Source organism: Cellulosimicrobium sp. XJ-DQ-B-000, from assembly GCF_031119065.1.
In the GTDB taxonomy this organism is placed as follows: domain Bacteria; phylum Actinomycetota; class Actinomycetes; order Actinomycetales; family Cellulomonadaceae; genus Cellulosimicrobium; species Cellulosimicrobium funkei.
Genome location: NZ_JAVHYN010000007.1, coordinates 1 through 57,671, shown reverse-complemented (window position 1 = coordinate 57,671; position 57,671 = coordinate 1). Strand labels below are relative to the sequence as shown.

The following is a 57,671-nucleotide window of genomic DNA, read 5'->3' as shown; positions in this document are numbered from 1 at the left end:
GCTCTACTCCGGCGACCGCTACCTCAAGGGCCAGGTGCGCGACTTCCGCCTCTACGACCGTGCGCTGAGCCCGGCCGAGGCGGCCGAGCTCGCGGCCCGGACCTCCGCGGCCGCCGCCGACGCCGACCTCGCCGCGCTCGACCTCGGCGACACGAGCGCCGTCACCGCGGACCTCGTGCTGCCCACCACGGGCGCGCAGGGCTCGCTCGTCACGTGGACGTCGTCGGACGCGGGCGTCGTCGGCGCCACGGGGAAGGTCACCCGGCCCGCCGCGGGCGAGGACGACGCGACCGTGACGCTCACCGCGCTCGTCACGCGCGGCGCGGTCGCGCGCACCGCCCAGTTCGACGTCACCGTCCTCGCCCACCTGGCTCCTGCCGCGGCCGTGGCGTGGGACGCGAGCCACGTCGTCGTGCCGCACCTCGGCGACGTGCGCGGCAACCTCACGCTGCCGGCCGAGGGGGCAAACGGCTCCGCCCTCACGTGGGAGAGCTCCGACCCCGCGACCGTCTCGGCCACGGGCGAGGTGACCCGGCCCGCCCACGGCGAGCCGGCCGCCGTCGTGCGGCTCACCGTCACGGCGACGAAGGACGGTGCGACCGCGACGCACACCTACGACGCGACGGTCCGCCCGCTGCCCGCCGCGGCCGACTACGAGGGCTACTTCTTCCCGTACTTCGAGGGCGAGAGCACCGCGGACGGCGAGTCGGTCTACTTCAGCGCGAGCAACGGGAACGACCCGCTCGACTGGGTCGAGCTCAACGACGGCGAGCCCGTGCTCACGTCGACGCTCGGCGAGAAGGGCCTGCGCGACCCGTTCATCATCCGCTCGCCCGAGGGCGACCGGTTCTTCCTCCTCGCGACCGACCTGCGCATCTACGGCGGCAACGACTTCGGCAACGCGCAGGAGCGCGGGTCGCGCGCGCTGATGATCTGGGAGTCGACCGACCTCGTGCACTGGTCCGACCAGCGCATGGTCACGGTGTCGAGCGCGTACGCGGGCAACACGTGGGCGCCCGAGGCGTTCTGGGACGCGCAGCGCGGCGAGTACATCGTCTACTGGGCCTCGGCGCTCTACCCGACGACGTCGACCGACGGCCGCCGCATCGCCGACTCCTACCAGCGCATGATGTACGCCACGACGCGCGACTTCGTGACGTTCTCCGAGCCGCAGGTGTGGATCGACGAGAAGCGCGGCAACGGGCTGGGGATGATCGACTCGTCGATCGTCGAGCACGACGGCACGTACTACCGGTTCACCAAGGACGAGGCCTACATGATCCCGCGCCTCGAGAAGTCGACGGACCTGCGCTCGACCGAGTGGGACCTCGTCGCCGAGAAGATCGGCTACGGCCAGCCCAACCCGTGGGGCGGCATGCTCACCGCGGGCGAGGGGCCGACCGTCTTCAGGTCGAACACCGAGGAGAAGTGGTACCTCTTCGTCGACCAGCCGAGCTACCACGGCGGCCAGGGCTACCTGCCGCTCGAGTCCACCGACCTCGACTCGGGCGTGTGGACGTCGGTCGACGCGCACCTGCCGAGCAGCCCGCGCCACGGCACCGTGCTGCCGATCACGGCCGCCGAGCACGCCGCGCTCCTCGCGGCGTACGGCGAGCAGCCGCCGGCGCCCGAGCTCGACCTCGCGGTCGAGGTGACGCCGCGCTGCCTCGCTGGAAAGGCGTACGTCGCGGTCCGCGCGACGAACGGGGAGGACGTCCCCGTCACGCTGACGCTCACGACGCCGTACGGGGAGAAGACGGTCGCCGACGTCGCGCCGGGGAAGAACGCGTACCAGTCGTTCGCCGCCCGCACGACGGCGGTCCCGGCGGGCACGGTCACGGTGAACGGCGTGGCGACCCTCGACGGCCGGGAGGTGACGGCCACGCGCGAGGCGGCGGTCGACGCGCTCGACTGCGCCTGACCGTCCCCCGGTCCGGCCTCGGCCGGGCCGGGGGTGCCGGACCCCCGGGTGGTGTGCCGGCACGGCCCGGGTCCGGGCTCGGCCCCCGTCGCTCCGCGGAGCGGCGGGGGCCGAGCCGTGCCCGCCTGTCGACGGCGGTGCTACGCGTGGGTGAACAAACTGGACGGGTGTTCAGTTCGGGCGTCCAGGATGGCAGGATGTCCGTGAACTGGACGCCCGTCCAGTCGGGTTCGGGGGCGACCCAGCGGTGCCCGCCCCGGGCCGGACGAAGAGGTTCCTCGCGTGACGACGACCACCCGCAGGCTGCTCGCCGCCCTCGTGCTCGCCGGCTCGCTCGTCGTGCCCGCGGGCACGGCCGGCGCGACACCGCCGACCACCATCCCTGCAGCGGCCGCCGCCCCGGCCGCGATCTCGGTCACGGACCCCGCCGACGGCGTGCGCGTCAGCGTCGAGATCACCGAGCGCGCGGTGCCGACGGCGCCGCGCGTGGCCGTCGTCGGGTCCGGGCCGTTCGTCGTCGGCGGCAGGCTCGAGCTGCGCGGGACCGGCCTCGCGCCGCACGCCGTCCACGAGGTCTGGCTCGAGAGCGATCCCGTGCTCCTGGGCACCGTCACGACGGACGCCGACGGGGCGTTCCTCTTCGTCGCGACGATCCCCGCGGGTACGACGCCGGGCGAGCACCACGTGCGGCTCGTCCCGACCGCGGGTGGCGCCGACGTGGTGTCCGAGCCTTTCCTCGTGCTCGCCGGCCCCGGCGAGCCGCACGAGCCCGGGACGACGCCGTCCGCGGGGCCCGGGGGAGCGGGCGGGTCGGGTGGTGCGGCGGCGGGCGGCGGGCCGGGCTCCTCGCGCCCGGGCCTGGCGACGACGGGCGCGGGCCTGGGCCTCGCCGCGGCGCTGGCCGGGGCGGCGGTCCTGGCCGGGGCGGCGCTGCGCAGTCGGGCAGGCAGGGGCGGCGCGGCCTGAGCCTGCGCACCTCTCCGGGCGCACCTCGTCGGCGCGCCCCTCCGGCGCGCCCGCAGGGTCAGCTCTCCGGTTGCGGCTCCGCCTCGGCGCCAGGCCGCGCGGCCTCGGCCAGGCGTGCGTCGGCGTCGCGTGCGTCCGCGGCAGCCTCCGCGGCGTCCATCGCCCGGTCGTCGACGACGAGCATCCCCAGGAGCGTCGCGCCGGACACCACCGCCATGACCACGAACACCGTGCGCAGGCCGAAGAGCTCGCCGAGCAGGCCGCCCACGGCGGCGCCGAGGGGCAGCGTCCCCCAGGCGAGGAGCCGGTAGCACGCGTTGAGCCGGCCCAGCAGGGCGTCGGGCGTGATGCGCTGGCGCAGCGACAGCGTCACGACGTTCCACACGGCGATCCCGGCACCGCCGACCGCGAAGACGGCGCCGATCACCCATGCGCTCGTCGTCACCGCGGGGACGCCGACGAGGGCGACCGTGCCGAGGATCGTCAGCGCGAGGGAGCGCGCACGCCCGATCGTCCCGACGACGCGCTCGGCGACGAACGACCCCGCGAACGCCCCGACCGCCGTCGCGGTGAGGAGCACGCCGTACGCCGGCTCGGACAGGCCGAGGGGCGAGTCGGGGCCGACGGCGTAGAGCACGAAGACCGCGAACGCGGCGTTGCTCGCGAAGTTGATGCCGCCGACCATCATCGCGAGCGTGCGCAGGATGCGGTCGTGCCACAGGAACCGCAGGCCGTCGGCGACGTCCGCGCGCAGCGTCGTGCGGGTCGTGCGCACCGTCCGGTACGTGCCCGGGAGCCCGAGCAGCAGCACCACGGCGAGCGCCCAGAGCGCTCCGGGGACGCCGAACGCGACGGCGGCGCCCGCGGCCACGAGCAGCCCGCCCAGGGGCGGCCCCACGAACTGGTTCGCGGTGAGCTCCGCCGCGTAGAGGCGCCCGTTGGCGCGGGGGAGCGCGGTGCGCGGCACGACCTGCGGGAGGATCGACTGCGCCGAGGTGTCGTACAGCGTCTCCGTGACGCCGACGGCGAAGGCGACGACGTAGAGCACGGCGATGCTCCCGGCGTCGGGCACGAGAGCGACGGCCGCGAGCGCGACCACGAGGACCGCGCGCGCCACGTTGGCGCCGACCATCGCGAGCCGCCGGTCCAGGCGGTCGGCGAGCGCGCCCGCGGGCAGCGCGAAGAGCAGCCACGGGAGCGTGAGGGCGAACGTCAGCCCCGCGACCAGCGCCGGCGACTCGGTGTACCGGACCGCGACGAGCGGGAGCGCGACCTTGAGCACCCCGTCGGCGAGGTTCGACACGGTGGACGCGGCCCACAGGCGCCGGAACGGCGCACCGAGCGGTGCGGCGGCGGGGCGATGGCGCCCGGGTCGAGAGGCCATGTCGCCCAGCATGGCACAGTGATCGAGAAACCCCAATCGATCGAGCACTATCGATCGGAGGTCCGTACGATGAGCCCATGACCCCCGAGCCCACCCCGGAGCCGACTCCGCAGTCGATCCCGGACCCCGGCGCCGGGCCCGCCCCCGGGCCGCGCGCCCCCGACGTCCCGGGCCGTCGTCCGCCCACCGCCCTCGAGGCGAAGGCGCTCGCGCACCCGCTGCGCCAGCGCATCGTGCGGCAGTGCGGCACGCGCGAGATGACGAACAAGGAGCTCGCCGACCACCTCGGCGTCCCGCCGGGCACGGCGCTGCACCACGTCCGGCTCCTCGTGCGCGCCGGGCTGCTCGAGCCCGCGGAGGTCCGCACGGGGGCGGGCGGGGCGCTCGAGCGGCCCTACCGCGCCACGGGCGCCACGTGGTGGCTCGACGACCCGCTGCGCGACGCCGCGCCTGGCGCGCGGTTCGGCCCCGTCGCCGCGGCGCTCGACGACGCCCTCGCCGCCGGTCCGGACGCCGTCACCACGTCCGCGGCGTTCTACCTGCACCTCTCCGACGACGACGTCGCCGAGCTCGACCGCCGCATCCTCGCCGTCCTCGACGAGTACGTCGCGACCGACGCCGACCGCCACGACCGCCCCCTGCACCGAGGCCTCTTCGTCCTGCACCGCCCACCCTCCTGACGACCGGCCGGACGAGCCGGGCAGGCCGACCGGCGAGGATCCCGGCGATGCGTGCCCCCACGCGGCGCGACAGCCTTGTGCCCCCCGTGGCACGACAGCGCCAGACCGACCCCGAGGGACCACCGGACCGAGGCCCGAACCGCGGGACGAAGGGCGACGGCCAGGACGAGCGGTGGGGTCGGACCGTGCGCGAAGGACGTCGAGGCGCACTCCTTCGACCTCCGCCCGGAAGACCAGGGCGACGGCCAGGACGAGCGGTGGGGTCGGACCGTGCGCGAAGGACGTCGAGGCGCACTCCTTCGACCTCCGCCCGGAAGGCCAGGGCGACGGCCAGGACGAGCGGTGGGGTCGGACCGTGCGCGAAGGACGTCAAGGCGCACTCCTCAGACCTTCGCCCGGAAGACCAGGGCGACGGTGCGCCAGTCCGAGCGCACGGTCCGACCCCACCGCGGACCTGACCCGCGGGCTGTGAACCCGACGCGACCCGATACGACCCGACCCTCAGGGCCGAGCGGCGAACCGCTCCAGGAGGTCGGCGTGACCCGACACGATGAGCAGGTCGTTCGCGCTGATCCGGGTCTCGGGGGTCGCGTAGAGAAACTCCTCGCCGGGCGACTTCACGCCGATCACGGTGACGCCGTACCGCTCGCGCACCTTCGACTGCGCGAGCGTGAACCCCTGCACCTCGCGGGGCGGCCGCATCTTGACGATCGTGAACCCGTCCTCGACCTCGATGTAGTCGAGCAGCTTCCCGGAGACGAGGTGCGCGACGCGCGAGCCGGCGTCGGCCTCGGGGAACACGACGTGGTGCGCGCCGATGCGCTGGAGGATGCGCCCGTGCTCCGCCGAGATCGCCTTGGCCCAGATCTGGGGCGTGCCCATGTCGACGAGGTTGCCGGTGATGAGCACGCTCGCCTCGAGCGACGTGCCCACCCCCACGACCGCGACGGGGAAGTCGCGCGCGCCGAGCTGCTCGAGCGCGACGGGGTTGGAGGCGTCGGCCTCGACGAGCGGGAGCTGCCCGCTCCACTGGGCGACGAGGTCGGGGTCGCGCTCGACGGCGAGGACGTCCTGCCCGAGACGGTCGAGGGTCGCGGCGATCGCCGTCCCGAATCGGCCGAGGCCGATGACGAGGACGCCCGCGTCCTTGCGCGGGGCCTTCGCCTCGTCCCGGCGCGCGCGCTCCGCGCGGCCGCGCTCGACGATGCGCTGGGCGACGGGGTCCGCGGACGCGCCGTCCTTCCCGTCGGCGGCGCGGGTGAACGGGTCGGTCACGGTGGGGCCTTTCGTCGGTCCGCTGGTGCGGTGGGGTGTCGGTCAGGTCTCGTGCGGCGGTCGCGTCCGGCCCGACGGCGGTCGCGCCGCCGGGCGGGGCTGCTCACCCGATGATGGGGCGCTCCTCGGGGTAGCGCACGATGCGGCGGCGGTCGCGCAGCGCGAGCGCGGCGGCGAACGTCATGGTGCCCGTGCGCCCGACGAACATGAGCGCGATGAGGACGTACTTCCCGGCGTCGGGCAGGTCGGGCGTGATGCCGGTCGACAGGCCCACGGTCGCGAACGCGGAGATGGTCTCGAAGAGGATGACGTCGAGCGTCTCGCCGGTGATCTCCAGCAGGAGCAGGCTCGACAGGAGCACCGCCGTCGCGCCGACGAACGACACCGCGACCGCGAGCCGGAGGGTGTCGCGCGGGATGCGCCGCCCGAACGCCTCCATGTCCCGGTCGCCGCGCGCCTCGGACACGATGGCGATGAGCATGACGGCGAGCGTCGTGACCTTGATGCCGCCCGCGGTCGACGCGGAGCCGCCGCCGACGAACATCAGCGCGTCGGTGATGAGCCAGCTCGCCTCGTGCATGCCGCCGGTGTCCACGGTCGAGAAGCCGCCGGAGCGCGGCATGACGCCCGCGAAGAGCGACGCGAGGAGCTTCTCGCCGAGGTCGAGGGGGCCGAGGGTCCGCTGGTTCCCCCACTCGACGGCCGCGAAGAGCACCGTGCCCACGACGACGAGGGCCGCGCTCGTCGTGAGGGTGAGCTTGGTGTGCAGGCTCCACTTGGAGGCGCGGCGGCGGTTGCGCATGACGTTGAGGATGACGGGGAAGCCGAGCGACCCGATGAACACGCCGAGGATGATCGGCAGGCACAGCATCCAGTCGCCGACGTACGGGGCGAGGCCGTGCTCCGTCGGGATGAACCCCGCGTTGTTGAAGGCGGAGATGCCGTAGAAGATGCCGTGCCACGCGGCCTCGCCGAACGTCTCCTCCAGCACGACGAACCGCGGCAGCAGGAGCAGCGCGATGAGGAGCTCGAGCGACGTCGAGGTGATGATGACGACCCGCACGAGCGAGCCGACCTCGCCGAGCCGCGTCGTCTTCGTCTCCGACGCGGTGAGGAGCTTCTGCGTGAGGCCGATGCGCCGGGACACGGCCATGCCGAGGATCGACGCGAGCGTCATGACGCCGAGGCCGCCGATCTTGATGCCCAGCAGGATGACGACCTGCCCGTACCCCGACCAGTAGGTCCCCGTGGGGACCACGACGAGACCGGTGACGCACACGGCGGACGTGGCGGTGAAGAACGCGTCGACGAACGGCGCGGACCGGCCGCTCGCCGTCGCCCAGGGCGCCATGAGCAGCGCGGTGAAGACGGCGATGACGGCGGCGAACACGGTGACGGCGAGGCGGGCGGGGGACTGTCGGGCGAGGCGGTCGACGATCTCCCGCCCCCTGAACAGGCGCCCGGTCATGCTCGTCGGCATGGAGCCTCCCTCACCACTCGCGCCACTCTGCCACGGGCCCGGTGGCCCGTCATGTCGCCGCTCCGGCGCCGGGACATCATGCCCGCTCGCGGGCCCGGACGCCGCACCGGGGGCTCGCGGAGACCCGGCGGAGGCCCGGACCGGCGGCCCCGCGCGGTCCGGCGCGCGGTCGGTGGGGCGGGGGCGCGCCGTCGGGCGTTACCGTGAGCCATGCCCACGACCGACCCGACGTCGTCGCCCGCCCCGACCGGGGCGGCTGCGGCGCCCGGAGCCTGCGTCGTGTGGAGCCCTGAGCTCCTCGGCTACGACTTCGGTCCCGGCCACCCGATGGCGCCGGCCCGGCTCGACCTGACGATGGGGCTCGTGCGCGCCCTCGGCCTGCTCGACGACGACGCGGACCTGCGGGTCGTGCGGCCCGAGCCCGCGCCCGACGACGTGCTCGAGCTCGTGCACGAGCCCGCGTACGTCGCGGCGGTGCGCGCGGCGTCCGAGCACGGCACGCCCGACCCGGCCCGCGGCCTCGGCACCGAGGACGACCCGGTCTTCCGTGGGATGCACGAGGCCGCCGCGCGGATCGTCGCGGGCTCGTACGAGGCGGCGGGCGAGATCGCGGCGGGCCGCACCCGGCACGCGGTGAACGTCGCGGGCGGCATGCACCACGCGAAGGCGGGCGCGGCGTCGGGCTTCTGCGTCTACAACGACGCGGCCGTCGCGATCCGGCGCCTGCTCGACGACGGCGTCGAGCGCGTCGCGTACGTCGACCTCGACGCCCACCACGGCGACGGCGTCGAGGAGGCGTTCTGGGACGACCCGCGCGTCCTCACCGTCTCCGTCCACCAGAGCGGCGCGACGCTCTTCCCGGGGACGGGCCACCCGACCGACCTCGGGGGCCCCGGCGCCGAGGGGACGGCGGTCAACGTCGCGCTCCCGCGCCGCACCGACGGCGCCCGCTGGCTGCGCGCGGTCGACGCCGTCGTGCCGCCCGTGCTGCGCGCGTTCCGTCCCGAGGTGCTCGTCACCCAGCACGGGTGCGACGCGCACGGCGAGGACCCGTTGTCCGACCTCGACGTGTCCGTCGACGCGCAGCGCACGGCCACGACCTGGATGCACGGGCTCTCGCACGAGCTGACCGACGGGCGGTGGCTCGCGCTCGGCGGGGGCGGGTACGCGATCGCGCGTGTCGTGCCGCTCGTGTGGTCGGCCGTCGTGGGGGAGGTCGTGCACCGGCCCGTCACCGCGGGCGTGCCCCTGCCCGCGGCGTGGCGCGAGCGCGTCGCGGAGGTCGCCGGGTTCGACGCGCCGCTCGCGTTCGGGCCCGAGGTCGAGGTCCGGCGGTGGAGCAGCGGGTACGACCCGGACGACGACGTCGACCGCGCCGTCGCGGCCACGCGCCGGGCCGTCTTCCCGCTGCTGGGCCTCGACGCGCACTTCGACTGAGACGCCCCGCGACCGGTCGCGTACCGGGGCACGGGCGCGAGCGGGTAGGCTAGGGGGCGGATTTCTCTCGTGTTGGTCGGCTTGCGGCGCCCTCGTGGTCGCCGGGGCCCCGATCAACCGTGGACCACCCGCGGCCGGTCGACCGGTCGCCGACCGACACGCCGCTCGAGCATTGCGAGGACCGTATGGGCTCCGTCATCAAGAAGCGCCGCAAGCGCATGGCCAAGAAGAAGCACCGCAAGCTGCTTCGCAAGACGCGTCACCAGCGTCGCAACAAGAAGTGACGTCGCGCGCGTCCTGACGCGCCGACCCGTCGTCGAGCCCGGCCCCTCCCGAGGGACCGGGCTCGACGCGTCTCCGGGCGCGGCCCGGGCGGGGTCAGAGGCGGGCGATGCGCCGGTCGACGGCGCGGCGCACCGAGCGCAGGACGAGCGCGGCGGCCCAGGCGGCGCCGGCCCAGCTCGCGGTGCGGACGCTGCTGCGCGCGACGCGGCGGCGACGCCCGCGGAACTCGCGGATGGGCCAGCCGACGTCCTGCGCGTGGCGGCGCAGGCGGGCGTCGGGGTTGATGGGGCACGGGTGCCCCACGGCCTCCATCATCGTCACGTCGTTGAGCGAGTCTCCGTACGCGTACGACGCCTCGAGGTCGATGTCCTCGCGCTCGGCGAGCGCTCGCACCCCGGCGGCCTTGGCGCGGCCGTGCATCATGTCGCCGACCAGCCGTCCCGTGTAGAAGCCGTCCTCGTGCTCGGCGACGGTGCCGAGCGCGCCCGTCGTGCCGAGCCGGCGCGCGATGAGCTCGCCGATCTCGACGGGGGTCGCGGAGACGAGCCACACCTGGTGGCCGGCCGCGAGGTGCTCGTCGAGGAGGCGGCGCGTGCCGGGGTAGATGCGCAGCGACAGGACGGTGTCGTAGACCTCCTCGCCGATCGCGGTGACCTCGGCGACGGAGCGCCCGGCGATGAGCGCGAGCGCGCGCGACCGGATGCGGTCGATCTGCTGCTTGTTCTCGCCGAACACGAGGTAACGGGCCTGGTGCACGGCGAAGCGCACGATGTCGAGCGTCGAGAAGAACTCGCGCTGGTACAGGGCGCGCGCGAGGTGGAACGACGAGGCGCCGCGGATGATCGTGTTGTCGACGTCGAAGAACGCGGCGGTGCGGTGCGGCGGCCCGGGGGCGCGCGCGGGCGCCTCCTCGGGGAGCGTCGGCCGGGAGGTCGGGTCGGGGCCCGGGCCGGGAGACGTCGCCATGCCTCCACTCTAGGCGGTCGGGCCGCCGGGGCCTCGTACCCTGGGAGGCGTGAGCACCTCCGACGCCCCCGCCCCCGTCCTGCTGTTCGGTCGCGCGGGCTGTCACCTGTGCGACGACGCGCGGACGGTCGTCGAGGACGTGTGCGCCGAGGCGGGCGTCGCGTGGGCGGAGGTCGACCTGGACGCGCCGGGCACCGACCCGGCGCTGCGCGAGCAGTACGGCGAGTACGTGCCGGTCGTCACGGTCGGCGGGGTGCAGCAGGGGTTCTGGCGCGTGGACGCGCGCCGGCTGGCGCGTGCGGTGGCCCGGATTTCGGCGCCGCGCGCGGACCTGGGATGATTCCTCCCGTGGAGCGTGACCGTCGACGAGGACGGTCCCTGGACGACGGAGTGACGGTGGCTGAGCAGGTAGTCGGTGAGGTGACGGCGCCGGGGATCCCGAGCGCGACGGTGGCGCGGCTCCCGTCCTACCTGCGCGCGCTGCGGGACCTCGTGGCGCGGGGCGTCGGGACGACGTCGTCGGTCGAGCTCGCGGAGCTGTCCGGCGTGGGCCCGGCGCAGCTGCGCAAGGACCTGTCGTTCCTCGGGTCGTTCGGCACGCGCGGCGTGGGCTACGACGTCGACTCGCTGGCGCAGTACATCACCGAGGCCCTGGGCCTCGTCGACGAGCACCGCATCGCGATCGTCGGGATCGGCAACCTGGGGCACGCGCTCGCGAACTACTCGGGCTACGAGCAGCGCGGCTTCCACGTGGCGGCGCTCCTCGACGCGTCGCCGGACGTCGTCGGGACGCGGGCCGCGGGCCTCGTCGTCGAGCACGTCGACGCGCTCGAGGAGGTCGTGGAGCGCGAGAAGGTGTCGATCGTCGTCCTCGCGACGCCTGCGGCGCACGCCCAGGCGGTCGCGGACCGCGTGGTCGCGGCGGGGGTGCGCGAGATCCTCAACTTCGCGCCGCGCGCGCTCCAGGTCCCGGCGGACGTCGACGTGCGCGGCGTCGACGTGGGCAGCGAGCTGCAGATCCTCGCGTTCCACTCGCAGGCCCGCGCCCTCGCGGCGTCGCAGGAGCGCTGAGCGGCCCCGGCGCCCGGGCCCGGGGACGACGAAGGGCCGCGTGCCGGTGCACGCGGCCCCTCGGGGCGGCACCCCTGCCGGAGGGCGCCGGTCTCGCCCGGGACGTGCCCGGGACGACGGTCAGGCCTGCTTGATGGCCGAGACGTCGAGCGCGATCTTGATCTTGTCGCCGACGAGCACGCCGCCGGTCTCGAGCGCGGCGTTCCAGGTGAGGCCGAACTCCTTGCGCGAGATCTCGGTGGTCGCCTCGAAGCCGGCGCGCGGGTTGCCGAACGGGTCGGTCGCGGTGCCCGCGAACTCCGTCTCGAGCTCGACCGGCTTGGTGACGCCGTTGATCGTCAGGTCGCCGGCCACGACGTAGTCGTCGCCGTCGCCCGTGATGCGCGTCGACGTGAACGTCCACGTCGGCTTGTTCTCCGCGTCCCAGAAGTCGGCGCTGCGCAGGTGGTTGTCGCGGTTCTCGTCGCCCGTGCTCACGGACGCGGCGTCGAGCTGGGCGGTCACGGACGTCGACTCGAGGTCGTCGCCGACCGTGATCGTGCCGTCGGTGATCGCGAGGGTGCCGCGGACCTTCGAGATCCCGGCGTGGCGGACGGTGAACGACGCCTGCGAGTGCGACGCGTCGAGGGCGTAGGTACCGGCGGTGAGGCCGGCGGGCAGCGACGAGGCCATGGGTGCTCCTGCGGGTGGTCGGGGTCCTGGCGGACCAAGTGGTTGAACGTTCAACTTCGGAACGAGCGTATCAACAGCACCCCTCGGTCCGTCTATTCCCGTGGGGTGGAACAATGTTCCGACCCCCCACGCCCCCAGCCCCTCCCGCACCGCCGAGGACCCATGACCCGCAACGACGTCGACACCCCGACGGCGAGCACCGTCCGCCCCCCCGCCGCCGAGCCGCGCTGGCTCGACGCGGAGCAGCAGCGCCTGTGGCGCGCGTACCTCGACGGGACCGTGCGCTTCATCGAGGCGCTCGGCCGTGACCACGAGGAACGGTCCGAGGTGTCGCTCAACGAGTACGAGCTGCTCGTGCGCCTCTCCGAGAGCCCCGACCACACGCTGCGCATGTCGGCGCTCGCGGACGGGCTCGCCCGCTCGCGCAGCCGCGTGACGCACACCGTCGCGCGCATGGAGGCGCGCGGCCTGGTCCGGCGCTCCGCGAGCTCGGGCGACCGCCGCGGCGTGAACTGCGCGATGACGAGCGAGGGCTACCGCGTGCTCGTCGCGTCGGCGCCCGCCCACGTCGCGGCCGTGCGCCGGTACCTGGTCGACGTACTCACGCCGGAGCAGTTCCGGGCGCTGGGCGAGGCGATGGCGGCCGTCGCGGAGGCGTGCAAGGCCGACCGCGACGCCTGACCACCCGTCCCGGCCCGTCGCGCCGGCCCGCGGTGGAGTGCGCCCGCCCCGAGTGCGGGACACTGGTGGGCATGGTCTCCACCATCGTCCACCTCCTGCGCCACGGCGAGGTCCACAACCCCGACGGCGTCCTCTACGGCCGGATCCCCGGCTACCACCTCTCCGAGCGCGGCCACGAGATGGCCCGCCGCGTCGCCGCGCACCTCGCGGGCGAGCCCGGGCCCGACGGCACGTCGCGCCCCCGCGCCGACCTCACGGTCGTCGTGGCCTCGCCGCTGCAGCGCGCGCAGGAGACCGCGGCGCCCGCCGCCGAGGCGTTCGGCCTCGAGCTGGGCACGGACGAGCGGCTCATCGAGGCCGCGAACCACTTCGAGGGCAAGACCTTCGGCGTCGGGGACGGCTCGCTGCGGCACCCGCAGCACTGGCCCTACCTGTGGAACCCGTTCCGCCCGTCGTGGGGCGAGCCGTACGTGGAGCAGGTCGCGCGCATGCGGGCCGCCGTCGCCGACGTGCGGGACAAGGCGGCCGGGCACGAGGCGCTGCTCGTCAGCCACCAGCTCCCCGTGTGGCTCACGCGCCTGAGCTTCGAGAACCGCCGGCTCTGGCACGACCCGCGCAAGCGCGAGTGCTCGCTCGCGTCGCTCACGTCGCTGCACTTCGAGGACGACCGCCTGGTCGGCCTGCACTACACCGAGCCGGTCGCGGACCTCCTCCCGGGCGCGGCGACCGTCTCCGGGGCGTGACGTCGGTCATGTCCAGCGCTGTCGCCACGGCCGTCGCGCCCGAACTGCACGGTTCGGGCGTGGCGGAGGTCACGTCTCTCAGGTCCCGTTCAGGAAGCGCGGGCAGGGTGCGTCCCGTGATGCCGTCGTGACCGCCGACTCGCGCGCGCGTGCCGCGCGCCCCCTCTCCGTCGAGGCGCGGGCCGCTGCCCTGCCGTCGCGTCGGCGACCCGTGCGCCGTGCGCTGACGGGCGCCGTCGTGCTCGCCGCGACCCTCGGTCTCGCGGCGTGCGCCCAGGACTCCGGCGCCTCGACCGACGTCGTGGGGCAGGGCTTCGTCTCGGGCGACGGGTCGGTCCGCACGTGGGACGCCGACGAGCGCGGCGACGTCGTCGCGCTCACGGGCACGGACTACGAGGGCGAGCAGGTCGACACGAGCGCGTGGCTCGGGGACGTCGTCGTGCTCAACACCTGGTACGCGGCGTGCGCGCCGTGCCGGGCCGAGGCGCCCGACCTCGTGGCGCTCGCCAACGACCGCGCCGACGACGGCGTGCAGGTGCTCGGGATCAACACGACCGACGAGGCGGGCGCCGCCCAGGCGTTCCAGCGCCGGTTCGACGTCCCCTACCCGTCGATCGACGACCGGTCCGGCGAGGTCGTCGCGGCGCTCTCGGGCACCGTCCCGCTCCAGGCCGTGCCGTCCACCGTCGTGCTCGACCGCGAGGGCCGCGTCGCGGCGCGCGTCATCGGGCTCGTCGAGGGCTCGACGCTCACCGCCCTGGTCGACGACGTCCTCGCCGAGAGCTGACCGTGCCCGTCCTCACGCCCCTCGCCGCCGCGGTCCCCGCGGGCGCCGCGTCGAGCATCGGCGACACCTTCGCGACGACCGTGTGGAGCGGCTCGATGCTGCTCGCGGTGCCCGTCGCGGTCATCGCGGGCCTCGTCTCGTTCGCGTCCCCGTGCGTGCTGCCGCTGGTGCCGGGGTACGTCGGCTACGTCTCGGGCATGGCCGCCGCCACCACCGGCGACGGGGGCACGGCGTCCGGGGGCACGACGACGGCCACCCGGGTCGCGGCACCGAGCCGGGGCCGCGTGCTCGCGGGCGTCGGGCTGTTCGTCGCCGGGTTCACGCTCGTGTTCGTGGCGCTCATGTTCGCCGCGGGCGCGATCGGCGTGCACCTGGTCCGCTGGGAGGACGTCATCACGCGCGTGCTCGGCGTGGTCGTCATCCTCATGGGCTTCGCGTTCCTCGGCGCGCTGCCCTTCCTCCAGCGCGAGCGGCGCCTGCACGTGAGCCCGCAGGCCGGGCTGTGGGGGGCGCCGCTGCTCGGCATCGTGTTCGGGCTCGGGTGGACCCCGTGCCTCGGCCCGACGCTCGTCGCCGTCCAGGCGCTGTCGCTCAGCGAGGCGTCGGCGGGGCGCGGCGCGATCCTCGGCGTCGCGTACTGCCTCGGGCTGGGCGTGCCCTTCCTCCTCATCGCGCTGGGGCTGCAGAGCTCGCAGCGCATGCTCGGGTTCCTGCGCCGGCACCGTCTCGCGATCATGCGGATCGGCGGCGGGCTGCTGGTGCTCATCGGTCTGGCGCTGGTCACGGGCCTGTGGACGACGTGGACGACGTCGCTGCAGGGCTGGATCGGCGGATACGTGACGGTGGTGTGAGATGAGCCGGCGGACCGGGGAGCCCGGGAACAGCGAGCAGGCCGAGCAGGTCGAGCAGGCCGAGAAGGCCGAGGAGGCCCGCACGACCGTGCGGACGGGCTACCGCCCCGAGGGCATCGACGACGCGTTCTCCGCGGGCGACGGCCCGGGGGAGCGGACGCCGTCGGGCGGGAAGGGCGGCGCGGGAGGTGACGGCGGCCCGGCGCTCCCGTCGCTCGGGTGGCGCGGTGCGCTGCGCTGGACGTGGCGCCAGCTCACGAGCATGCGGGTCGCGCTCATGCTCCTCATGCTGCTCGCGGTCGCCGCGGTGCCCGGCTCGGTCCTGCCGCAGCGCCCGCAGGACCCGGCGGCGGTGCTGCGCTACCTCCAGGAGAACCCCACGACGGGGGAGTGGCTCGACCGTCTCGGCTTCTTCGACGTCTACGCGTCGGTGTGGTTCTCGGCGATCTACATCCTGCTGTTCGTCTCGCTCGTCGGGTGCATCCTGCCGCGCACCAAGGCGCACCTGCAGGCGCTCCGCTCCCGACCGCCCCGCACGCCCCGCCGCTTCGACCGGTTCCCCGCGCAGGGCCGGGCCGTCACGGACGCGACGCCCGACGAGGTCGTCGAGGCGGCGAGCACGCACCTGCGCGGACGCCTGGCCTGGCTCCCGACCTTCCGCGTCGACACCGGCGCCGAGGACGCGACGCCCGCCCGCGGACGCGCCGCCGCGCGGCCCGCCGCGCGGACGGTCTCCGCGGAGCGCGGGTACCTGCGCGAGAGCGGGAACCTGCTGTTCCACCTGTCGCTCGTCGGGCTGCTCGTCGCGGTCGCGACCGGCCAGCTCCTGCACTACCGCGGCCAGGCGATCGTCACCGAGGGCCGCGGGTTCGCGAACGCGGTCGTCGACTACGACACGTTCGAGAACGGGGCCTGGTTCCGCCCGTCGTCGCTCGTCCCGTTCTCCATGACGCTCGACGCGTTCGAGTCGGAGTTCGCGGCCGACGCCGCCGCGTTCGCCCAGTCGCGCGACTTCACGGCGTTCGTCACGGTGCGCGACCCCGACGGCGCCCGCCACGAGGAGACCATCAAGGTCAACCACCCGCTCACCGCGGGCGGCGCGAAGATCTACCTCCAGGGCAACGGGTTCGCGCCCGAGGTCACGGTGCGCGACGCCGACGGCGAGACCGCGTTCTCGGGCCGCGTGCCGTTCCTCCCGGAGGACACGATGTACACGTCGCGCGGCGTCATCAAGGTGCCCGACGTGTCGGACGGCCTCGACCAGATCGGGCTCGTCGGGTACTTCCTGCCGACGGCCGAGATCAGCGAGGACGGCGAGACGGCAGCCTCGATCTACCCGCAGCCCATCAACCCGCTCCTCGTGCTCGAGGTGTACCGGGGTGACCTGGGCCTCGACGAGGGCCTGCCCCAGAACGTCTACCGCCTCGACACCGACGACCTCACGCCGTCGGTCGACGAGGACGGCGAGCGCGTGAAGATCCTCGTCGCGCCCGGCGAGACCGTCGACCTCCCCGACGGGCTCGGCACCATCACGTTCGACTCCCTGCCGCGCTACGTGGCCCTCGACCTGCGGCACGACCCGTCGCTGACGTGGGTGCTCGTCTTCTCGCTCGGCGCCCTGCTGGGCCTCGCCGTCTCGCTCTTCACGCCCCGCCGCCGCGTCTGGGTGCGGGCGTGGCGCGAGGAGGTGCCCGGCACGGGCGACGACGACGCCCCGCGCGAGCGGACCGTCGTCGCCGTCGCGGGGCTCGCCCGGGGCGACGACGCCGGGCTGCAGGGCGAGGTCGACTCGCTTCTCGCCGCGCTCCCGGGCGTGGCACCATCGGACGAGGGCGACCTCACCTCGTCGCCGGGGCGTGCCCCGGCGGACGGCACCCGCCCCACCGGGCGTCCCGCACAGGACCCGACCTCGCGCGACCGCGCACGAAAGGCTGACCGATGACCCTCGCCGAGCTGAGCCAGGACCTCGTCTGGGCCGCAGCGACCGCGCTGACCGTCGCGCTCGTCGCGTTCGCGATCGACCTCGCGCGCCTCGCGGGCCGCGCGGACCTCGAACGCGCCGACGCCCGGGCCGACGACGCGCGCGAGCGCACCGCGGACCGCGCCGAGGTGCTCGCCGCCGCGGGCGCCTCGTCGGCCTCCCCGTACGGGCCCGGCACGACGGGCGCCGTCGAGGCGGACCCGGCGGACGCCGCGTCGCCGTCGCGCAAGGCCGCGAACATCGGCGTCTCGCTGACGTGGCTCGGTACCGCGCTGCTGCTCGTCGCGATCGTCACGCGCGGCATCGCGGCCGGGCGCACCCCCTGGGCCAACATGTACGAGTTCACGCTCGTGGGCACGTTCGTCGCGCTCGCGGCGTTTCTCGCCGTCTCCCTCAAGCGCGACGTGCGCTTCCTGGGCTCGTTCGTCACGGGGCTGTCGGTCCTGTTCCTCGTGCTCGCCCAGAACGCGTTCTTCGTCGTCGCGACGGGCGTGCAGCCGGCGCTCCAGTCCTACTGGCTCGTCATCCACGTCGGGGTCGCGATCATCGCGACGGGCATCTTCACCGTCGCGTTCGTCACCTCGGTGCTCCAGCTGCTGCGCGACTCGCGCGACTCGGGCAACGCGTTCCTCGGGGCCCGCGGGTGGCGCTGGCTCGACTCCACGCCGGGCGCGCTCCAGCTCGAGGCGCTGAGCTTCCGGCTCAACGCGGTCGCGTTCGTGCTGTGGACGTTCACGATCATCGGCGGGGCGATCTGGGCCGAGCACGCGTGGGGACGCTACTGGGGCTGGGACCCCAAGGAGGTCTGGAGCTTCGTCGTCTGGATCGTCTACGCGGCCTACCTGCACGCGCGCACGACCCGCGGGTGGTCCGGACGTCGTGCGGCGTACTTCGTGATCGTCGGCTACGCGTGCGTGCTCTTCAACTTCACCGGCGTCAACCTGCTGTTCAACGGCAAGCACTCGTACTCCGGCCTCAACCCGGGCGACTGACCGACCGCCGCGCAGCACACCACGGCGCCGCACGACGAAGGGGGCCGCCGTCCGATCCGGACGGCGGCCCCCTTGTGTCATGCCGAGGGCGGGGTGGCGCGAGCCTTCGTGGTGCTGCGGGCGGGGTGGTGCGAGGCGCGTGGTGTCGCGGACCCGGTGGTGCGAGCCTCGTCGTGGCGGGAGCCCTCAGGTCGCGCCAGACGCCTCAGCGCGTCGCGTCGTCGCCGTCCTCCGAGGGGTTGCTCGCGCCCGGGGCGGCGCGCGTCGCCGTCGTCGGTGCGCTCGTCCCCGGGCGTCGCGTCCGTGGCCGGAGCGTCGTCGGCGGGCGCCGGGGAGTCGTCGCGTGCCTGGCGGCGCTGCTGCTGCTCCAGCCGCCAGAGGAACTCCGGGTCGTCGTCGGGCGCGACGGGCGCGTTGCGACGACGCCGCGCGCCCCCGGCGGCCGAGCCGGGGCCGGGGCGGCCGCCGGGGCGGGAGCGCGCGCCGGACCGCGACGCCGAGCGCTTGACGAGGATCCACGCGATGGGGCCGAGGAACGGCAGGAGGATGATGAGCACGACCCACAGCCCCTTGGGGATGCCGCCGCGCTCGTCCTCGTCGCTCGAGGCGAGGTCGACGAGCGCGTAGACGGCGAGACCGACGGCGAGCAGCGGGAGCAGGACGCGGAGCATGGCTCCAGCCTACGGGCCGTACCCTGGAGTCGTGCCTGTCGTCGTCTACTCCGTCCTGCGTCTGCTCCTCTTCGCGGTGGCGCTCGGCGCCCTCTGGTTCGCCGGCCTGCGCGGCTGGCTGCTCGTGCTCGTCGCGGCCGCCGTCGCGCTCATGCTGTCGTACCTGACGCTGAGCAAGCCCCGCGAGGCGGCCTCGCGCTACCTCGCCGCCCGTGCCGAGCACCGCGCCCGCACGGGCGAGCGGTTCTCCCGGGAGATCGAGGACGACGCGGCGGCCGAGGACGCGGCCGTCGACGGCGCCGCGGCTGCCGCCGGGTCCGCGGACCCCGCCGCGGTGGACAGGACGTCCAGCCCCCAGGCCGAGGCCGACGCGACCGGCCGCCCGGGCGCCTCCCCGGCGCGCTGACCGACCGGGGGCGCCGGAGCCGGCCCGGCCGGGCCCGCCCCCGCGCAGACCCCGCCGGGGCAGAGCCCGCCGACCCCGAGCGGGCCCGCGCTCAGAGCGCCAGCCCGACCCCCAGCAGGACGCCGTAGCCGAGCTCGAACAGGCCGGTGCCCGCGAGCACCGGGACGAGCAGCGGACCGCGCGCACCCGCGACCACCGGGACGGTGAGGAGCGCGGCGGGCAGCAGGAGCACGAGCGTGCCGAGCGCCCACGGCGACGCGAACGCGCACACCACCGCCAGCAGGAGCGGCACCCAGATCATCGCGACGTAGGCGCGGCGCGCCCGGAAGTCGCCGAGCCGCACCGCGAGCGTGCGCTTGCCCGCGACGACGTCGGTCGGGATGTCGCGGATGTTGTTGACCATGAGGATCGCGCACGCGAGCAGCCCGACGGCGACCGCGCCGACCGCGGACGGCCACGTGACCACCCCGGCCTGCGTGTACGTGGTGCCGAGCGTCGCGACGAGGCCGAAGAACACGAACACCCCGACCTCGCCGAGGCCGCGGTAGCCGTAGGGGTTGCGCCCGCCCGTGTAGTACCAGGCGGCGAGGATCGCGACGGCGCCGACCGCCAGGAGCCACCAGTGGCCCGTGACCGCGCAGAGGACGAGCCCCAGGACGCCCGCGACACCGAACGCGGCGAACGCCGCGGCGCGCACCTGCGCGGGCCGCGCGAGCCCGGACGCGGTGAGCCGCAGCGGGCCGACACGGTCGAGGTCGGTGCCGCGCACGCCGTCCGAGTAGTCGTTGGCGTAGTTCACGCCGACCTGGAGCGCGAGCGCGACCCCGAGGGCGAGCAGCGCGGGCCAGAACGCGAACCCGTCCACCTGGGCCGCGGCGCCGGAACCCACGATGACGGGCGTCGCGGCGGCAGGGAGGGTGCGCGGGCGTGCGCCCGCGACCCACTGGGTGGTGCTGGCCATGGTGCTCCGTCTCGGTCGTGCGTCTCGGTCGTGCGTCTCGGGTCGTGCTGCTCGGTCGTGCCCGGGGTGGTCCGGCCGGCTCAGCCGGGAAGGGTGCGCCCGTGCCCGACGGCGATCCGGGCCACCGCGGCGCGGTCCACCTTGCCGGGCCCGCGCCGGGGGAGGTCCGGGACGACGAGCACGCGGCGGGGTGCGGCCGCCCGCTCCAGCCTATCCGCGACGCGGCCCCGCACGGCGGCGACGAGCTCGGGCGGGGCGCTCGTCACGCCCCCGGCGCCCGCCGTGCCCGCCGTGCCCGACGCGGCACCGTCTTCGCGCTGCGCGCCCGCCAGCGTGACGACCGCGACGACCTCCTGGCCCCACTCGGGGTGCGGCACCCCGACGACGCACGCCTCCCCGACGCCCCCGACCTCGCCGACCACGGCCTCGACAGCCGCCGGGGCGACGTTCACGCCGCCCGAGACGATCACGTCGTCCGCGCGGCCGAGGACGGTGAGCACCGGCGCGTCCGCGGGGCCGTCGAGCCGCCCGAGGTCGCTCGTGCGGAACCAGCGCGTGCCGTCGTCGTCGGTGCGGAACGCGGCCGCGGTCCCGTCCTGCTCCCCGAGGTAGCCGTGCGCGAGGAACGGGCCGGAGAGCTCGACGACGCCCGCCCCCTCGCCCTCGGCGTCGCCCGCCGGGACCAGCCGGACGCGCGCGCCCGGGAGGGGGACGCCGTCGTACACGCAGCCGCCGCACGTCTCCGTCATGCCGTACGTGGTGACGACGCGCGCTCCTGCGGACCGCGCGCGGCGCAGCAGCGCGGGCGGCGTGGCGGCACCGCCGAGGAGCACGGCGTCGAGCGAGCGGAGCGCGTCGAGGCCCGCGGTGCCGTCGGCGGACCCGGCGTCGGCCGCCTCGACGAGGCGATGGAGCTGGGTCGGGACGAGCGAGACGTACCGCCGCTCGCCGCGCGGGGCGCGCGCGACGAGCGCCGCGAACCCGCCGGGGGTGAAGGGCTCGCCCGCGGGCGCGACCGTGAGGCCCCGTCCCGCGGCGTGGGCCCGCGCGACGACCTGCACCCCCGCGACGTGCGTCGGGGGCAGCGTGAGGAGCCAGTGTCCCGGGCCGCCCAGCCGCTCGTGCGTCGCGGCGCCCGACGCGCGCAGGGCGTCGGCGCCGAGCAGCACCTCCCGGGGCGCGCCCGTCGAGCCCGACGTGCGCAGCACGAGCGCGGTGCCCGCGGGCACGTCGCCCGAGGTCGGCCCGGAGCCCTGGGGGCGGGGGAGCAGCGGGACGGGCGCGACGGGCGGGCCGTCGCCGTCGAGCGCGGCCCCGACCGCCGCGACGAGGGCGTCCAGATCGGCGGGGACGACGGCGCGGTTCACCGGATCAGCCTAGGTCGGGTCGTACCGTGGCCGAGGACACAGGTCCGTCGTGGTGCCGGCACGGGCAGGGGCCCCGGGCCGTCGGGAGGTCGAGGGTGACGAGGACGGGACGAGGAGTCCGGGGGAGCGCGCTCGCCGCGGTCGTGGTGGCGGCGGTGGTCGCGCTCGCCGGGTGCGCGGGCGAGCCGACGGCGCCGAGCACCACGACGGTCGAGCCCGACGTGTCGGGCACCAAGGAGGTGCCCCCGACGCCGGACGTCCCCCTCGTGTGGCCGCTCACGGGCGTCGCGGCCGACGAGGTCGCGGACCGGCCGGCGCTCGCGGTGAAGATCGAGAACGCGCCCCAGGCGCGCCCGCAGACGGGGCTCGAGCAGGCCGACGTCGTGTGGGAGGAGGTCGTCGAGGGCGGCATCACGCGCTTCGTCGCCGTCTACCACTCGCAGGTGCCCGAGAGCGTGGGCCCCGTCCGCTCGGTGCGGCCCATGGACCCGGCGATCGTCGCGCCGCTGCACGGCGTCCTCGCGTACACCGGCGGGCAGCAGCCGTTCATCGACGCCTTGGGTGCCGCGGGCGTCCAGTCGGTCGTCATGGACGAGGGCGACGACGGCTTCACGACCACGCGCGCGCGGCGCGCCCCGCACAACGTGTACGGCAGCCCGGAGGCGTTCTGGGCCCAGGCCGACGGCGACCGCACGTCCCCGCCGCCCGCGCAGCTCGTGTTCGCCCGCGAGCCCGGGACGGCGACCGCGACGGTCGCGGGCGACGCGGCGACCCGGCTCGACGTGCGTCTCACGCACGCGAGCCGCGCGGTGTGGGAGTGGGACGGCGGCGAGGGCCGCTACGTGCGCAGCGAGGGCGACCGCCCGGCCGTCTCCGCGGACGAGGTGCGGCTGTCGGCGACGAACGTCGTGCTGCTCGCCGCGACGATGGTGGACACGCGGTTCAAGGACCCGGCGGGGGTGGCGGTCCCCGAGACGCAGCTCGTCGGGACGGGCAAGGGTGTCGTCGCGAGCGGCGGCAAGCAGGTCGCGGTGACGTGGTCCAAGGAGGGCGTCGAGGCCCCGCTCGTGCTCAGCGGCGCCGACGGGGCACCCGTCGAGCTCGAGCCGGGCACGTCGTGGATCGAGCTCGTGCCCACGGGGTCCGGGAGCTGGACGGTGGGCTGACCCTCCGCCGTCGGGCGGACGGCGTCCTCCCCACGGCGTACGTCCGCTCCGCCCCGAGGGGGACCGTCCGCCGCGCAGGTCGAGCCGCGGGGCCGACGCGCGGCAGGGGTCCCGGGCGGCACCGTGGAGTCATGGCAACCGTCGTCCCGCACCCCGTCCACCCGTCCCAGCCCCGCACCCCGTCGGAGGGCACCCCGCAGCGCCCGGCCCCCACCTCGCTGCCGCCGTCGTACGCGCCGCGCACGTCGCGCGACGACGAGCCGGGCGCCGCCCGATCGGCCGTCCCGGTCGTCGTCTCGGTCGGGCTCCTGTTCGGCCTCGCCGTCGCGGCGGCGTTCGTCGGCCGCGGCCTCCTCGAGATGCTGACGAGCCTCGTCGGCGGCTCCTGAGCCGCGGCGGTCAGAACGCGTAGCCGAAGCGTCCCCAGTCCGGGTCGCGCCGCTCGAGGAACGCGTCGCGCCCCTCGACGGCCTCGTCCGTCATGTACGCCAGCCGCGTCGCCTCGCCCGCGAAGACCTGCTGCCCCATGAGCCCGTCGTCCGCGAGGTTGAACGCGAACTTCAGCATCCGGATCGCCTGCGGCGACTTCGTCGCGATCACGCGCGCGTACTCGATCGCGAGCGCCTCCAGGTCCGCGTGGTCCGCGACCTCGTTGACCGCGCCCCACTCGAACGCGTCCTGCGCGGAGTACTCCCGCGCGAGGAAGAAGATCTCCCGCGCGCGCTTCTGGCCCACCTGCCGCGCGAGGTACGCCGAGCCGTAGCCCCCGTCGAACGACCCGACGTTCGCGTCGGTCTGCTTGAACCGCGCGTGCTCGCGGCTCGCGATCGACAGGTCCGCGACGACGTGCAGCGAGTGCCCGCCGCCCGCGGCCCAGCCGTTGACGACCGCGACCACGACCTTCGGCATGGTCCGGATGAGGCGCTGCACCTCGAGGATGTGCAGGCGCCCCGCGCGGCCCGGGTCGACGGCGTCGCGCGTGTGCACGTCCCCGCCGCCGTCGGGCGCGGTCGTGTACTGGTAGCCGGAGCGCCCGCGGATGCGCTGGTCGCCGCCCGAGCAGAACGCCCACCCGCCGTCCTTGGGCGAGGGCCCGTTGCCCGTGAGGAGCACGGTCCCGACGTCGGACGTCATGCGCGCGTGGTCGAGGACGCGGTACAGCTCGTCCACGGTGTGGGGCCGGAACGCGTTGCGCACCTCGGGCCGGTCGAACGCGACGCGGACCACGGGCAGGTCCCGCACGACGGCGCCGTCGGCGTCGCGCTCGACGCCGCGGTGGTAGGTGAGGTCGGTGAGCGCCTCGAAGCCGTCGACCTCGCGCCAGGCGCGGGGGTCGAACGTCTCGGAGACCTGGCGGGGGAGCGCGTGCTCCCGGCCGGCGGGGGCGCGCCTCGCGTCGTCGGGCACGGCGGGGGTGGGGTCGGTGCTGCTCACGCCCGCCACGGTAGCCGGTGGGCGAGCGGGCGGCGTGCGCGCGCCGGGGCGAGGCCGAGCACGAGCCCCGCTCCCACGACGAGCGTCCCGACGACCGACCGCGCGGTCGGCTCCTCGAACCCGAGCACGACCGACGCGACGAGCGCTGCCACGGGCAGCAGGCCCGCGAACAGCCCGGCGCGCGCGGGCCCGATCGTCGCGAGCCCGGAGTACCAGAGGAGGAACGCGACGGCCGTGACGACGACGGCGAGGTACGCGAGCGCGGCGAGCTCGGCGCCGTCGGGCACCGCGAGGAAGGGGCTCCCCGACACCTGCTGCCGCACGAGCCCGAGCACGGCGAGCTGCGGCACGGCGAGGACGCACGCGTAGGCGGAGACGCGCAGCGCGCCGAGCGTCGGCAGGAGGGGGACGGCGAGGAGCGAGAAGCACACCTCGCACGCGAGCGCGCCGAGCGCGAGCGCGACGCCGACGGGGTCGCCCGCGCCGCCGCCCTCGACGACCACGACCCCGGCGGTCACGACGACGGCGGCCGCGAGGGTGCGGACCGCGAGCCGTCGGGCCCGCAGCGCGCCCGCGGCCGCGAGGACGACGGGCGAGGCGCCCACGACGGCCCCGACGAGCGACGGGTCGGCGCGGCCCGCGCTCTCGACGACGAGGACGCTGAAGCCGACGAGCCCCGTGGCCGCGAGCGCGGTCAGGCGCCCGAGCGCGCGGGGCGAGGGGAGCACCCAGGGGACCCGGCGCACGGCGAGGACGGCGAGCAGGACGAGCGCGGCGACGGCGTAGCGCGCGGCCTGGCCGCCCAGCACCGGGAACCCGGCGAGGGCCGCGGACGCGACGAACGACGAGCCGACGATCGCCATGCCCGCGGCGCAGCGCAGGTCGCCGGTCCGCAGGCTGCCGGGACGCTCGGGTGCGGGTGTCATGCCTCGACGGTAGGAGCGTCGTGGACCAGGGTGCAGGGCCAGGTCGTGCCTGGTTCACTGGGCCAGATGACGACCCGGCTCGCGCCCGAGGCCCTGCTGCTCGTGCTCGGCCCGCGCCCCGCGCGCGACGTCGGCCGCTGGCTCCAGGACGGCCTGCGCGCGGCCGTCGTCGAGGGACGGGTCGCGGCGGGCACGGTCCTGCCGTCGGGCCGGGACGCGGCCGTCGCGCTCGGGCTCTCGCGCGGCACGGTGACGACGGCGGTCGACGTGCTCGTCGGCGAGGGGCTGCTCGTTTCCCGGCCGCGGTCGGGCGTCGTCGTCGCAGCGCTCCCCGCGGCGCCGTCCCCCCGGGGGGCGCCGCCCGCACGGAGCCCGGGGACCGGGAGCACCCGGCACGGCACGGCGGGCCCCCGGCCCGTGAGCGTCGGGACCCCGGACCCGGCGCTGTTCCCCCGGGCGGCGTGGGCGCGCGCGGTCCGCGACGGCGTCCGCGGGCTCGCGGACGCCGACCTCGGCTACCCGGACCCCCAGGGGCTGCCCGCGCTGCGCGAGGCGCTCGCGGAGCACCTGCGCCGCAGCCGTGGCGCGCACGTGACCGCGCACGACGTCGTCGTGGTGAGCGGCGTCGCCCAGGCGCTCGCGCTGCTCGCGCGGCTGCTCGCCGCGGGCCGGGTGGCGCCCGCGCCGGGGTCAGGGCCAGGGGCAGGGGCAGGGGCAGAGCCCGTCACGGTCGCCGTCGAGGACCCGTCGTCGCGGGGCGCGCTCGAGCTCCTGCGCGACGCGGGGACCCGGCCCGCGGGCGTGCCCGTCGACGCCGACGGGCTCCGGACCGACCTGCTCCCCGAGGACGCGCGCGCCGCGCTCGTGACGCCCGCGCACCAGTTCCCGCTCGGCGTCGTGCTCGCGCCGGCCCGCCGTCGTGCGCTGCTCGCGTGGGCCGCCGCGGGGGACCGCCTCGTGCTCGAGGACGACTACGACGCCGAGCTGCGCTACGACCGTCGGCCCGTCGCGTCGGTGCAGCCCCTGGACCCCGAGCGGGTCGTGCTGCTCGGCTCCGTCTCCAAGCTCCTGTCGCCCGCGCTGCGGCTCGGCTGGGTCGTCGCGCCGCCGCGCGTCGTCGGGCCGCTCGTCGAGGCCAAGCGCCACGCCGACCTCGGCACGTCCGTCCCCGAGCAGGCGGCGCTCGCGGCGCTCCTCGGCTCCGGCGCGTACCAGCGGCACCTGCGCCGGGCCCGGGTCGTCTACCAGCGGCGGCGCCGCGCGCTGCTCGCCGCGCTCGGCGAGGCCCTGCCCGGCGTCACGGTCGGGGGCGTCGCGGCGGGTCTCCACCTCGTCGTCCCGCTCCCCGGCCCGGCGGCCGAGGACGCGGCGGTCGACGGGCTGCGCGCGGCGGGCGTCCCCGTCGAGCCCCTGAGCGGGACGGGCGTCGAGCGCGTCGAGCCGACCGAGCACGGCGTGGTCGTCGGCACGGCGCGCGTGCGCGAGCCCGACGTCGCGCGCGTCGTCGACGCGCTGCGGGCGGCGGGCGCGGGACGCCTGCCCGCCTGACGAGCGCCCGGCCGGTGCCCTACGGTGTGCGGGTGGGGACGACGCCGACCGAGACCGCCGACCGACGACCCGGACCGCGGCGCCAGGCGCGCGGTGTCGCGCGCCGGGACGCGATCGTCCGCGCCGCCGCGGACCTCATCCTCCAGGACGGCCCCGCGGCGGTGACCCACCGGGCCGTCGCGACGCGCGCCGACGTACCGCTCGCCGCCACCACCTACTACTTCACCGGCCTCGACGACCTCATGGGGGCGGCCGGCGAGCTCATCGTCACCGGGTGGGCGGAGCACGCGCACGGTGCCGCGGAGCGCGCGGCGCGTGGCGGGGACCGGGCCCGGGAGGACGCGCGCGTCCTCGTCGACGCGGTCCTGCCGCCCGGCGGGGAGAGCGAGCTGCGGGGCTTCTACGAGCACCTCGTCGGCGCGGGCCGCTACCCGGCGCTCGCCCGGGCCTACGGGAAGGGCCGGCAGGGGCTGGACGACGCCGTCGCGCAGCTCCTCGCCGTGCGAGGCCTCGGCCACGTCGCGGCGTCGCTCCTCGTCGCGGTCGTCGACGGCGCCGCCGTGAGCGCGCTGAGCGAGGGCCGTGACGCGCGCGCGCTCGCGGTCCGCCTCGTCGGCGAGCTCGTGGCACCCGGACCGCGCTGAGTCCGCGCCGCCGCCGGGTAGCCTCGCGGCCCATGACCCGACGCCCGTCCACCGCCCGACCCGCCCTGCGCGACCGTCTCGTCCCCGAGACCACGCGGACCCTCGTCTCGACCGTCGTCGCGCTCGTGACCGGTCCGGTCGTCGTGCTCCTCGCGGAGGGCCCGCTCGGCCTCGACGACCGGACCGTCCCCGTGGCGGCGGGCCTCCTCGTGTGGGTCGTGCTCGCCGGGCTCTCCTGCACGCTGACGTGCGTCGCGTTCGCCGGGCGCCGCGGCCCCGAGCTCGAGCGGGCCCTGCTGCGCGCGCACCCCGACGGGCGCGGCCGCGTCCGCACGCTGCTCCTCGGCGGCGGGTCGACGGCGTGGTCCGTCCAGTTCGCGGTCATGGCGCTGCTCGTCGGGTTCGCCCTGGCCCAGGGCGTCGCGTGGGCCGCGGCCCCCGCGCTGACCGTGCTCGGCGTCGCGGTCATCGTCGTGTCGTGGGTCGCGGTCCTCGTGTCCCACACCGTGCACTACGCCCGCCGCGACGTCGCGGCCGGCGACGGCCTCGGGTTCGCTTTCCCCGGCGAGGGACCGCGCGCCTACGCCGACTACGTGTACCTCGCGGCGGGCGTGAGCACGACCTTCTCGACCGCGGACGTCACGGTGCTCGACTCCGTCACGCGCCGGATGGTCACGACCCACGCCGTCGTCGCGTTCGCGTTCAACGCCGTGATCGTCGCGCTCGTCGTCGTGGTGCTCGTCAACGCGTGAGGGCCGACCGCCGCGCCTGCGCCCGCGGCCGCGCCCGCGCCGCGGGCCGACGACGACGCGTGGCATAGCCTGGGCGGGTGCCCGACTCCCGCGCCGTCGTCTACCGCACCCGACTCACCACCCGGTTCCGCGGGCTCGACGCGCGCGACGGCGTCCTCCTGCGCGGAGACGCCGGCTGGGGCGAGTTCTCGCCCTTCTGGGACTACGACGACGCCGAGTCCGCCTCCTGGCTGCGCGCCGCGCACGAGGCGGCCGACGACGGCTGGCCCGCCCCCGTCCGCGACCGGGTCCCCGTGAACGTGACCGTCCCGGCGGTCGAGCCCGACCGCGCCCGGGAGCTCGTCGCCGCGTCCGGCGGGTGCCGCACCGCCAAGGTCAAGGTCGCGCAGCGTGGGCCCGACGGCACGCTCGAACCCCTCGACGCCGAGGTCGCGCGCCTCGAGGCCGTGCGCGACGCGCTCGGACCGGGCGGTCGGGTGCGCGTCGACGCGAACGGCGCCTGGGACCCCGAGGAGGCGCTGCGCCGCCTCCCGCACCTCGACCGCGCGGCGGGCGGGCTCGAGTACGTCGAGCAGCCGTGCCCCGACGTGGCCGGTCTCGCGGCCGTGCGGCGCGGCCAGCGCGGCGACACCGCCGTGCCCGTCGCCGCCGACGAGTCGATCCGGCGCGCCGAGGACCCGCTCGCCGTCGTGCGCGCGGACGCGGCCGACGTCGTGGTGCTCAAGGTGCAGCCGCTCGGCGGCGTGCGCGCGTGCCTCGACCTCGCCGAGCAGGTGCGGCTGCCCGTCGTCGTGTCGTCGGCGCTCGAGTCGTCGGTCGGCATCGCCGCGGGCGTCGCGCTCGCCGCCGCGCTCCCCGCGCTGCCGTACGCGTGCGGCCTCGCGACCGTGAACCTGTTCGCCGCCGACGTCGTGCCCGCGCCGCTCGTGCCCGCCGACGGGGCCCTGCTCGTGACGCGTCCCGCACCGAGCGCGGAGGCGCTCGCCGCGACCGCGCCGGACCCGGAGACCGACCGACGGTGGCGCGCGCGCCTCGAGCGCGTCGCCGGCCTCGTGGCCACCGGGGGTGCGCGATGAGCGCCGCCCTCGACCCGCTGCTGGACGGCCTGGACGCGCAGCCGCCCGCGGTGCGCAGCGCGTTCGCGCTCGTGCACCGCCTCGCGCTCGAGGGCGTCGCGGACGTCGTGCTCGCCCCCGGCTCGCGCAGCGCGCCGCTCGCGTACGCGCTCGCGGCGGCGGCCGACCTCGGCCACCTCACGCTGCACGTGCGCGTCGACGAGCGCGCGGCCGGGTTCCTCGCCGTCGGGCTCTCGCGCGGCGCGGGCCCGCTCGTGCGCGGCGGCGTCGCGCTGCCCCGGGCCGTCGCGGTCGTCACGACGTCGGGGACGGCCGTCGCGAACCTGCACCCCGCGGTCCTCGAGGCGCACCACACGGGCGTCCCGCTCGTGCTCCTCACCGCCGACCGGCCGCACGAGCTGCGCGGCACGGGCGCGAACCAGACGACCCACCAGGCCGGGATCTTCGGCCCCGCGACGCGGTTCGCGGCGGACGTCCCGGCACCCGACGGACGCCCGGGCGAGGTCCGTGACCTCCTCGCCGTCACGGCGCGCGCGCTCGCCGAGGCCGTGGGCGCGCGCTCGGGGCACCCCGGCCCGGTGCACCTCGACCTCGCGTACCGCGAGCCGCTCGTGCCCGTCGGCCTGCCCGGCACTCCTCCCGACGTCGCGCTCGGTGGGCCCACCGCGCCCACCGCGCCCGACCCGGACCTTCCCGGTGTCCGCCCGGTCGTCGTCGTGCCGGCCGCCCCCGCGGCCGTGCCGACAGGCGTCGCGCCGGGCGACGTCACGGAGCCGCTCGGCACCCCCGTCGGCCCCATCGAGATGCCGGTCCCCGGCGAGCGGACGGTCGTCGTCGCGGGCGACGGCGCGGGCCCCGTCGCGCGCGACCTCGCCGAGGCGCGCGGCTGGCCGTTGCTCGCCGAGCCGTCGTCCGGGGCGGCGGGCGGCCGGCGCCTCGTCGTCGCGCACCCGCTCGTGCTCGGGGTCGACGCGCTCGTGGACGGCGTGGAGCACGTCGTCGTGCTGGGGCGGCCGACGCTCTCGCGGCCGGTGCAGCGGCTGCTCGGGCGCGGGGACGTCGCGGTGACCGTCGTGGCACCGGGCTCGCGCCCCTGGGCCGACGCCGCGCGCAACGCCTCGACGGTGCTCCCCGTGGTGCCCGCGGGGTGGCTCGAGCCCGCGCCCGCCACGGCCTGGGCCGAGCGGTGGCGGGCGGCGTCGGCCGCGGCGGCGGCCGTCATCAAGGCGGCGACCGACGGGGCCCGGACGGACGGCCCGAGCGTCGCGCGCGCGGTCGCCGCGGCGGGCGGCCCGGACGACCTGCTCGTGGTCGGCTCGTCGAGCCCGGTGCGCGACCTGGGCCTCGTGCTCGGCCTCGACGGGCCCGGCCCGCGCGTGCTCGCCAACCGCGGCCTCGCGGGCATCGACGGCACCGTGTCGACGGCGCTCGGCGCGGCCCTCGCGACGGGTCGTGGCCACCGGCGCACCCGCGCGCTGCTCGGCGATCTCACCTTCCTCCACGACGTCGGCGGGCTGCTGCGCGGACCCGACGAGCCGCACGCGGACCTCCAGCTCGTCGTCGTGAACGACGACGGCGGCGCGATCTTCGCGGGGCTCGAGCCCGGGGCGCTGGGGGAGTCGTCCGAGGGCGCGCACCGCACGTTCGAGCGCGTCTTCGCGACGCCGCACGGCGCGCACCTCGCGCCGCTGTGCGCGGGGTACGGGGTGGACCACCAGCTCGTCCAGGACGTCCCCTCGTTGCGGCACGCGCTCGCGGCGCCGAGCCACGGCGTCCAGGTCCTCGAGGTGCGCGTCGGGCGCGCGGATCGCCGTCGCGAGGGCCTGGTCCTGGCGGACGACGTCCGGGCGGCGGTGCGCGCGGGGCTGTCCTCGGGCGGCTAGGGGCGCGGAAAAACTCGCAGCGGACTCCCAGGTTCGTTCAAGCGTCGTTCAAGCGCGGCGGTGTGAAGTAGTGGGCAGAAGAAGGAGGCCCACCATGACGAACACCCCGGGCACCGAGCCCACCCCCGTCCCGACGCCCGACGCCACGCAGCCGCTGCCGGCCGCGACCGCGGGCGAGCAGGCACCGGCCCAGCCGTCGGCGCACCCGACCGGCCACCCGACGCAGCCGCTCCCGCCGCACCCCGTGCAGCACCTCACGACGCCGCAGCCCGCCCCGACGGGCCACGCCACCGCACCCGCGGGGCACACGCCCGCCACGCCGCCGGCGAACCCGTACGCGCGACCCGCGCAGGGCGCGCCCGGCGCGCACACGCCGTCCGGCAGCTTCGGCCCGCCGCCCGCACCGCCGGCCCCGGCCACCGCCGGGGAGAGCGGCGCCCCGCAGCGCCGCCGCACCTGGGTGCCGGTCGTCAGCGCCGCGGCCGCCGCGGCGCTCCTCGCGAGCGTCGGCACCGCCGGCCTCACCGGCGCGTTCGGCGCCGACCAGGACTCCGCGTCGCTCGCCGACGTCGGCCAGCAGCACGAGACGTCGGCCGCGCCCGTCGCCGACTCGTCGTCGCAGAACCCCGACTGGGAGGCCGTGACCAAGGCCGTCGCGCCGTCGGTCGTGGCGATCCAGGTCCAGACCCCGCAGGGCGGGGCCGAGGGCTCCGGCGTCATCATCGACGACAAGGGCCACGTGGTGACGAACAACCACGTGGTGTCCGGCGCCGAGAACGACACGGTCCAGGTCACGCTCAGCGACGGCCGCCTGTTCGACGCGAAGATCGTCGGGCTCGACCCGGCGACGGACCTCGCCGTCGTGCAGCTTGTCGACGCCCCCGACGACCTCCAGCCCGCGACGCTCGGCGACTCCGACGACGTGACCGTCGGCGAGTCGGTCCTCGCGGTCGGCAACCCGCTCGGCCTCGCGAACACGGCCACGACCGGCATCGTGTCGGCCGTCGACCGCCCGGTGTCCGCGTCCGGCGAGGGCGGCGGCACGTCCGTCGTCACGAACGCGATCCAGATCGACGCCGCGATCAACCCGGGCAACTCCGGCGGCCCGCTGTTCGACGCGCAGGGCCGTGTCATCGGCATCACGTCGTCGATCGCGACGCTGTCGAGCGGCGGTGGCCAGTCCGGCTCGATCGGCCTCGGGTTCGCCATCCCGGTGAACCTCGCCAAGACGATCGGTCAGCAGCTCGTCGACAACGGGACCGCGGAGCACGCGTTCCTCGGCGTGACGCTCGCCGACGCGACCGCGACGGCCGACGGCGTGACGCGCCGCGGCGCCGAGGTCCAGGAGGTCACCGACGGCTCGCCGGCCGCCGACGCGGGCATCCGCTCGGGCGACGTCATCGTCGCCATCGACGGCCACCCGGTCGGCGGGGCGGAGTCGCTCACGGCGTTCGTGCGCGAGCGGGCCGCGGGCGCCGAGTCGAAGCTCACCGTCGTCCGCGACGGCAAGACGCTCGAGCTCGACGTCACCCTCGCGACGCGCCCGGCGGACGACGAGACCACCGGCCAGGGGTCGCAGGGCGGCCAGGGGCAGACGCCGGGCCAGGACGGCCAGGGGCAGCTCCCCGGCCAGGGTGACCAGGGCGGCCAGCAGGGCGACCAGGGTCAGCAGGGCGACCCGACCGACCCGGGCAACGTCCCGAACCCGTTCGACTGGTTCTTCGGCGGCCAGGGCTGACCCGGCCCCGCACCCCGTCCCGCCACCTCCTCTGACCGTGGCGGGACGGTGGGCCGTCGGGGACGTCCCCGCCTCGGCGGCCCACCGCACCGAGCGGCCGGCACGGAACTCCGTGCCGGCCGCTCGTCGTCGTCCGGGGGCGTGTGCCGTGCGGGGCTGGCCGTGCGGGACCGGCGCGTCAGGCGCCGAGCGCGTAGCGCATCGGCTCGAGCTTCGCCTCGGACTCGGCGACCTCGGCCGCCGGGTCGGACGCCGCGACGATGCCGCACCCGGCGAAGAGCCGCACGGAGCGCGGGTCGGTGCCCGACAGCTCGGCCGAGCGCAGCGCGATGCCCCACTCGCCGTCGCCGTCGGCGCCCAGCCACCCGACCGGGCCGGCGTACCGTCCGCGGTCCATGCCCTCGATCTCGCGGATGAGGTCGCGCGCGACGACCGTCGGCGTGCCGCACACCGCCGCGGAGGGGTGCAGCGCCGCCGCGAGCGCCAGGCTCGTCGGCCCGGCCGCGGCGCCGCCCGACGTCCCGGGCGCGCTCGCGCCGCGCGCGAGGACGGCCGTCACGTCGGACGCGAGGTGCATGACGTTCGGCAGGTGCAGCACGAACGGGGAGTCGGGGACGTTCATGGACGAGCAGAAGGGGGCGAGCGCCTGCGCGACGGACCGGACGGCGTACTCGTGCTCCTCCAGGTCCTTCGACGACCGGGCGAGCTGTGCGGCCCGCAGGAGCGCCTCGTCGTCGGACAGGCCGCCGCGCCGGATCGTGCCGGCGAGCACGCGGGACGTCACGAGGCCCTTCTCGCTGCGGACGAGCAGCTCGGGGGTCGCGCCGACGAGCCCGTCGACCGAGAACGTCCAGCACGCCTCGTAGGCGGAGGCGAGGCGCGCGAGCAGCCAGCGCGGGTCCACGGGCTCGCTCGTGTGGGCGACGACGTCGCGCGCGAGCACCACCTTCTCCAGCGCGCCCGAGCGGATGCGCTCGACGCCCTCCGCGACGACGGCGGCCCAGTCGTCGGCGCCGAGCGCGCCGTCGTGCCAGGCCACCTCGCCCGGCGCGCGCACGGGCTCGCGCGGCGTGCGGCGCAGGGCGTCCGTGGGGGAGGAGGACAGGGAGCCGGCGGTGTCGACCGTCGTGAGCCACGCGTGGCCGTCACGTCGCCCGACGACGACGCGCGGCACGACGAGGACCCCGCCGGCCCGCACCGGGTCGTGCGCGTCGTCGCCCGGCGCGGAGTCGTCGAACGCGAACGAGCCGAACGCGACGGGGCCCGTGCCGGGCAGGCCCACCTCGTCGCGCACGACCGCGCGCGCGAGCGTCTCGTGCCACGCGGCCTCGGCGTCGGCGAACCGGCCGGGGCCCCACGTCTCGAGCCGCAGAGCCTCGCCCCAGCCGACGATCCCGTCGCCGCGGCGCACCCACGCGAGGGGCCGCGTGTCCGGCAGGAGGTCGACGAGGGCGTCGAGACCGCCGGGCAGGTCGGGGATCCGGGTGGTCCTCACGACCAGCGGGTGGGGCTGTGCGGCCGTGGCCGACGGTTCTGCGCTCATCGCCTCCCAGCGTAAGCCGCGGCGGTGCGACCCGGGCGCGGGGACGTGGAAGCATGGGCGCCATGCCCCGTGCCAACCTGGACAAGAAGCCCTCCGAGGTCGCGTCGATGTTCGACGGGATCGCCTCCCGGTACGACCTGACCAACGACATCCTGTCGCTCGGGCAGGACCGCGCGTGGCGCCGGGCGACGGTCCGCGCGGTCGGTGCGCTGCCGGGCGAGAAGGTCCTGGACCTGGCGGCCGGGACGGGCACGTCCTCGGAGCCGTTCGCCGACGACGGCGTGCGCGTCGTCCCGTGCGACTTCTCCATCGGCATGCTCCAGGTCGGCAAGGAGCGCCGCCCGGACCTCCCGTTCGTCGCCGGGGACGCGACGCGGCTCCCGTTCGCGGACGGCACGTTCGACGCGGTGACCATCTCGTTCGGGCTGCGCAACGTCGTCGACACCGAGGGGGCGCTGCGCGAGATGCTGCGCGTCGTGCGGCCGGGCGGGCGCGTGGTGATCTGCGAGTTCTCGACCCCCACGTGGGCGCCGTTCCGCGTCCTGTACCAGGAGTACCTGGTCCAGGCGCTGCCGCGCATCGCCTCGGCGGTGACGCGCGAGGGCGGGTCGTACGAGTACCTCGCCGAGTCGATCGCCGCGTGGCCGGACCAGCAGGGCCTGGGTCGTCTCCTGCTGCGCGCGGGCTGGGAGAAGGTCGCCTACCGCAACCTCTCCGGCGGGATCGTCGCGCTGCACCGGGGCGTGCGCCCGGCCTGACGCCACACCAGGACGAGGCCCCGCGCGTGCTGCGCGGGGCCTCGTCGTCGATCCCGGCGGCGTGCTGCTGCGTCGGCGCGCGTGCGCGTCCCTGACCTGGGGCGACGGTGCTCCGGGCGGGCGCGGACGCGCGGGAGGCTAGGCCATCGCGGCGCCGGCCCCCTTGCCCGCGAGTCCTCGTCCCCAGGGCCGGTCGTCGCCGGGTGCCAGGACCTTCGTCACAGGATCTCCCAGGGAAGGGTCGCCTTGCTACACATCTCCCGTCCGGAGTGACTAGAGTGGCGGTGTCCATTGTGACCGACTTCACAAGGACTGTGGGTGCATCGTGTCCCGAGCCGGGTCACGGTGGAGCACCGCACGAGGACCGAGACGACGGGACGGCGAGGTGAGCACGGTGGGCGCGAGGCTCGACGACGCCGACGTGATCGTCGTGGGCGCCGGCCCGGCCGGCTCCGCGGCCGCCCACTACTGCGCCGCCGCGGGCCTGAGCGTCCTCCTCCTCGAGAAGTCGGCGTTCCCGCGCGACAAGATCTGCGGCGACGGCCTGACGCCGCGCGCGGTCGCCGAGCTCGTGCGCATGGGCGTCCCCACGCGCGCCGAGGACGGCTGGATCCGCAACCGCGGGCTGCGCGTCGTCGCGAGCGGCCGCTCGTGGGAGCTCGCGTGGCCGGACCTCGCGTCCTACCCCAGCTACGGCATGGCCCGCGCGCGCCACTCGTTCGACCGCACGCTCGCCGAGCACGCGCAGCGCACCGGCGCCAAGCTGCTCGAGCGCACCGCCGTCACCGGCCCCGTCCTCGACGAGCGCACGGGCCGCGTCGTCGGCGTCACGGCGCGCCCCGTCGACGAGAAGGGCCGGCGCGCCGGGGACGAGGTCACCTACCGGGCGCCCGTCGTCATCGCGGCCGACGGCGTCTCGTCCCGCTTCGCGCTCGCCCTCGGCCTCGCGCGGCGCGAGGACCGCCCGATCGGCGTCGCCGTCCGGACCTACTTCCGCACGCCCCGCCACGACGACCCGTGGATGGAGTCCCACCTCGAGCTGTGGGAGGGCAAGCCCCGCGAGTCGAACCTCCTGCCGGGGTACGGCTGGATCTTCTCGCTCGGCGACGGCACGGCGAACGTCGGCCTCGGCTCGGTGAGCTCGACGCCCGCGCGGCAGTCCGCGGCGAACGTCGACTACAAGGACCTGTTCGCCACCTGGATGCGCAACGCGCCCGCCGAGTGGGAGTTCACGGAGGAGAACCGGCTCGCCCCGGTGCGCGGCGCGGCGCTGCCCATGGGCTTCAACCGCACGCCGCTGTACACGCGCGGCGTGCTGCTCGTCGGGGACTCGGGCGGCATGGTCAGCCCCTTCAACGGCGAGGGCATCGCCTACGCGATGCAGGCCGGGCGGGCGGCGGCCGACGTCGTCGCCCAGTCGCGCGCGCGGCTCACCGACGGCGGTCGCGAGCGCGCGCTGCAGACGTACCCGCGCCTCATGCGGCGCGAGCTCGGCGGCTACTACACGCTCGGCCGGTACTTCGTGAAGCTCATCGAGCACCCCGAGATCATGCGGATCTGCACGCGCTACGGGCTCCCGCGCCCGGTCGTCATGCGGTTCGTGCTCAAGCTCCTGTCGGACTGCTACGAGCCCCGCGGCGGTGACTGGGTCGATCGCGTCATCGCCGGGCTGACCAGGGTGGTGCCATCGTCATGAGCCCACGAGGTGGGCCGGCACCCGCGCACCGCGCAGCGCCGGCACTCGCACCACCTGACCGCGGACCCGGACGACGTCGTCCGGGGAGACCCGTCCCGAGCCCCCACTCGAGGAGTCGACGATGACCAACCCGTACGTCCCGCTGCTCGTCCTCATGGGCGTGGCCGCCGTGCTGGCGCTCGGCGGCGTCGCCGCGAGCGCGGTCATCGGCCCCAAGCGGTACAACCGCGCCAAGCTCGACGCCTACGAGTGCGGCATCGAGCCCACGCCCCACGCCGTCGGCGGCGGGCGCTTCCCGATCAAGTACTACCTCGTCGCGATGACGTTCATCGTCTTCGACATCGAGGTCGTCTTCCTCTACCCGTGGGCCGTCGACTTCGCGACGCTCGCGACGTTCGGGCTGGTGGCGATGCTCGCGTTCCTCGCGCTCATCACCGTCCCGTTCGTCTACGAGTGGCGCCGCGGCGGCCTTGAGTGGGACTGACGGTGGCACCCAGCGGGGGCCCCGGCGGGCACCGGCGAGAGAACTAGGAGAGACACCATGGGGATCGAGGAAGCTCCCTCGGGCTTCTTGCTCACCACGATCGAGGACCTCGCGGGGTACCTGCGCAAGGCGTCGCTGTGGCCCGTGACCTTCGGCCTCGCGTGCTGCGCCATCGAGATGATGGCGGCGGGCGCGTCGCGGTTCGACCTGTCGCGCTTCGGCATGGAGGTCTTCCGCGCGTCGCCGCGCCAGGCGGACCTCATGATCGTGGCCGGGCGCGTGAGCCAGAAGATGGCGCCGGTCGTGCGGCAGGTCTACGACCAGATGAGCGAGCCCAAGTGGGTCCTGTCCATGGGCGTGTGCGCGTCGAGCGGCGGCATGTTCAACAACTACGCGATCGTCCAGGGCGTCGACCACGTCGTCCCGGTGGACATCTACCTGCCCGGCTGCCCGCCGCGGCCGGAGATGCTCATCAACGCGATCCTCGCGCTGCACGACCAGATCCAGCACGAGCCGCTCGGCGTGAACCGCAAGGAGGCGGCGCGCGCCGCCGAGGCGGCGGCGCTCGAGGCGACGCCCACGTTCCAGATGAAGGGGCTGCTGCGGTGACGGACGAGAAGAGCGGCGCCGGCACGCCGGTGCCGCAGCCGGAGGAGGTGAACGGCCCCCGGTCGGCCGACCTCGTGACCGGTGCCGGGTCGCCCCGCACGCTCGAGGTCGTCGAGGTCCGCGAGGGCATGTTCGGCGTCCACGGCTCGGGCGACACGTCCGGCTACGGCGGCCTGGTGCAGCCCGTCGCGATGCCGGGCGCGAGCGCCCGTCCGTACGGCGGCTGGTTCGACGAGGTCGTGGACGTCCTCGCGGAGGTGCTCGAGACGTCCGGCGTCGGGTTCGACGCCGCGGTCGAGCGCGTCGTCGTCGACCCGCCCGGCGCGCACGCCGAGCTGACGCTGCACGTGCACCGCGACCACCTCGTCGAGGTGTGCCGGGCGCTGCGCGACGACCAGGACCTGCGCTTCGAGCTGAGCCTCGGCGTGAGCGGCGTGCACTTCCCGCACGACGTCGGCCGCGAGCTGCACGCCGTCTACCACCTGACCTCGATCACCCACGGCCGGCGGCTGCGGCTCGAGGTGTCGGTGCCCGACGCGGACCCGCACGTGCCGACCACGACGTCCGTCTACCCCACGAACGACTGGCACGAGCGCGAGACGTGGGACTTCTTCGGCATCGTCTTCGACGGCCACCCGTCGCTCGCGCGCATCGAGATGCCCGACGACTGGCCGGGCCACCCGCAGCGCAAGGACTACCCGCTCGGCGGGATCCCCGTCGAGTACAAGGGCGCGACCGTGCCCCCGCCCGACACGAGGAGGTCGTACTCGTGAGCACGCACACCACCGGCGCCCCCGGCGGCGCCCCGCACGCCACCCGTCCGCCCGTCGGCGACTTCGACCCCGGCGTCCCGAGCTTCGAGGCGTCCGGCGGCGACTGGGCCGAGATCGCGGAGAGCGCCGTCGCGGCCGCCGCGCTCGGCGAGGAGCGCATCGTCGTCAACATGGGTCCGCAGCACCCGTCGACGCACGGCGTGCTGCGCCTCATGCTCGAGATCGACGGCGAGACGGTCACCGAGGCGCGCTGCGGCATCGGCTACCTGCACACGGGCATCGAGAAGAACATGGAGTTCCGGACGTGGACGCAGGGCGTCACGTTCTGCACCCGCATGGACTACCTCGCGCCGCTGTTCCAGGAGACGGCGTACTGCCTCGCGGTCGAGAAGCTCCTCGGCATCACGGACGACGTGCCCGAACGGGCGAGCGTCATCCGCGTGCTGATGATGGAGCTCAACCGCATCGCGTCCCACCTCGTGTGCCTCGGCACGGGCGGCAACGAGATGGGCGCGACGACCGTCATGACCATCGCGTTCACCGCGCGCGAGGAGATCCTGCGGATCTTCGAGGCGGTCACGGGGCTGCGCATGAACCACGCGTACGTCCGCCCGGGCGGCGTCGCGCAGGACGTGCCGCCGGACCTCGTCGAGCAGGTGCGCCGGGCGGACCCGCTCGTGCGCCGCTACCTCGGCCAGCTCGGCGACCTCATGCTCGCCAACCCCATCTTCAAGGGGCGCCTCGTCGGGGTCGGGCACCTCAACCTCGCGGGCTGCATGGCGCTCGGCGTCACCGGCCCGGTGCTGCGCTCGACGGGCCACCCGTACGACGTGCGCAAGGCCGACCCGTACTGCGGCTACGAGACGTACGACTTCGACGTCCCGACCGCGACGGGCGCCGACTGCTACGACCGCGTCGTGCTGCGGCTCGAGGAGTGCTACCAGTCGCTGCACATCGTCGCGCAGTGCCTGGACCGCCTCGAGGCGACGGCGGGGCAGCCCGTCATGGTCGGCGACCGCAAGATCGCGTGGCCCGCGCAGCTCGCGATCGGGAGCGACGGCCAGGGCAACTCGCTCGAGCACATCAAGGAGATCATGGGCTCCTCGATGGAGGCCCTGATCCACCACTTCAAGCTCGTCACCGAGGGCTTCCGGGTCCCCGTGGGGCAGGCGTGGCAGACCGTGGAGCACCCGCGCGGCGAGCTCGGGGTGCATCTCGTGTCCGACGGCGGCACCCGCCCCTACCGGGCGCACTTCCGCGACCCGTCGTTCAACAACCTCCAGGCCGTGGCGGCGATGTGCGAGGGCGGCCAGGTGGCCGACGTCGTGGTCGCGGTCGCGTCCCTGGACCCCGTGCTGGGAGGGGTGGACCGATGACCATCGACGCCGGACCTGCGACGGACGGGACGCCCGCCGGGCGCTCCCGCCCCGGGTACGACGCGGAGACGACGGCGCGGCTCGCCGCCGACGCCGCGCAGATCGTCGCGCGCTACCCCGAGTCCCGCTCCGCGCTGCTGCCGATGCTGCACCTCGTGCAGTCCGAGGACGGCTACGTGTCGCGCGACGGCATCCTGTTCTGCGCGGAGCAGCTCGGGCTCACCGCGGCGGAGGTCTCCGCCGTCGCGACGTTCTACACGCAGTACAAGCGCCACCCCAACGGCACCTACACCGTGGGCGTCTGCACGAACACGCTCTGCGCGATCATGGGCGGCGACGCGATCTTCGACGAGCTGTCGGACCACCTCGGCGTCGGGCACGACGAGACCACCGAGGACGGCGCGATCACGCTCGAGCGCGTGGAGTGCAACGCGGCCTGCGACTACGCGCCCGTGATGATGGTCAACTGGGAGTTCTTCGACAACCAGACCCCCGGCAGCGCGACGGACGTCGTGGACCGGCTCCGCGCCGGCGAGCCCGTCGCCCCGACGCGCGGCGCGGCGAGCGTGTGCACGTTCAAGCAGATGAGCCGCGTGCTCGCCGGCTTCCCCGACGGCCGCGCCGACGAGGGCGTCGGCGCGGGCGAGCCCACCCTCGCCGGCCTGCGGCTCGCGCGCGAGCACGGCTGGACCGCCCCGACCGCTGAGACGGACGGCGAGGCGGCCCCGGACGGCGGCGCCCCCGCCGGCGGTGCGCCCGACGCCGGCGAGGCGCAGTCGAGCGCCGAGCGGAAGCCGACGACCGACGCCGACGTCGACCCCGGCGGCAAGGCCGAGTCGCCCGGCACGAAGCCCGACCCGTCGAAGGGAGCGGACGCATGAGCGAGCAGCAGAGCACCGAGACCCGCCCGGCGCCGGACCCGCTGACCCCGGTCCTGTCGGACACGTGGGACGCGGACCGGTCCTGGACGCTCGCGTCCTACCTGGACCGCGGCGGCTACGCGGGCCTGCGCGCCGCGCTCGGGCAGGACCCGGGCGACGTCGTCGCGACGGTCAAGGCGTCCGGCCTGCGCGGCCGTGGCGGCGCCGGGTTCCCCACGGGCATGAAGTGGGGCTTCCTGCCCGCGCCCGACGGCGGCCCGCGCTACCTCGTCGTCAACGCGGACGAGTCCGAGCCGGGCACGTGCAAGGACATCCCGCTCATGCTCGCGAGCCCGCAGGCGCTCGTCGAGGGCGTCGCGATCACGTCGTACGCGATCGGGTGCCGGCACGCCTTCATCTACGTGCGCGGCGAGGTGCTGCACGTGTACCGCCGCCTGCTGCGCGCGGTCGAGGAGGCGTACGAGGCGGGCTACCTCGGCAAGGACGTGCTCGGGTCGGGCTTCGACCTCGACGTCACCGTCCACGCCGGGGCCGGCGCGTACATCTGCGGCGAGGAGACGGCGCTGCTCGACTCGCTCGAGGGCCGCCGCGGGCAGCCGCGGCTCAAGCCGCCGTTCCCCGCGGTCGCGGGCCTGTACGCGCGCCCGACGGTCGTCAACAACGTCGAGTCGATCGCGAGCGTGCCGTCGATCGTCGCGCGCGGCGCGGACTGGTTCACCTCGATGGGCACGGAGCGCTCGGCCGGCGTCGGCCTGTTCTCGCTCTCCGGGCACGTGACGCGGCCGGGGCAGTACGAGGCCCCGCTCGGCACGACGCTGCGCGAGCTGCTCGACCTCGCGGGCGGGATGCGCGGGGGCAAGGCGCTGAAGTTCTGGACGCCGGGCGGCTCGTCGACGCCGCTGTTCACCGACGCGCACCTCGACACCCCGCTCGACTACGAGTCGGTCGCCGCGGCGGGCTCGATGCTCGGCACGCGCGCGCTCCAGCTCTTCGACGAGACGACGTGCGTCGTGCGGGCCGTGAGCCGGTGGACCGACTTCTACGCGCACGAGTCGTGCGGCAAGTGCACGCCGTGCCGCGAGGGCACGTACTGGATGAAGCAGGTCCTGGCGCGCATCGAGGCGGGCCAGGGCACGGAGGCCGACCTCGACCTGCTCCTCGACACGTGCGACAACATCCTGGGCCGCGCGTTCTGCGCGCTCGGCGACGGCGCCACGTCGCCCGTCACGAGCAGCATCGCGCTGTTCCGCGACGAGTACGAGGCGCACATCACGGAGCACCGCTGCCCGTTCGACCCGGCGGCCTCGGCGCTCTTCGACTACACGCCCCGCCCGGCCCGCGTCCTGACGGCAGGAGTGCACTGATGACGACCACGACCCCCGCCCCGGGCACCGGCTCCTCGGCCGTCGCGCCCTCGGGCGGCGCGGCCAAGCCCCCGGCCCCCGCGGACCAGGTGACGTTCACGATCGACGACATCGAGATGTCGGTGCCCAAGGGCACGCTCGTGATCCGCGCGGCCGAGCAGATCGGGATCCAGATCCCGCGGTTCTGCGACCACCCGCTGCTCGAGCCCGCCGGGGCGTGCCGCCAGTGCCTCGTCGAGGTCGCGGCGCCCGACCGCGAGGGCAACGTGCGGCCCATGCCGAAGCCGCAGGCGTCGTGCACGCTCGAGGCGACGCCGGGCATGGTGGTGAAGACCCAGCGCACGAGCCCGGTCGCCGACAAGGCGCAGCACGGGATCATGGAGCTGCTGCTCATCAACCACCCGCTCGACTGCCCGGTGTGCGACAAGGGCGGCGAGTGCCCCCTGCAGAACCAGGCGATGAGCAACGGGCGCGCGACCAGCCGGTTCGTCGACGTCAAGCGCACGTTCCCCAAGCCGATCGCCGTCTCGACGACGATCCTGCTCGACCGCGAGCGCTGCGTCCTGTGCCAGCGGTGCACGCGCTTCTCCCAGGAGATCGCGGGAGACGCGTTCATCGACCTGCAGAAGCGCGGCGCAGCGCAGCAGATCGGCCGGTTCGACGAGGCCGTGCTCGACTTCGCGCCGCCCGCGGGCGAGGCGCCGGGCGACCGCCCGGTGGGTCTGGCCCTGGAGGACGAGGCGGGCCTCCCGTTCGCGTCGTACTTCTCCGGCAACACCGTGCAGATCTGCCCGGTCGGCGCGCTCACGGGGGCGGCCTACCGCTTCCGGTCGCGCCCGTTCGACCTGGTCTCGACGCCGTCGGTCGCCGAGCACGACTCGTCCGGGTCGGCGATCCGCGTCGACCACCGCCGGGGTGTCGTGCTGCGCCGCCTCGCGGGCCAGGACCCGCTGGTCAACGAGGAGTGGATCACCGACCGGGACCGCTTCGCCTTCACGTGGCAGTCCGCGCCGGACCGCCTCACGCACCCGCTCGTGCGCGACCGCGAGGTCGCGCCCGACGGCACGGTCACGCGCGGCGAGCTGCGCCCGGCCTCGTGGGCCGAGGCGCTCGAGGTCGCGGCCGACGCCCTGACCCGGGCCCGCGACGCGGGCGGGGTCGGCGTCCTGCCGGGCGGGCGGCTCACGGTCGAGGACGCCTACGCGTACGCCAAGCTCGCGCGCACGTGGCTGCGCACGAACGACGTCGACCACCGGGCCCGCGCGCACAGCGCGGAGGAGGCGGACTTCCTCGCGCACGCCGTGGCCGGCACGGGTCTCGGCGTGACCTTCCCCGACCTCGAGAAGGCCCCCGCGGTCCTGCTCGTCGGCCTCGAGGCCGAGGAGGAGGCGGGCGTCGCGTTCCTGCGCCTGCGCAAGGGCGCGCTGCGGCACCGGGTCCGCGTGTTCTCCGTGGCGCCGTTCGCGTCGCGCGGCGTGCAGCGCATGCACGGCACGCTGCTCCCCGCCGCCCCGGGCACCGAGGCCGAGTGGCTTGACGGCATCGCCGCGGGCGACCGGGTCCGCACGCTCGACGAGGCGAGCGGCACCGACGACGTCCTCGCCGACGCGAGCGACGCGCTCCGCCAGCCGGGGGCGGTCGTCCTCGTGGGCGAGCGGCTCGCCGCGACGCCCGGCGGGTACAGCGCGCTGCTGCGCGCGGTCGCCGCGACCGGCGCACGCCTCGCCTGGGTGCCGCGCCGAGCGGGCGAGCGGGGCGGCGTCGAGGCGGGCACGCTGCCCAACCTCCTGCCGGGCGGACGCCCGGTCGCCGACGCCGCGGCCCGCGTGGACGTCGCGACCGTGTGGGGCGCGGCGACGACCGAGGACCACCCCGCGGGGCTGCCCACGGCCCCGGGCCGCGACCTGGGGGAGATGCTCGACGCGCTCTCGGTCGGCCAGCTCGCGGGCGTCCTCGTGGGCGGGCTCGAGCTCGACGACCTGCCCGACCCGGCGCACGCGCGCCGCGCGCTCGAGGCGGCGGACGTCGTCGTCTCGCTCGAGGTGCGGCGCTCGGCGGTGACGGAGTACGCCGACGTCGTGCTCCCGGTCGCGCCGCCCGTGGAGCGGGCCGGGGCGTTCGTCAGCTGGGAGGGGCGCGTGCGCCCGTTCCCGGCCGCGCTCGCCTCGACCGCGATGCCCGACCACCGCGTGCTCGACGCGCTCGCGGACGCCGCCGGCACCCCGCTCGGCCTGCCGACGCTCGAGGCCGTGCGCGCCGAGCTCGAGCAGCTCGTGGGCGACGGCGCCTGGGACGGCGCGCGCGCCGCGGCGCCCACGGTCGACGCGACCGAGCCGCCCGCCGTCGCGCCGGGGACCGCGGTCCTCGCGAGCTGGCGCCTCCTGCTCGACGACGCGCGCGGCCAGGACGGCGAGCGGTACCTCGCCGGCACGGCCAAGCGCCCCGTGGCCCGCCTGTCGGCGGCCACGGCCGCCGCGGTCGACGTGTTCGACGGCGAGCTCGTGCGGGTCGTCACCGACCGGGGCGCGGTCACGCTCCCCGTGGTGGTGACCGACATGGTCGACCACGTGGTGTGGCTGCCGCTGCGCTCGCCGGGGTCGTCCGTGCACGCCACGCTCGGCGCGGTGCCGGGCGACCTCGTCCGGCTCGAGCCGGGGACCACCGACGGAGGGGAGGGCGCATGAGCGGCCTGCACGCGCTCCACGCGCTGGCCACCGAGACGCCGGCGGTGCCCGGCATCACGGCGAACTTCTCGCAGGACAACGGCTGGACGTACCTCGTCAAGGCCGTCCTCATCCTCGTCTTCCTGCTGACGAGCGTGCTCTTCGCGATCTGGTTCGAGCGCAAGGTCGTCGCCCGCATGCAGGTGCGGCCCGGCCCGAACTGGCACGGCCCGTTCGGCCTGCTGCAGTCGCTCGCCGACGCGATGAAGCTCCTGCTCAAGGAGGACATCACCGTCAAGGCGGCCGACAAGTTCGTCTACCTGCTCGCGCCGATGATCTCCGTGTTCTGCGCGCTCCTCGTGTTCGCGGTGATCCCGTTCGGGCCCGAGGTGCAGATCCCGTTCACGGACTACGTGACGCCCGCCCAGCTCACGGACTTCCCGGTCGCGACGCTCTACATCCTCGCGTGCGCGTCGCTCGGCGTGTACGGGATCGTGCTCGGCGGCTGGTCGTCCGGCTCGACGTACCCGCTGCTCGGGTCGGTCCGCTCGACGGCCCAGGTCATCAGCTACGAGCTCGCGATGGGCCTCTCGCTCGTCTCCGTCTTCCTCATGGCGGGGTCGATGTCGACCTCGCGCATCGTCGACTCGCAGACGCAGCTGTGGTGGTTCCTCCCGCTCCTGCCGGCGTTCGTCATCTACGTGATCTCCATGGTCGGCGAGACGAACCGCCTCCCGTTCGACCTCCCCGAGGCCGAGGGCGAGCTGGTGTCGGGGTACATGACCGAGTACTCGTCGATGAAGTTCGCGTGGTTCTTCCTCGCGGAGTACATCAACATGCTCAACGTCTCCGCGGTCGCGACGACGCTGTTCCTCGGCGGGTGGCGGGCCCCGTGGCCGCTCTCGGCGATCAACGACGGGATGTTCAACGAGGGCTGGTGGCCCATCCTCTGGTTCCTCGTCAAGGTCTGGGCCGTCATGTTCTTCTTCGTGTGGGTGCGCGGCACGCTGCTGCGCCTGCGCTACGACCAGTTCATGCGCTTCGGCTGGAAGGTCCTCATCCCCTTCGCGCTCGCGTGGCTCGTGCTGCTCGCCGTCGCCCAGGCCGTGCGCCAGTTCCTCGACGTGGACCTGCGCGTGTTCATCGGGATCGCGGTCGCGATAGCGCTCGTCGTCGTGGTCGTCGTCTGGTTCTGGCCCGAGAAGAAGGCGCCACCCGGCGCCGCTCCGCGCGCCGCGGGCACCGCGCCCGAGCCGTTCGACGCGTTCGCCGGCGGCTTCCCCGTCCCGCCGCTGCCCGGCCAGTCGCTCCCGCCCTCGCCGCGCCGTCGGGCCCTCGTGCCCGACGACGCGGGCGCGGCCAGGACGTCCGCACCGGGTGCCGGTGCTCCCCGCGACACACCGCACGACAAGGAGGTCGACCGTGGCTGACGACCAGAAGCCGGACCGGCCGGGCGAGTACGAGGTCCGCCGCCCGCAGGCGAAGGGCTTTCGCGAGCTCGTCGCGCCCGTCGCCGGGTTCGGCGTGACCTTCTCCTCGATGTTCCGGCCGACCGTGACGGAGCAGTACCCGCGCCAGAAGGTGCCGCCCAAGCCGCGCTACCACGGCCGGCACCAGCTCAACCGGTACCCCGACGGGCTCGAGAAGTGCATCGGGTGCGAGCTGTGCGCGTGGGCGTGCCCCGCGGACGCGATCTACGTCGAGGGCGCGGACAACGCCGACCTGCCCGACGGCGGCCACATGTCGCCCGGCGAGCGGTACGGCCGCGTCTACCAGATCAACTACCTGCGCTGCATCTTCTGCGGGCTGTGCATCGAGGCGTGCCCGACGCGCGCGCTGACGATGACCAACGAGTACGAGCTCGCCGGGCCGACGCGCGAGGGCATGATCTGGGAGAAGCAGGACCTGCTCGCGCCGCTGCGCGAGGGCATGCTCGCCGCGCCGCACCCGATGGTGCCCGGGACGTCGGACACCGAGTACTACCGCGGAGAGGTGAGCGGCCCGGTGGCCGAGCAGGTGGAGTGGGTGCGCGAGCACCGGCCGGACGACCCGACGCTCCCGCCGGAGCCGGCGGGCCGCGAGCCGGAGGTCCGGCGGGTCACGCAGCCGTCCGGCCGGTCCGCCCGTCCGTCGGCCCGGAAGGGCGCGCGGTGATCGGGGGCGGCGGCGAGGCGGTCCTCTTCTGGGTCCTCGCCCCCCTCATGGTGCTCGCGGCGCTCTCGCTGCTCTTCGCGCGCAAGGCGGTGCACGCCGCCATCGCGGTCATGTTCGTCATGGTCGACCTCGCGATCCTCTACATCGCGCAGGAGGCGCCGTTCCTCGGCGTCGTCCAGGTGGTCGTCTACACGGGCGCCGTGATGATGCTGTTCCTCTTCGTGCTCATGCTCGTCGGCGTCGACGCGTCGGACTCGCTCGTCGAGACGATCCGCGGCCAGCGCTGGATCGGCGTGCTGCTCGGGCTCGGGCTCGGGGCCGTGCTCGTCGGCGTCGTCTCGCAGGCGGCGTTCCCGCCCGCGGTCGGTCTCGAGGCCGCGAACGCGGTGACGAACCCGACGGCGCTCGCGCGCGTGCTCTTCGCGGACTACGTGTTCGCGATGGAGGTCGTGGGCGTCCTGCTCATCACCGCCGCGGTCTCGGCGCTCGTGCTCACGCACCGGCGCCGCCTCACCCCGAAGGTCGGCCAGCGCGAGCAGGCGGACGCGAAGGTCGCGGCCCTGCCCTCGGGCGGCCGGCTCACGCCGCTCGCCGCGCCCGGCGTCTACGCGCAGAACAACGCGATGGACACGCCGGCCCTCGACCCGCAGGGGCGGCCCATCGAGGAGTCGGTGTCCCGCATCCTGCGGATCCGTGGCCAGGAGCGCTCGGCCGGCACGATCCTCGAGGCGGAGCGCGACGTGCTCGTCGAGCACGAGCCGCACCGCGCCCTGCCCGCGCTGCGGGCCCAGGACGCGAACGAGCGCGTGGTGCAGGCCGCGACGGCCGAGCAGCCCGAGGGCGAGCCGCCCGCCGGCGACGTCGGGGGTCCCGACGACCCGGGCCGGTCCCGCGTGCCCGGCGCGACCCCGGGAGGAGAGGACTGATGGAGCTCACCCACTACCTCGTGCTGGCCGCGATCCTCTTCGCGATCGGCGCGGCGACGGTCCTGCTGCGCCGCAACGCGATCATCGTGTTCATGGGCATCGAGCTCATGCTCAACGCGACCAACCTCGCGTTCGTCACGTTCGCCCGCATCCACGGCGACGTGACCGGCCAGGTCCTCGCGTTCTTCGTCATGGTGGTCGCGGCGGCGGAGGTCGTCGTCGGCCTCGCGATCATCGTGTCCATCTTCCGCACCCGTCGGTCCGCCTCGGTCGACGACGTCAACCTGCTCAAGAGCTGAGGGGCCGGCACCGATGACGATGCTCCTTCCCGCCCTGCCGTCGGCGGGCGGACTGCTGACCGCGACCGACGTCGTGCCCGCGACCGAGACGGTCCCGGGCGCGTTCCTCGCCGCACCGCTGCTCGTGCTGCTCCCGCTCGTCGGAGCGGCGGTCCTGCTGCTCGCGGGCCGCCGCAGCGACCGCTGGGGCGCCTGGTTCGGCGTGCTCATGTCCGCCGCGGCGTTCGTCGTGGGCCTGGTCCTCTTCGTGTCGATGCTCGGCCTCCCGGTCGACGAGCGCGTCGTGGACTACCGGCTGTTCGACTGGATCGCGTCCGGCGGGCTCGACCTCGCCGTCGGGCTGCGGATCGACCCGCTGTCCCTGACCTTCGTGCTCCTCGTGACGTTCGTCGGGACGCTCATCCACGTCTACGCGGTCGCCTACATGGCGCACGACCGCGACCGGCGCCGGTTCTTCGCGTACCTCAACCTGTTCATCGCGGCGATGCTCGTCCTCGTCCTCGCCGACTCGTTCCTCCTGCTGTTCGTCGGCTGGGAGGGCGTGGGCCTCGCGTCGTACCTGCTCATCGGGTTCTGGAACCACAACCGGGCGTACGCGGTCGCGGCGAAGAAGGCGTTCGTCATGAACCGCGTGGGCGACATCGGCCTCATCGTCGCGATGATGCTCATGTTCGCGACGTTCGGCGCGCTCGACTTCAGCACGGTGTTCGCCCGCGTGCCGGAGGCCTCGACCGCGCTGCTCACGGCGACGGGCCTCGCGCTCCTGCTCGCGGCCTGCGGCAAGTCGGCGCAGTTCCCGCTCCAGGCGTGGCTCGGGGACGCGATGGCCGGCCCGACGCCGGTCTCCGCGCTCATCCACGCCGCGACCATGGTCACGGCGGGCGTCTACCTCGTCGTGCGGTCCGCGCCGATCTTCGAGGGCGCGCCGACGGCGCAGCTCGTCGTGGTGGTCGTGGGTGCGGTGACGCTGCTCTTCGGGGCGATCGTCGGCTGCGCGAAGGACGACATCAAGAAGGCGCTCGCCGCGTCGACCATGTCGCAGATCGGCTACATGATCCTCGCCGCCGGGCTCGGCCCGATCGGCTACGCGTTCGCGATCTTCCACCTCGTGACGCACGGCTTCTTCAAGGCCGGGATGTTCCTCGGCGCGGGGTCCGTCATGCACGGCATGGACGACCAGGTCGACATGCGCCGGTTCGGCGGCCTCGCGCGGTACATGAAGGTCACGTGGATCACCTTCATGATGGGCTGGCTCGCGATCCTCGGGATCCCGCCGTTCTCCGGCTTCTGGAGCAAGGACAAGATCATCGAGGCCGCGTTCGTCCCCGTCGACGGCGAGCCGTGGCGGGCGTGGGTCTTCGGCGGCGTGGCGCTGCTCGGCGCGGGGATCACGGCGTTCTACATGTCGCGCCTGTTCTTCATGACGTTCTCCGGTCGCCGCCGCTGGAACGACGGCAGCGGCTCCGTGGACGGCCTCGGCCCGCAGGACGGTCCCGTCCAGCACCCGCACGAGTCCCCGCGCCTCATGACGTGGCCGATGATCGTCCTCGCCGTCGGGTCGGTGGCCCTGGGCGGCATCCTCGCCGCGGGCTCGCGCTTCGTCACGTGGCTCGAGCCCGTCACGGGGCACGCCGAGCACCACGAGCCCGTGCTGCCCGTCTGGTCGCTCATCGCGCTGACGCTCCTGCTCGTCCTCGCGGGCGCGGCCCTCGCGTGGCGCCAGTACGCGATGTCGAGCGTCCCGGTCCGCGCCCCGCGCGGCTCCGTGCTCACGCGCGCGGCCCGCCGCGACCTGTACCAGGACGACGTCAACGAGACGGTGTTCATGCGTCCCGGCCAGTACCTCACGCGCTCGCTCGTCTATGCCGACAAGGAGATGGTCGACGGCGGCTGGATGGGCCTGGCGGGCCTCGTCGGCAAGGTGGGGGAGTGGCTCCGCGGGTGGCAGAACGGCTACGTGCGCTCGTACGGCGCGACGATGCTCGGCGGCCTCGTGGTCGTCGTCGCCGTCGTCCTCGCCCTGACCACCGGCTCCGCGAGCTGAGAGGGAGACACCCATGACCACCTCCGTCCCCTGGTTGTCCCTGCTCATCGCCTGGCCCCTGGTGGGTGCCGCGGCGGTGTGGTTCACGGCCGCGGCCCGCACACGCGGCGTCGGCGCGGGCGCGCTGCGTGCCGTGCGCGGCATCGCGCTCGGCGCGGCGCTCGTCGAGCTCGGCCTGCTCGTGGGCGCGTTCACGGCGTTCGACACGTCCGCGGCCGGCACCCACCAGCTCGCCGAGACGTACCGCTGGATCCCGCAGATCGGGGCGAGCTACGCGGTCGGCGCCGACGGCGTCGCGCTCGCGCTCGTCGCGCTGTCGGTGCTGCTGGTCCCGCTCGTCGTGCTCGCCGCGTGGAAGGAGCAGGACGGCGACGTCCGCCGCCTGCGCCACTACCTCGCGCTCGTGCTGCTCCTCGAGGCGTTCATGGTCGCGGTGTTCGTCGCGCGCGACGTGTTCCTCTTCTACGTGCTGTTCGAGGCCATGCTCATCCCGGTCTACTTCATGATCGGCGGGTTCGGCGTCGGGGCGCGGCGGCGCTACGCCGCGGTGAAGTTCCTGCTGTTCTCGCTCGCGGGCGGCCTGATCATGCTCGCGGCCGTCATCGCGCTCTACGTGCAGGTGCCGATCGACCCGGCCACGGGCGCGCGGCCCGAGGACGCGTTCCTCACGACGAACCTCGTGGGGTACTTCGCGGAGAACCCGATGCCGGTCACGATCGAGCGGCTGCTGTTCCTCGGCTTCTTCCTCGCGTTCGCCATCAAGGCGCCGCTCTTCCCCGTGCACACCTGGCTGCCCGACGCCGCGCAGCACGCGCCCGCAGGCACGTCCACGCTGCTCGTCGGCGTCCTGGACAAGGTGGGCACGTTCGGGATGCTCACGCTGTGCCTGCCGCTGTTCCCGAACGCGAGCAGGTGGGCGGCGCCCGTCGTCGTCGTGCTCGCCGTCGTGTCGATCCTGTACGGCGCGCTCATGGCGATCGGGCAGAGCGACCTCATGCGGCTCATCGCCTACACGTCGGTGTCGCACTTCGGGTTCATCGTGCTCGGCATCTTCGCGTTCACGTCGCTCAGCGTGTCCGGCTCGTCGCTCTACATGGTCAACCACGGGATCTCGACCGGGGCGCTGTTCCTCCTGGCGGGCTTCCTCGTCGCGCGGCACCCCGAGCGCTCGCAGCGCATCGCGGACTACGGCGGCCTGCAGAAGGTCGTCCCGGTGCTCGCGGGCACGTTCCTCGTGGCGGGCCTGTCCGCGCTGTCGCTGCCCGGCCTGTCGACGTTCGTCAGCGAGATCATGGTCCTCGTCGGGACGTTCGCGCGCAGCCCGTGGGCCGCGCTCGTCGCGGTGCTCGGCGTCGTGCTCGCCGCCCTCTACGTGCTGCTGACCTACCAGCGGATCTTCACGGGCGCCACGCGCGAGGGGCTCGACCGGCTCCCCGACCTGGGCGCGCGCGAGAAGTGGGTCGTCGCGCCGCTGCTCGTCGCCCTCCTCGTCCTCGGGTTCTACCCGGCGCCCGCGCTCGACCTCGTGCGCGAGCCCGCCGAGGTGACGCTCTCCGACCTCGCGGTCGCGGGCGTCGAGGACCCGCCGCGCTCCGACCCGTTCGCCGCGGGGACCGAGCAGGTCGCCTCCTCGAGCCAGGGCACGTCCGTCACTCGTAGCTCCGACGAAGGGAGCGAGTCGTGAACGACTCCTTCGTGGCCCCCACGGTCGACTGGCTGTACCTCGCCCCGGTCCTCGTCGTGCTCGGCGCCGGCGTCGTCGGCGTGCTCGTCGAGGCGTTCGTCCCGGCGCGCGTCCGGCGCACGGTGCAGGTCGTCCTGGCCCTGCTCGCGACCGCCGCGGCGCTCGCGCTCGTCGTCGTGCTGTGGCGCGACCCCGCCGTCCAGGGCACCGACGGCGCCGCCTACGGCGTGCGGGTGCTCGGCGGGTCGATGGTCATCGACCCCTTCGGGCTCGCGATCCAGGGGATCGTCGTGCTGCTCGCGTTCCTGGCGATCCTCGTGATCGCCGACCGGACGTCGACCGGCCAGGACGCGTTCGCGCCGTCCGCGGCCGCCGTCCCCGGCTCGCCGTACGAGGACCTCACGCGGCGCAAGGGGCTGGAGCAGACCGAGGTCTACCCGCTCGTGCTGTTCGCCGTCGGCGGCATGATGATCTTCCCCGCCACGGGGAACCTGCTCGTGATGTTCGTCGCGCTCGAGGTGCTCTCCCTCCCGCTGTACGTGCTGTCCGCGATGTCCCGGCGCCGCCGCCTGCTGTCGCAGGAGGCGTCGTTCAAGTACTTCCTGCTCGGCGCGTTCGCGTCCGCGCTGTTCGTGTTCGGCGTCGCCCTCGTCTACGGGTTCGCCGGCTCGGTGGACCTCGTCGAGGTGTACCGGTCGCTCGCGACGCCCGAGGGCCCGCTCGCGAGCATGCCCGGGCTGGTCGTCGTCGGTGCCCTGCTCGTCCTCGCGGGACTGCTGTTCAAGATCGGCGCCGCGCCGTTCCACTCGTGGACGCCCGACGTCTACCAGGGGGCCCCGACGCCGATCACCGGCTTCATGGCGGCGTGCACCAAGGCCGCGGCGTTCGGCGCGCTCCTGCGCGTGCTGTACGTCGTGAGCCTCGGTCTGGCGCAGTCGTCGCCGGCCACGCGCGAGGACCTGTTCGTCGCGCTGTGGATCGTCACGCTGCTCACCATGGTCGTCGGGACCGTCGTCGGTGCCGTCCAGACCGACGTCAAGCGGCTCCTCGCGTACTCGTCGATCGCCCACGCGGGGTTCATCCTCGTCGGCGTCCTGGGGTTCTCCCAGCTCTCGCTGCGGGCGACGGTGTTCTACCTCCTCGTCTACGGCCTCGCGACGGTCGGCGCCTTCGCGGTCGTCACGCTCGTCCGCGAGACGGCCCCCGTCCGGGAGCGGGTGCCCGTGACCGTCGGGGCGGGCGCCGGGGGAGCCGACGGCTCGGACGCGGCGGACAACGTCACGGACGACTCGTCCCGGGAGCCCGTCGCCGTGCTCGGCGAGGCCACCCACCTCGCCCAGTGGGCGGGTCTGGGGCGCCGCAGCCCGTGGCTCGCCGGCGTCTTCTCGCTCTTCCTGCTCTCCATGGCGGGCATCCCGCTGACCGCCGGGTTCGTGGCGAAGTTCACCGCGTTCGGCGCGGCGATCGCCGGCCCCGACGGCCAGGGCGGCGGGTCCACGTGGGTGCTCGCGGTGGTCGGTGTGCTCGCCTCGGCCGTGGCGGTGTTCTTCTACGTCCGCCTCATCGTGCTGATGTTCTTCACGGCACCGTCCGGCGGCGTGGGCGGCGGCGCGGACGGCGGCGCGGAGGCCTCCGAGGGCACCGGCGTGACCGTCGTGCGGTCGACCGGACCGACGACCGTGGCGATCGCCGCGTGCGCGATCGGGGTGCTCCTCCTCGGTGTGTTCCCCTCCCCGGTTCTCGATCTGGCGGCCGAGGCGGTTAAGTTCGTCCCGTGACCTCCGTGCCTCCCGTCCCCTCCGCGCCCGCCGGGCCCCGCGGCCCGCGCGAGCGGACCGCTCCCGTGACGACCACCGCGATCCCGATCTCGGACCCCGAGCTCGCGGCCGCCCTCACCGAGCGCCTGGCGGAGGTCGAGACCCGGCTCCGGGCCGCCGTCGCGCACGCCGACCCGCTCGCGGACTCGGCGTCGCGGCACCTCGTCAACGCCGGGGGCAAGCGCCTGCGCCCCCTGCTCACGCTGCTCGCGGCCGAGCTCGGGGACGGGACACGGCCCGAGGTCGCGGAGGCGGCCGTGGTCGTCGAGCTCACGCACCTCGCGTCGCTCTACCACGACGACGTCATGGACTCCGCGCCCGTGCGGCGCGGTGCGCCGTCCGCGCACGCGGTGTGGGGCAACTCCGTCGCGATCATGGTCGGCGACCTGCTCTTCGCGCGCGCCGCGTCGACCGTGGCGGCGCTCGGCCCGGAGGCCGTGCTCATCCAGGCGCGGACGTTCGAGCGGCTCTGCCTCGGCCAGCTCCACGAGACCACGGGGCCGGGCGAGGGCGACGACCCCGTCGAGCACTACCTGGAGGTTCTCGCGGACAAGACGGCATCGCTCCTGTCGACGTCCGCGCGGCTCGGCGCGATGTTCGCCGGCTGCCCGGCCGACGTCGTCGAGACGGTCGCGGCCTACGGCGAGCGGCTGGGGGTCGCCTTCCAGCTCGCCGACGACGTCCTGGACCTCGCGTCCTCCGGCGACGAGTCGGGCAAGACCCCGGGCACCGACCTGCGCGAGAAGGTCCCCACGATGCCGGTCCTCCTGCTGCGCGCGCGCATCGCGCAGGGGACCGCGACGGAGGACGACGCGGCGCTCGTCGAGCTGCTCGACTCCGACCTGACCGACGACGCCGCGCTCGCGGCGGCCGTCGCGGCGCTGCGCCGGCACGAGGTGCTCGCCGAGACGCGCGCCCTCGCCGTCCGGTGGGCTCGCTCCGCCGTCGACGAGCTCGACACGCTGCCCCCCGGGCCGGTGAGCGACGCGCTGCGGTCCTTCGCGGAGGCCCTGGCGGACCGCGCCGCCTGACGCGCCGAGAGGGTGAACTTTCCGGTCGCGGGTGTCGTGGGCGCGGGGGCGTCCCGGTGCCCGGGCCGGTTGCCCGGGACACCCGTCCGGCCCGGCCGGTAGCGGTACACCCGACGGCGGTCCGCGCCGGTGGGCCCGGGGCGCGCGGACCGAGAGGGGAGTTCTCCCCATGGGACGGGTGTCGGATCTCACTCGCCCTCCCGTTATCCTCGGTTGCGCGATCGGTGGGGCCGCCTGGCAAGTGCGAGATCGAGGGGGCCGGCGAAGGGGACCGGTCGCCTCCCGATCCGGCACCTCGGAGGACTTGTGGGTTTCCTGGCGCGCCTGCGTGAGCACCGCCGTACCGTCGCGTCCGTGAGCACCGTCTCGGTGTTCTCCACGGCGCTGGTGGGACTCGCGCTGTTCACCGAGGGCGAGGCCACGGCGGACGTGGACCTCAACGACTCGGGCGTGTGGGTGACGAAGACGTCCGCGGGCCTGGTGGGGCGGTTCAACTACGAGTCCCAGGCGATGGACGGCACGCTCAACGCGGGCAGCGCGTCGTTCGACGTGCAGCAGGACGCGGGCCGCGTGCTCCTCGAGGACGCGGGCACCGGGACCGCCTCGCCCGTGGACGTCGCCCACCTCAAGCTCGACGGCCAGGTGCGGCTGCCGGCCGGGGCGCAGGTCGCCTCCGGCGGCGCGACGACCGCGATCCTCGACGGCGAGGAGGGCCTGCTGTGGGTCCTGCCGTTCGACGGCGCCACCTCGTTCGACGCCGAGGAGCTCGACCCGACGGTCGAGGTCGAGGGCGACGGGGACGTCGTCGTCGCGCAGGACGGCACGGTGTTCGTCGCGGTCCCGTCGACCGGGACGCTCTGGACGGTCCGCACGACGGCGCGCGGCGCGGTCTCGGGGGAGCCCGCGTCCACCACGCTGCCCGTGGGGTCGGGTGCCGAGGTCGAGGTGACCGCGGTCGGCGACGAGCCGGTCGTACTGGACCGCTCCGCGTCGCAGCTCGTCCTGCCCGGCGGCCGCACCGTGGCGCTCGACGACGGCGCGGAGGCGCGGTTGCAGCAGCCCTCGGCGGCGTCCGACGACGTGGTGGTCGCGACGTCGCGCGGTCTCGTCACGCAGCCGCTCGCCGGCGGCGACGCGGTCCGCCGCACGGCTGAGGGCCGCCCGGCGGCGCCCGTGCAGCTCGGGTCGTGCACGTACGGGGCGTGGGCCTCGACCGGCCAGGTGGTCCGTGACTGCGAGGGCACCGACCGCGACCTGGACACCCGTCTGGAGGGGATCGACCCGCAGGCTCGCCTGGAGTACCGGGTGAACCGGCAGGTGATCGTGCTCAACGACCTGTCGGCGGGGACGTTGTGGATGGCGGCGGACGAGTACCAGAAGGTCGACGACTGGGACGTCCAGATGCCCGAGGAGGCCGAGGGCGAGGAGGCCGACGCGGAGCTGACGAACCCGGAGCAGGTGGACCAGTTCATCGCGGACCGGTCCCAGCCGAACCGGCCGCCGCAGCCGAAGGACGACGCGTTCGGGGTGCGTCCGGGGCGCACGACGATCCTGCCGGTGCTGGGCAACGACGTGGACCCGGACGGGGACGTGATGACGGCGTCGCTCGTCGGGGACTCGCCGTCGAACGCGACCGTGCAGACCATCATGGGCGGAGCCGCGCTGCAGGCCGTGGTCCCCGAGGACGCGACCGGGGAGGGCTCCTTCCGCTACGCCGTCTCCGACGGCCGTGGCGGGACCGCGGAGGCGTCGGTGTCGCTGCGCGTCTCGCCGTGGGGAGAGAACGCCCCGCCGGAGCAGACGGGCGACCCCGTGGTCCGGGTGGAGCAGGGCGGGACGGCGTCGATCAAGGTGCTGCCGTACTTCAAGGACCCGGACGGCGACGACCTGTACCTCGCGTCGGCGGCCGCGACGGTCGCGGGCGACGACGTGCGCTCGCGCCCCGACGGCACGGTCGAGCTGCGCGACGGCGGCGGCTCGACGGGCCGCAAGATCGTCGGGGTCACCGTGGCGGACGGTCAGGGCGGCGTGTTCGAGGGCAAGCTGCTGGTCGACGTGGTGCCCGGTCCGCAGCCGCCGGTCGCGGTGAGCGACCACGTGGTGGTCCCGGCGGGGCAGCCGGTGACGGTGGAGCCGTTGCGCAACGACACCGACCCGAACGGGGACGAGCTGCGCCTGGCGTCGGTCTCGGAGTCGGCCCCGGCGCAGATCACGCCGAACTACGACGCGGGCACGTTCACGTTCCTCTCGATGGAGCCGCGCTCCTACGACCTGACGTACCAGGTGACCGACGGCCCGAACGCGACCACGGGCCTGGTGCGGGTCGATGTCCTGCCGCCGTCCGCGGCCGAGGGCGCCCCGATCGTCGTCACCGACACGGCCCTGCTGCCCACCGGCGGCTCGACCCTGGTCGACGTGCTCGCCAACGACACCGACCCGGCGGGCGGCGTCCTGGTGGTCCAGTCGGTCTCGGTCCCGGCGGACGCGGGCGTCTCCGTGGCCGTCCTGGGGCACCAGATGCTCCGCGTCACGGAGCTGCGGCGGCTCGACGGCCCCGTCAGCATCGCCTACACGGTGTCGAACGGCACGGAGTCGGCCGTGGGCGAGGTGCGGGTGGTGCCGGTGCCGGCGCCGACGCGGCTGCAGCCGCCGAACGCGGTGGCGGACGAGGTGACCGTGCATGCGGGGGACGTGGTGACGGTCCCGGTGCTGAAGAACGACACGCACCCGGACGGGTTGGAGCTGTTCCTGCAGCCCGAGCTGGAGCAGGACGTGGACCCGGCGCTGGGCGAGGCGTTCGTGTCGGAGGACACGCTGCGGTTCAA

At 75.2% G+C, this 57,671-nt stretch carries 51 protein-coding genes (1 of these 51 running past the window's edge); 40 read left to right on the top strand and 11 right to left on the bottom strand.

Features of this window, described 5'->3' with window-relative positions; all coding sequences use genetic code 11:
- Positions 1-1,921, top strand: the 3' portion of a protein-coding gene (locus tag RDI86_RS11840; RefSeq protein ID WP_308821459.1) for an immunoglobulin-like domain-containing protein. 677 nt of this gene lie to the left of the window's left edge; only the last 1,921 of its 2,598 coding nucleotides appear in the window; the start codon falls outside the window, past its left edge; the stop codon is at positions 1,919-1,921.
- A 282-nt stretch (positions 1,922-2,203) separates the two neighbouring features.
- Positions 2,204-2,887 carry a hypothetical protein gene (locus tag RDI86_RS11835; protein WP_308821458.1) on the top strand — a complete coding sequence of 228 codons (684 nt, stop codon included), beginning with the start codon at positions 2,204-2,206 and terminating at the stop codon, positions 2,885-2,887.
- 58 nt (positions 2,888-2,945) lie between these two features.
- Here RDI86_RS11835 and RDI86_RS11830 read toward each other — a convergent pair whose 3' ends face one another.
- Entirely contained in the window at positions 2,946-4,271 is a 1,326-nt protein-coding gene (locus RDI86_RS11830; RefSeq protein ID WP_308821457.1) for an MFS transporter, read from the bottom strand.
- A 77-nt stretch (positions 4,272-4,348) separates the two neighbouring features.
- Here RDI86_RS11830 and RDI86_RS11825 point away from each other — a divergent pair, with 77 nt between their 5' ends.
- Positions 4,349-4,951, top strand: coding sequence for a transcriptional regulator (locus tag RDI86_RS11825; protein WP_170963108.1), 603 nt, complete (start codon positions 4,349-4,351; stop codon positions 4,949-4,951).
- A gap of 501 nt (positions 4,952-5,452) precedes the next feature.
- On the opposite strand, the gene RDI86_RS11820 is transcribed toward RDI86_RS11825, so the two are convergent.
- Positions 5,453-6,157: a TrkA family potassium uptake protein gene (locus RDI86_RS11820; protein ID WP_061269154.1), complete on the bottom strand. Its 705-nt coding sequence runs from the start codon at positions 6,155-6,157 to the stop codon at positions 5,453-5,455.
- 172 nt (positions 6,158-6,329) lie between these two features.
- On the bottom strand, positions 6,330-7,706 hold the full coding sequence (locus RDI86_RS11815) for a TrkH family potassium uptake protein (RefSeq protein WP_021483424.1): 1,377 nt from the start codon (positions 7,704-7,706) through the stop codon (positions 6,330-6,332).
- 210 nt (positions 7,707-7,916) lie between these two features.
- Here RDI86_RS11815 and RDI86_RS11810 point away from each other — a divergent pair, with 210 nt between their 5' ends.
- Both RDI86_RS11810 and RDI86_RS11805 read left to right on the top strand, forming a co-directional pair.
- The gene (locus RDI86_RS11810; protein WP_061269145.1) at positions 7,917-9,143 is read left to right on the top strand and encodes an acetoin utilization protein AcuC; all 1,227 of its coding nucleotides are present in this window, start codon (positions 7,917-7,919) and stop codon (positions 9,141-9,143) included.
- Positions 9,144-9,328: 185 nt separating this feature from the next.
- Positions 9,329-9,427: a 30S ribosomal protein bS22 gene (locus RDI86_RS11805; RefSeq protein WP_003792170.1), complete on the top strand. Its 99-nt coding sequence runs from the start codon at positions 9,329-9,331 to the stop codon at positions 9,425-9,427.
- Positions 9,428-9,521: 94 nt separating this feature from the next.
- Here the strand turns inward: RDI86_RS11805 and RDI86_RS11800 are convergent, their stop codons facing one another.
- Complete coding sequence (locus RDI86_RS11800; protein ID WP_076403236.1) at positions 9,522-10,394, bottom strand: HAD family phosphatase; 873 nt, start codon at positions 10,392-10,394, stop codon at positions 9,522-9,524.
- A gap of 49 nt (positions 10,395-10,443) precedes the next feature.
- On the opposite strand from RDI86_RS11800, the gene RDI86_RS11795 reads away from it, so the two are divergent.
- Together RDI86_RS11795 and RDI86_RS11790 are read left to right on the top strand one after the other, a co-directional pair.
- On the top strand, positions 10,444-10,734 hold the full coding sequence (locus RDI86_RS11795; protein WP_043655753.1) for a glutaredoxin family protein: 291 nt from the start codon (positions 10,444-10,446) through the stop codon (positions 10,732-10,734).
- A gap of 56 nt (positions 10,735-10,790) precedes the next feature.
- Entirely contained in the window at positions 10,791-11,465 is a 675-nt protein-coding gene (locus RDI86_RS11790) for a redox-sensing transcriptional repressor Rex (protein WP_021482510.1), read from the top strand.
- 120 nt (positions 11,466-11,585) lie between these two features.
- Here the strand turns inward: RDI86_RS11790 and RDI86_RS11785 are convergent, their stop codons facing one another.
- Entirely contained in the window at positions 11,586-12,137 is a 552-nt protein-coding gene (locus tag RDI86_RS11785; RefSeq protein WP_009862579.1) for a YceI family protein, read from the bottom strand.
- 162 nt (positions 12,138-12,299) lie between these two features.
- Between RDI86_RS11785 and RDI86_RS11780 the strand changes: the two genes are divergently transcribed.
- From RDI86_RS11780 to ccsB, 6 genes are all read left to right on the top strand, one after another.
- Positions 12,300-12,818 (top strand): MarR family transcriptional regulator, encoded by a 519-nt coding sequence (locus RDI86_RS11780; RefSeq protein WP_308821456.1) that lies wholly within the window; start codon positions 12,300-12,302, stop codon positions 12,816-12,818.
- Between the two features lie 71 nt (positions 12,819-12,889).
- Entirely contained in the window at positions 12,890-13,561 is a 672-nt protein-coding gene (locus tag RDI86_RS11775) for a histidine phosphatase family protein (protein ID WP_308821455.1), read from the top strand.
- Positions 13,562-13,772: 211 nt separating this feature from the next.
- The gene (locus RDI86_RS11770; protein ID WP_061269150.1) at positions 13,773-14,348 is read left to right on the top strand and encodes a TlpA disulfide reductase family protein; all 576 of its coding nucleotides are present in this window, start codon (positions 13,773-13,775) and stop codon (positions 14,346-14,348) included.
- Positions 14,349-14,404: 56 nt separating this feature from the next.
- Positions 14,405-15,199, top strand: a complete 795-nt coding sequence (locus RDI86_RS11765) for a cytochrome c biogenesis protein CcdA (RefSeq protein WP_031316924.1) — start codon at positions 14,405-14,407, stop codon at positions 15,197-15,199.
- Position 15,200: 1 nt separating this feature from the next.
- The gene (locus tag RDI86_RS11760) at positions 15,201-17,141 is read left to right on the top strand and encodes a cytochrome c biogenesis protein ResB (protein WP_308821454.1); all 1,941 of its coding nucleotides are present in this window, start codon (positions 15,201-15,203) and stop codon (positions 17,139-17,141) included.
- Positions 17,138-18,172 carry a c-type cytochrome biogenesis protein CcsB gene (gene ccsB, locus RDI86_RS11755; RefSeq protein WP_061269144.1) on the top strand — a complete coding sequence of 345 codons (1,035 nt, stop codon included), beginning with the start codon at positions 17,138-17,140 and terminating at the stop codon, positions 18,170-18,172. Before RDI86_RS11760 ends, ccsB begins: the two co-directional genes overlap by 4 nt.
- A 77-nt stretch (positions 18,173-18,249) precedes the next feature.
- Here ccsB and RDI86_RS11750 read toward each other — a convergent pair whose 3' ends face one another.
- Positions 18,250-18,843: a PLD nuclease N-terminal domain-containing protein gene (locus RDI86_RS11750; RefSeq protein ID WP_308821453.1), complete on the bottom strand. Its 594-nt coding sequence runs from the start codon at positions 18,841-18,843 to the stop codon at positions 18,250-18,252.
- Between the two features lie 31 nt (positions 18,844-18,874).
- On the opposite strand from RDI86_RS11750, the gene RDI86_RS11745 reads away from it, so the two are divergent.
- Positions 18,875-19,249, top strand: coding sequence for a DUF4229 domain-containing protein (locus RDI86_RS11745; RefSeq protein WP_206158445.1), 375 nt, complete (start codon positions 18,875-18,877; stop codon positions 19,247-19,249).
- A gap of 91 nt (positions 19,250-19,340) precedes the next feature.
- Here the strand turns inward: RDI86_RS11745 and RDI86_RS11740 are convergent, their stop codons facing one another.
- Complete coding sequence (locus tag RDI86_RS11740) at positions 19,341-20,210, bottom strand: 1,4-dihydroxy-2-naphthoate polyprenyltransferase (RefSeq protein ID WP_043660717.1); 870 nt, start codon at positions 20,208-20,210, stop codon at positions 19,341-19,343.
- Between the two features lie 80 nt (positions 20,211-20,290).
- Positions 20,291-21,577, bottom strand: coding sequence for an AMP-binding protein (locus RDI86_RS11735; RefSeq protein WP_308821452.1), 1,287 nt, complete (start codon positions 21,575-21,577; stop codon positions 20,291-20,293).
- A 95-nt stretch (positions 21,578-21,672) separates the two neighbouring features.
- Between RDI86_RS11735 and RDI86_RS11730 the strand changes: the two genes are divergently transcribed.
- Together RDI86_RS11730 and RDI86_RS11725 are read left to right on the top strand one after the other, a co-directional pair.
- A complete protein-coding gene (locus tag RDI86_RS11730) occupies positions 21,673-22,743 on the top strand; it encodes a DUF3048 domain-containing protein (protein ID WP_076403219.1) in 1,071 nt (356 codons plus the stop codon).
- Positions 22,744-22,874: 131 nt separating this feature from the next.
- Positions 22,875-23,132: a hypothetical protein gene (locus tag RDI86_RS11725; RefSeq protein ID WP_034655574.1), complete on the top strand. Its 258-nt coding sequence runs from the start codon at positions 22,875-22,877 to the stop codon at positions 23,130-23,132.
- 10 nt (positions 23,133-23,142) lie between these two features.
- Here RDI86_RS11725 and RDI86_RS11720 read toward each other — a convergent pair whose 3' ends face one another.
- Positions 23,143-24,150 (bottom strand): 1,4-dihydroxy-2-naphthoyl-CoA synthase, encoded by a 1,008-nt coding sequence (locus RDI86_RS11720; protein WP_308821482.1) that lies wholly within the window; start codon positions 24,148-24,150, stop codon positions 23,143-23,145.
- 23 nt (positions 24,151-24,173) lie between these two features.
- Positions 24,174-25,103 (bottom strand): DMT family transporter, encoded by a 930-nt coding sequence (locus RDI86_RS11715; protein ID WP_082774789.1) that lies wholly within the window; start codon positions 25,101-25,103, stop codon positions 24,174-24,176.
- Between the two features lie 66 nt (positions 25,104-25,169).
- Between RDI86_RS11715 and RDI86_RS11710 the strand changes: the two genes are divergently transcribed.
- From RDI86_RS11710 to RDI86_RS11685, 6 genes are all read left to right on the top strand, one after another.
- A complete protein-coding gene (locus tag RDI86_RS11710) occupies positions 25,170-26,651 on the top strand; it encodes a PLP-dependent aminotransferase family protein (RefSeq protein WP_308821451.1) in 1,482 nt (493 codons plus the stop codon).
- 32 nt (positions 26,652-26,683) lie between these two features.
- Complete coding sequence (locus RDI86_RS11705; RefSeq protein WP_061269140.1) at positions 26,684-27,295, top strand: TetR/AcrR family transcriptional regulator; 612 nt, start codon at positions 26,684-26,686, stop codon at positions 27,293-27,295.
- A gap of 32 nt (positions 27,296-27,327) precedes the next feature.
- Positions 27,328-28,047, top strand: a complete 720-nt coding sequence (locus tag RDI86_RS11700; protein ID WP_051028631.1) for a DUF1345 domain-containing protein — start codon at positions 27,328-27,330, stop codon at positions 28,045-28,047.
- Positions 28,048-28,124: 77 nt separating this feature from the next.
- Entirely contained in the window at positions 28,125-29,123 is a 999-nt protein-coding gene (locus RDI86_RS11695; RefSeq protein ID WP_076403205.1) for an o-succinylbenzoate synthase, read from the top strand.
- A complete protein-coding gene (gene menD, locus RDI86_RS11690; protein ID WP_308821450.1) occupies positions 29,120-31,006 on the top strand; it encodes a 2-succinyl-5-enolpyruvyl-6-hydroxy-3-cyclohexene-1-carboxylic-acid synthase in 1,887 nt (628 codons plus the stop codon). The genes RDI86_RS11695 and menD overlap by 4 nt, the downstream gene beginning before the upstream one ends.
- A 94-nt stretch (positions 31,007-31,100) precedes the next feature.
- A complete protein-coding gene (locus tag RDI86_RS11685; RefSeq protein WP_163188876.1) occupies positions 31,101-32,744 on the top strand; it encodes a trypsin-like peptidase domain-containing protein in 1,644 nt (547 codons plus the stop codon).
- 178 nt (positions 32,745-32,922) lie between these two features.
- Here RDI86_RS11685 and RDI86_RS11680 read toward each other — a convergent pair whose 3' ends face one another.
- Positions 32,923-34,287 (bottom strand): isochorismate synthase MenF, encoded by a 1,365-nt coding sequence (locus RDI86_RS11680; RefSeq protein ID WP_061269253.1) that lies wholly within the window; start codon positions 34,285-34,287, stop codon positions 32,923-32,925.
- A 62-nt stretch (positions 34,288-34,349) separates the two neighbouring features.
- Here RDI86_RS11680 and RDI86_RS11675 point away from each other — a divergent pair, with 62 nt between their 5' ends.
- The 18 genes from RDI86_RS11675 to RDI86_RS11590 form a co-directional block, all read left to right on the top strand.
- Positions 34,350-35,045, top strand: a complete 696-nt coding sequence (locus RDI86_RS11675) for a demethylmenaquinone methyltransferase (RefSeq protein ID WP_043653744.1) — start codon at positions 34,350-34,352, stop codon at positions 35,043-35,045.
- A gap of 394 nt (positions 35,046-35,439) precedes the next feature.
- Positions 35,440-36,741: a geranylgeranyl reductase family protein gene (locus RDI86_RS11670; protein WP_034653812.1), complete on the top strand. Its 1,302-nt coding sequence runs from the start codon at positions 35,440-35,442 to the stop codon at positions 36,739-36,741.
- 121 nt (positions 36,742-36,862) lie between these two features.
- The gene (locus tag RDI86_RS11665; protein ID WP_021481795.1) at positions 36,863-37,225 is read left to right on the top strand and encodes an NADH-quinone oxidoreductase subunit A; all 363 of its coding nucleotides are present in this window, start codon (positions 36,863-36,865) and stop codon (positions 37,223-37,225) included.
- A gap of 57 nt (positions 37,226-37,282) precedes the next feature.
- Complete coding sequence (locus RDI86_RS11660; protein ID WP_021481794.1) at positions 37,283-37,834, top strand: NADH-quinone oxidoreductase subunit B family protein; 552 nt, start codon at positions 37,283-37,285, stop codon at positions 37,832-37,834.
- A gap of 47 nt (positions 37,835-37,881) precedes the next feature.
- Positions 37,882-38,607, top strand: a complete 726-nt coding sequence (locus RDI86_RS11655; protein ID WP_051876741.1) for an NADH-quinone oxidoreductase subunit C — start codon at positions 37,882-37,884, stop codon at positions 38,605-38,607.
- On the top strand, positions 38,604-39,983 hold the full coding sequence (locus RDI86_RS11650; RefSeq protein ID WP_021481792.1) for an NADH-quinone oxidoreductase subunit D: 1,380 nt from the start codon (positions 38,604-38,606) through the stop codon (positions 39,981-39,983). Before RDI86_RS11655 ends, RDI86_RS11650 begins: the two co-directional genes overlap by 4 nt.
- Entirely contained in the window at positions 39,980-40,864 is an 885-nt protein-coding gene (nuoE, locus tag RDI86_RS11645) for an NADH-quinone oxidoreductase subunit NuoE (protein WP_308821449.1), read from the top strand. The genes RDI86_RS11650 and nuoE overlap by 4 nt, the downstream gene beginning before the upstream one ends.
- Positions 40,861-42,228 (top strand): NADH-quinone oxidoreductase subunit NuoF, encoded by a 1,368-nt coding sequence (nuoF, locus tag RDI86_RS11640; protein WP_051027979.1) that lies wholly within the window; start codon positions 40,861-40,863, stop codon positions 42,226-42,228. Before nuoE ends, nuoF begins: the two co-directional genes overlap by 4 nt.
- Positions 42,228-44,912, top strand: a complete 2,685-nt coding sequence (locus tag RDI86_RS11635; RefSeq protein ID WP_168946163.1) for an NADH-quinone oxidoreductase subunit G — start codon at positions 42,228-42,230, stop codon at positions 44,910-44,912. The genes nuoF and RDI86_RS11635 overlap by 1 nt, the downstream gene beginning before the upstream one ends.
- A complete protein-coding gene (gene nuoH / locus RDI86_RS11630) occupies positions 44,909-46,321 on the top strand; it encodes an NADH-quinone oxidoreductase subunit NuoH (RefSeq protein ID WP_168946164.1) in 1,413 nt (470 codons plus the stop codon). Before RDI86_RS11635 ends, nuoH begins: the two co-directional genes overlap by 4 nt.
- On the top strand, positions 46,314-47,045 hold the full coding sequence (gene nuoI / locus RDI86_RS11625) for an NADH-quinone oxidoreductase subunit NuoI (RefSeq protein WP_076403183.1): 732 nt from the start codon (positions 46,314-46,316) through the stop codon (positions 47,043-47,045). The genes nuoH and nuoI overlap by 8 nt, the downstream gene beginning before the upstream one ends.
- Before the next feature lie 47 nt (positions 47,046-47,092).
- Entirely contained in the window at positions 47,093-47,971 is an 879-nt protein-coding gene (locus RDI86_RS11620) for an NADH-quinone oxidoreductase subunit J (protein WP_081895801.1), read from the top strand.
- Entirely contained in the window at positions 47,971-48,270 is a 300-nt protein-coding gene (gene nuoK / locus RDI86_RS11615; protein ID WP_021482715.1) for an NADH-quinone oxidoreductase subunit NuoK, read from the top strand. Before RDI86_RS11620 ends, nuoK begins: the two co-directional genes overlap by 1 nt.
- Positions 48,271-48,283: 13 nt before the next feature.
- Positions 48,284-50,314, top strand: coding sequence for an NADH-quinone oxidoreductase subunit L (gene nuoL / locus RDI86_RS11610; RefSeq protein ID WP_083711178.1), 2,031 nt, complete (start codon positions 48,284-48,286; stop codon positions 50,312-50,314).
- A gap of 13 nt (positions 50,315-50,327) precedes the next feature.
- On the top strand, positions 50,328-51,998 hold the full coding sequence (locus RDI86_RS11605; protein ID WP_168946165.1) for an NADH-quinone oxidoreductase subunit M: 1,671 nt from the start codon (positions 50,328-50,330) through the stop codon (positions 51,996-51,998).
- Complete coding sequence (nuoN, locus tag RDI86_RS11600; RefSeq protein ID WP_308821448.1) at positions 51,995-53,776, top strand: NADH-quinone oxidoreductase subunit NuoN; 1,782 nt, start codon at positions 51,995-51,997, stop codon at positions 53,774-53,776. The genes RDI86_RS11605 and nuoN overlap by 4 nt, the downstream gene beginning before the upstream one ends.
- A 65-nt stretch (positions 53,777-53,841) precedes the next feature.
- The gene (locus RDI86_RS11595; RefSeq protein WP_034652106.1) at positions 53,842-54,846 is read left to right on the top strand and encodes a polyprenyl synthetase family protein; all 1,005 of its coding nucleotides are present in this window, start codon (positions 53,842-53,844) and stop codon (positions 54,844-54,846) included.
- 354 nt (positions 54,847-55,200) lie between these two features.
- Positions 55,201-57,671: Ig-like domain-containing protein (locus RDI86_RS11590; RefSeq protein WP_308821447.1), on the top strand; the 2,471-nt coding region annotated here is incomplete at its 3' end.

Coding starts and splice junctions, on each gene's coding strand:
- RDI86_RS11830 (WP_308821457.1), bottom strand. CDS start 4,271: ATGGCCTCTCGACCCGGGCGCCATCGCCCCGCCGCCGCACCGCTCGGT.
- RDI86_RS11825 (WP_170963108.1), top strand. CDS start 4,349: ATGACCCCCGAGCCCACCCCGGAGCCGACTCCGCAGTCGATCCCGGAC.
- RDI86_RS11815 (WP_021483424.1), bottom strand. CDS start 7,706: ATGCCGACGAGCATGACCGGGCGCCTGTTCAGGGGGCGGGAGATCGTC.
- RDI86_RS11810 (WP_061269145.1), top strand. CDS start 7,917: ATGCCCACGACCGACCCGACGTCGTCGCCCGCCCCGACCGGGGCGGCT.
- RDI86_RS11805 (WP_003792170.1), top strand. CDS start 9,329: ATGGGCTCCGTCATCAAGAAGCGCCGCAAGCGCATGGCCAAGAAGAAG.
- RDI86_RS11800 (WP_076403236.1), bottom strand. CDS start 10,394: ATGGCGACGTCTCCCGGCCCGGGCCCCGACCCGACCTCCCGGCCGACG.
- RDI86_RS11785 (WP_009862579.1), bottom strand. CDS start 12,137: ATGGCCTCGTCGCTGCCCGCCGGCCTCACCGCCGGTACCTACGCCCTC.
- RDI86_RS11780 (WP_308821456.1), top strand. CDS start 12,300: ATGACCCGCAACGACGTCGACACCCCGACGGCGAGCACCGTCCGCCCC.
- RDI86_RS11775 (WP_308821455.1), top strand. CDS start 12,890: ATGGTCTCCACCATCGTCCACCTCCTGCGCCACGGCGAGGTCCACAAC.
- RDI86_RS11760 (WP_308821454.1), top strand. CDS start 15,201: ATGAGCCGGCGGACCGGGGAGCCCGGGAACAGCGAGCAGGCCGAGCAG.
- ccsB (WP_061269144.1), top strand. CDS start 17,138: ATGACCCTCGCCGAGCTGAGCCAGGACCTCGTCTGGGCCGCAGCGACC.
- RDI86_RS11750 (WP_308821453.1), bottom strand. CDS start 18,843: ATGCTCCGCGTCCTGCTCCCGCTGCTCGCCGTCGGTCTCGCCGTCTAC.
- RDI86_RS11740 (WP_043660717.1), bottom strand. CDS start 20,210: ATGGCCAGCACCACCCAGTGGGTCGCGGGCGCACGCCCGCGCACCCTC.
- RDI86_RS11725 (WP_034655574.1), top strand. CDS start 22,875: ATGGCAACCGTCGTCCCGCACCCCGTCCACCCGTCCCAGCCCCGCACC.
- RDI86_RS11715 (WP_082774789.1), bottom strand. CDS start 25,103: ATGACACCCGCACCCGAGCGTCCCGGCAGCCTGCGGACCGGCGACCTG.
- RDI86_RS11710 (WP_308821451.1), top strand. CDS start 25,170: ATGACGACCCGGCTCGCGCCCGAGGCCCTGCTGCTCGTGCTCGGCCCG.
- RDI86_RS11700 (WP_051028631.1), top strand. CDS start 27,328: ATGACCCGACGCCCGTCCACCGCCCGACCCGCCCTGCGCGACCGTCTC.
- menD (WP_308821450.1), top strand. CDS start 29,120: ATGAGCGCCGCCCTCGACCCGCTGCTGGACGGCCTGGACGCGCAGCCG.
- RDI86_RS11685 (WP_163188876.1), top strand. CDS start 31,101: ATGACGAACACCCCGGGCACCGAGCCCACCCCCGTCCCGACGCCCGAC.
- RDI86_RS11680 (WP_061269253.1), bottom strand. CDS start 34,287: ATGAGCGCAGAACCGTCGGCCACGGCCGCACAGCCCCACCCGCTGGTC.
- RDI86_RS11675 (WP_043653744.1), top strand. CDS start 34,350: ATGCCCCGTGCCAACCTGGACAAGAAGCCCTCCGAGGTCGCGTCGATG.
- RDI86_RS11665 (WP_021481795.1), top strand. CDS start 36,863: ATGACCAACCCGTACGTCCCGCTGCTCGTCCTCATGGGCGTGGCCGCC.
- RDI86_RS11660 (WP_021481794.1), top strand. CDS start 37,283: ATGGGGATCGAGGAAGCTCCCTCGGGCTTCTTGCTCACCACGATCGAG.
- nuoE (WP_308821449.1), top strand. CDS start 39,980: ATGACCATCGACGCCGGACCTGCGACGGACGGGACGCCCGCCGGGCGC.
- nuoF (WP_051027979.1), top strand. CDS start 40,861: ATGAGCGAGCAGCAGAGCACCGAGACCCGCCCGGCGCCGGACCCGCTG.
- RDI86_RS11635 (WP_168946163.1), top strand. CDS start 42,228: ATGACGACCACGACCCCCGCCCCGGGCACCGGCTCCTCGGCCGTCGCG.
- nuoH (WP_168946164.1), top strand. CDS start 44,909: ATGAGCGGCCTGCACGCGCTCCACGCGCTGGCCACCGAGACGCCGGCG.
- RDI86_RS11620 (WP_081895801.1), top strand. CDS start 47,093: ATGGTGCTCGCGGCGCTCTCGCTGCTCTTCGCGCGCAAGGCGGTGCAC.
- nuoK (WP_021482715.1), top strand. CDS start 47,971: ATGGAGCTCACCCACTACCTCGTGCTGGCCGCGATCCTCTTCGCGATC.
- nuoL (WP_083711178.1), top strand. CDS start 48,284: ATGACGATGCTCCTTCCCGCCCTGCCGTCGGCGGGCGGACTGCTGACC.
- RDI86_RS11605 (WP_168946165.1), top strand. CDS start 50,328: ATGACCACCTCCGTCCCCTGGTTGTCCCTGCTCATCGCCTGGCCCCTG.